The sequence below is a fragment of the Streptomyces sp. NPDC107581 genome (genome assembly GCF_055657175.1).
Map to the genome: position 1 here is coordinate 76111 of NZ_JBVKBH010000001.1, position 56617 is coordinate 132727.

Sequence of the window (56617 nt, forward strand, 5' to 3'; positions counted from 1 at the left end):
CGGTCTCCTCGGCGTACTCCTCGGGGTCGTTGTCCCCGAAGACCTCGAACCGCTCCTCGGGCGTGAGGTTGATTCCCATCGTGCGTGCCTCCATGGCGTGCTCCACGGCCACGGCCATCTTCTGCAGCTTGTCGATCCGGGCGGTCAGCAGTTCGTGCTGGCGGCGCAGGTGGACGCGCGGGTCCGCCTCCGGGTCGTCGAGCAGGGCCGCGACCTCGTCGAGCGGGAAACCGAGCTCCCGGTAGAACAGGATCTGCTGGAGCCGGTCGAGGTCGGCGTCCCCGTAGCGCCGGTGGCCGGCGTGGGTGCGCTCGCTGGGCACGAGCAGGCCGATCTCGTCGTAGTGGTGCAGGGTGCGCACCGTGACCCCGGCGAACCCCGCGACCTGTCCCACGGAGTAGCTCACTCTTCCGCTCCTTGTGGTCGGTGTGGTCGGTACTTCCTCCACGCTGGGGCCTCACGCCACGTGAGGTGCAAGCCGATTCACTTCGGGATGTTCGACATCTTTTGTCCGCTTATGGTGAGCCCGTGGCCCAGGACAGCGCGCAGCAGGCTCCCAGGACCGGTCCGGCGACCCCGGCCCGGGCCCTGCTGCCGTTCATCCTGCCCGCCGCTCTCGTGGGGGTCGCCTCCAGCCTGCTCTTCGTCGGGGTGAGCACGGCGGCGGAGCAGCTCCAGCACGTGCTGTGGGGGCCGCTGCCGGACGCGCTGGGCGTGGGCCGCTACTCCGTGCTGTGGATGTTCGTGATGCTGATCGCGACGGGTTTCGCGGTCGGGCTGGTGGTGTGGAAGGCACCCGGACATGCCGGGCCCGACCCGGCCACCCTGAGTCTGAACGCGCCCGTCATGGCGCCGTTCGTGCTGCCGGGTCTGGTGCTGGCCACCGGGCTGATGCTGGCCGGCGGCCCGAGCCTCGGCCCGGAGAACCCGATCATCGCCGTGAACATCTCCCTGGCGGCCTGGCTCGGCGGGCGCTTCCTGCCCCGCACGCCCGGCAGCCTGTGGCCGGTGCTGGCCGAGTCGGCGACGCTCGGGGCGCTGTTCGGCACACCGGTGGCGGCGGCGCTGGTCATCTCCGAGGCGATGGCCGGCCGGCCGATGCAGGGGCTGCTGTGGGACAACCTGTTCGCGCCGCTGACCGCCGCCGCGTGCGGGGCGATGACGACCAGCCTGGTGTCCCATCCGACCTTCGACCTGGACCTGCCGCCCCTCGGCCACCCCCACGGGAAGGATCTCCTGGCCGCCCTGACGATCGCCTCGGGGGCCGCGGTGCTCGGCCTGTGCGCCGTGTACGCCTTCCCGTACGTCCACGCGGCTTTCGCGCGGCTGCGGCACCCGATGCTGATGCTTCCGGCCGGCGGGGTCGTCCTGGGGGCCCTGGCGGCCCTGGGCGGCCAGCTGACGCTCTTCAAGGGGCTGTCGGAGGTCGGGGAGCTGGCACGCGATCCGGAGGGCTGGTCGGCGGGACAGTTCGCCACGATGACGGTGGTGAAGCTGGCCGCCCTGGTGGTCGCCGCGTCCTGCGGCTTCCGCGGCGGGCGCATCTTCCCGGCCGTGTTCGTGGGCACTGCCCTGGGTCTGTGCGCCCATGCGCTCGTTCCGGCCGTGCAGCCTGCGCTGGGCGTGGCCACGGGCGTGCTGGGCATGCTCCTGGCCATCACCCGGCAGGGCTGGGTGAGCCTGTTCACCGCCGCCGTCCTGGTCGCCTCGCCCGCCATCCTCGCGCTGCTGTGCATCGCCTCGCTGCCGGCCTGGCTGCTGGTGACGGGGCGCCCGCAGATGCAGCTGCAAAGGGACGGCACCCCGGTCCGCTGACCCTCGCTCCCCCGTCTGGAGGTACATGCGCATGGCTCTGCACAAAGGTCCCGACAAACGCGATGAACGGCCGATGTCGGTCAACCCCTTCTTCGGGGAGGCGAACCCGGTCGTCGAGATGACCGAGGCCCCGCCCACCCACCGGCTCCCGGACGCTCCGCTGCCCCCGACCACGGCGTACCAGCTGGTGCACGACGAGCTGATGCTGGACGGCAACTCCCGGCTGAACCTGGCGACCTTCGTCACCACCTGGATGGAGCCGCAGGCCGGGGTGCTGATGGCGGAGTGCCGCGACAAGAACATGATCGACAAGGACGAGTACCCGCGCACGGCCGAGCTGGAACGGCGCTGTGTGGCGATGCTCGCCGACCTGTGGAACGCGCCGGACCCGTCGGCCGCCGTGGGCTGTTCGACGACGGGGTCCAGCGAGGCGTGCATGCTCGCCGGGATGGCCCTGAAGCGGCGCTGGGCGCAGCGCAACGCCGACCGTTACCCGGGGGCGCGGCCCAATCTGGTCATGGGCGTCAACGTCCAGGTCTGCTGGGAGAAGTTCTGCAACTTCTGGGAGGTGGAGGCCCGGCTGGTGCCCATGGAGGGCGACCGGTACCACCTGGATCCGCAGGCGGCGGCCGAGCTGTGCGACGAGAACACCATCGGGGTCGTCGGCATCCTCGGCTCGACCTTCGACGGGTCCTACGAGCCGGTCGCGCAGCTGTGCGCGGCCCTGGACGCCGTCCAGGAACGCACCGGTCTCGACATCCCCGTGCACGTGGACGGCGCCTCCGGAGGCATGGTGGCGCCCTTCCTGGACGAGGACCTGGTGTGGGACTTCCGGCTGCCGCGCGTGGTCTCGATCAACACCTCGGGACACAAGTACGGCCTGGTCTACCCGGGTGTGGGCTGGGCACTGTGGCGGGACAAGGAGGCGCTGCCCGAGGAGCTGGTCTTCCGGGTCAACTACCTGGGCGGTGACATGCCGACCTTCGCGCTCAACTTCTCCCGCCCGGGCGCCCAAGTGGTCGCGCAGTACTACACGTTCCTGCGGCTGGGCCGCGAGGGCTACCGCGCGGTGCAGCAGTCGACACGGGACGTGGCGACCGCGCTCGCCGAGCGGATCGAGGCGCTCGGCGACTTCCGGCTGCTGACCCAAGGCGACCAGCTGCCGGTCTTCGCCTTCACCACCGCCCCGGACGTGACGTCGTACGACGTCTTCGACATCTCCCGGCGGCTGCGCGAGAGCGGCTGGCTGGTGCCCGCGTACACCTTCCCGCCGAACCGCGAGGACCTGTCCGTGGTGCGGGTGGTCTGCCGCAACGGCTTCTCGCACGACCTGGCCGACCTCTTCGTCGAGGACCTGACCCGGCTGCTGCCCGACCTGCGCCGGCAGCCGCATCCGCTGACCCGGGACAAGCAGGCGGCCACCGGCTTCCATCACTAGGGCCTGCCGGATCCTGCCCGGTCCGCCGGCGGACCTGGGCCGCGCGCTTTCGGCCCAGGTCCGCCGGGCGTTCTCAACCGTCCGGGCGCGCTCAGCGGTCTCCGCCGGGAGGGGATCGGCGGAGCGCCCACCGCGTCAGCGGTCGTCCTGCGGGTGCCGCTCCCCCGTCGCGTACGGGTTCTCCTGGCCCTCCCCGAGGACGCCGACGAACGGTTCGCCCTCGCCGGCGAACGTGTAGGCGCCGGCCTCCAGGCGGGCGATCAGCCCCCGGGTCCAGGCCGCGTCGGAGTCGGCCGTGTGGACCCAGAGGTTCATGATCTCGCCGATGTGGCCGAGCCGTTCGGGGCCGTCCTCGGGGAGGTAGTGCCCGGTGACGGAGGCCCGCCACTCCTCGATCCGCCGGATCCGTTCCCTGAGCAGGTCCAGCGCCTCGGCCCGCTCCAGCTCGACCAGGAAGCCGATGGCCGCCGACTGGATGTCCATCTTCTGGTCGTAGGAGACCAGCGACCGGCGCAGCAGCCGGAAGAACTCCTCCTCGCCCCGGTCCGTGATCTCGTACTCGGTGCGCGGCGGCCCCCCGGCGGTGGACGGCGCGATCTCGTGCGCGTGCAGCAGCTCCTGCTTCTCCATCTGCTTCAGGGCGTGGTAGATGGAGCCCGGCTTGGCGTTGGACCACTCGTGCGCGCCCCAGTACTCCAGGTCGTTGCGCACCTGGTAGCCGTGGGCCCGCCCGTGCTGGCGGACCGCGCCCAGCACGAGAAGACGGATCGCTGACATACGGTCCAGGTTATGGCCGGGCGCCGGCCCGCCCGCTCCAGGGCCACCGGCCCGCAGCGGCGACGACGGCGCGAGCACGCACGGTCGGCCTCCGTCCGCGGCGGAGGGCGACTCAGAAGGGGAACTCGCTGCGCCGGTGCTGCACCGAGATCCACTTCAGCGTGGTGAAGGCGTCCAGGGTGGTCTCGCCGTTCAGCCGGCCGATCCCGGAGTTCTTCTCGCCGCCGAACGGGACCAGCGGCTCGTCGTGGACGGTGCCGTCGTTCACATGGAACATGCCCGTGTCGATCCGCTTGGCGAAGGCCACTCCGCGCTCGACGTCCGCCGTGTGCACGGCGCCGCTGAGGCCGTAGGGGGTGTCGTTGACGATGCGGACCGCGTCCTCCTCGCCGTCGAACGGCACGAGCAGGGCGACCGGGCCGAAGATCTCCTTGTGCAGGAGGGAGGAGCCGGACGGCACGTCGGTGAGGACGGAGGGCTCCACCAGGTTGTCGTTCGTCCCACCCCGGACGAGCACGGTGGCGCCCTCGGCGACCGCCTGGTCGATCGCCGCCGAGATGGCGTTCGCCTGGAGGGAGTTGATGACCGGACCGATCGCCGTCTGCGGGTCCCTCGGGTCGCCCGTCTTCAGCGTCCTGACCTTGGCGACGAACTTCTTGGTGAACTCCTCGGTCACCGACCGGTCCACGAGGACCCGGTTGGCGGCCATGCAGACCTGGCCCTGGTCGACGTAACGGCTGAAGACGGCCGCGTCGACCGCGTAGTCGATGTCGGCGTCGTCCAGGACCACCAGCGCGCTGTTGCCGCCCAGTTCCAGCACCGAGCGCTTGAGCTGCGCGGCGCACACGGTCGCGATGTGCCGGCCGACCTTGTCGGAACCGGTGAAGGAGATGACCTTCGGGACCGGGTGCTCGATGAACGCGTCGCCTATCTCGGCTATGTCGGTCAGTACGACGTTGAGCAGGCCGGGCGCCAGGCCCGCGTCCTCGAAGAGCTTGGCGATCAGCGTGCCGCCGGTGATCGGGGTGTCCTGGTGGGGCTTGAGGACGACGGCGTTGCCCAGGGCGAGGGCGGCGGCGACCGGCTTGATCGACAGAAGGAAAGGGAAGTTGAAGGGGCTGATGACACCGACCACGCCCACCGGGAGCCGGTAGAGGCGGTTCTCCTTGCCGTCGATCGGCGAGGGCAGGAAACGGCCCTCGCAGCGCAGCGCCAACTGGGCCGCCTCGCGCAGGAACTCCTTGGCGAGATGGATCTCGAAGCGGGCCTTCATGAGCGTGCCGCCCAGCTCCGCGATGATCATCTCGGTGATCTCTTGCTCGCGTTCCTCGACCAGGCGCAGGACCCTCTCGAAGAACACACGGCGGGTGTACGGGTTGGTCTCGGCCCAGTCGGGCTGGGCACGGGCGGCCGCTCTGTAGGCGTCATCGACCTCGTCGACGGTGGCTATGGTGATCGAGGCCAGCTTCTCGCCGTCGTACGGGTTGAAGTCGATGATGTCCCAGGAACCGGTCCCCTGGCGCCACTCGCCGTCGATGTACTGCTGGGCCAGGTCGGTGAAGCAGGACGGCATGTGTTCCCTCGATCCCCCGCTGCTGGGTAGCAGCCAGACAGACACCCGGTCGACTACACGGTCTGATCACACGTCATCGTACTTGTGTTTCCCGTGAGTTGTGAGGTCAAGACAGCTGCAGGAGCCCGCGCAGCAGGTCCCGGCTCTCGTCCGGACCGGGGCTGTCCTGCTGGAGCTCCTTGAGCGCCTGCTCGTACTGGGTGACGTCCTCGCGCTTGTCCAGATAGAGCGCGCTGGTCAGCTGCTCCAGGTAGACGACGTCGGACAGGTCCGACTCGGGGAAGCTGAGGATGGTGAAGGCGCCGCTCTCACCGGAGTGCCCGCCGAAGCCGAACGGCATGATCTGCAGGCGCACGTTGGGGCGCTGGGAGACCCCGATCAGATGCTGGAGCTGGCCGCGCATCACGTCACGGTCGCCATAGGGGCGGCGCAGGGCCGCCTCGTCGAGGACGATGTGGAACTCGGGCCCGTTCTCGTCGAGCAGGTGCTTCTGCCGCTCCAGGCGCAGCGCGACCCGTCGCTCCACGTCGGCCGCGCTCGCGCCCTTCATGCCGCGCCGCACCACCGCGCGGGCGTACTCCTCGGTCTGCAGCAGGCCGTGCACGAACTGCACCTCGTACACCCGGATCAGGGAGGCCGCGCCCTCCAGGCCCACATAGGTGGGGAACCAGCTGGGCAGCACGTCGGTGTAACTGTGCCACCAGCCCGCGACGTTCGCCTCCCGGGCCAGGGAGAGCAGCGACTCGCGCTCCGCCTCGTCCGAGATGCCGTACAGCGTCAGCAGGTCCTCCACGTCCCTGGTCTTGAAGCTCACCCGGCCCAGCTCCATCCGGCTGATCTTCGACTCGGAGGCGCGGATCGAGTACCCGGCCGCCTCCCGCGTGATCCCCCGCGTTTCACGCAGTCGCCTGAGTTGCGAGCCGAGCAGCATGCGCCGCACCACCGATCCGGGCTCTCCCGCGCTCACGTTCGCCAGCCTCCCCAACCGTCTTCAGGGGCCGAAGTCTGCCACTAAAACACTTCGAGCAGTACTCGTCCGGTTACGGAAACGGAAAGAGGTCAGCCGTTTTGGGCAGCAAGAGGTCAGGACCTGTGACAGCAACCGCTTCAACTTGGCGGAAAAAATGGCCAAGAAGCGGGGCGGGCAGGTTCAATTCGGTCGCGTGCACGTGCATCTGCCCTTGCATCTGCCCTTCGCATCCGAAAGCATGGTGCCGCGCCACCGCTGCATCGCAACGACCGCGAATTCCCGGGAGTGCCTCGCATGGGAACGAATGGATCGACCATGCTCAAGCCGTTACGGCAGGGCCTTCCGCCGCTGGATCCCGCCGCCGTGTCCGATGCCGCCTCCTGCGCCCTGCCCGCCCGCTACGAAGCCGTGCGCGAGGCGCGGCACTTCACCCGCCACACGCTGGACCGATGGGACGCGAGTGACCGTTTCGACGACATATGTCTCGTCGTCTCCGAACTCGTCACCAACGCCCTGCGGCATGCACTGCCGGCCGACACGGGGTGCGCCGGACATCAGTCCTCGGTGCGGCTGCATCTGATGCGCTGGACCGAGAGACTCGTGTGCGCGGTGCGCGACCCCAGCCACGAGACGCCCGTCCCGCGCGAGTCGGACGACTTCTCGGCCGAGTCGGGCCGCGGCCTGTTCCTGGTCGACTCCTTCGCCGACAGCTGGGGCTGGCACCCGCTCGCGGGCTCCCTCAACGGCAAGGTCGTCTGGGCGCTGTTCCGGCTCCAGCCGGCCGGCTGACCGGGCACCCCACCGACGGACGCCTCGTTTCTACGCGCGTACACCCCGGTCTACGCGCGCCTCTTCCGATCTACGCGCGTACACCGAGGCTCCGCCCGGCCGCCACCGGCCCGCCGCGACAGGTGCGTCGCGCCAGAGCCGGTGAGTCGTTTCAGCCGACCACCAGGTGATCGAACTCGCCGTCCTTGACCCCGAGCAGCATGGCCTCGATCTCCGCGCGCGTGTAGACCAGCGCGGGACCGTCGGGAAAGCGCGAGTTGCGCACGGCCACGTCCCCGCCGGGCAGTCGCGCGAACTCCACGCAGGATCCCTGCGAGTTGCTGTGCCTGCTCTTCTGCCAGGCCACTCCGTCCAGCTGCGTGGCAGCCATGCCGTTGTACACGTCGTACCCCCCGTACACGCCGTCAACGTCGCGGTCCACAGGTCGCTCCCCGGTGGTGCACTGGCTGGTGAGGCCATAGATGCTGTAGTCAACTGACCCGGATCATAACCCCGTTCATGTGCGGATGCATGAGCAGATGCACGTGCACGGGGGGTGTTCCTGCGGTTACCGCTTTGACGTCCGCTTTACCGAAGCCGGTCCAGCGTCTGCCCCAGAGCCGGCAGTACATGCCCCCTCCAGCCCCCGCCCATGATCTTCCGCGCCATCGACTGCGCCGGGTCGTCCGGGTCGAACCCTTCGTGCACTAGGAAGAGACGCGTACCGCGCCCTTCCTGTTCCAGGGTCCAGGTAATGGTCCAGTCCGCGAGATTGGCGGGATCGGCATCCGCCCACCGGAGGGACAGCATCCGCTCGGTGTCGTAGGCGAGAACCTGCACTTCTACGACGCCGGAGAAGCCGGAGTTGGGACGCGGGACCGAGGTCATCCGGTACCGGTGGCCGACCTCCAGCCGGAAGTCCTCGGCGCCGGGCATCTGCCAGCGGGCGAGCAGTCCGGGCTCGGTCAGGGCCCGCCAGACCTTGGCGGGCGGATGGGGGAAGAACTGGTCGACGCGGATCGTGGTGAGGTCGTCGTCGGCGTCGCCGGGCGGTGCGGTGCTCATGGGTGGTCATCGTCGGGCATGCGGTCGAGCAGATCGCCGAGACCCTTCAGCCGGTCCCGCCAGAACCGCTCGTACGGATGGAGCCAGTCCTGGACCTCGGCGAGCGGGGCCGCCTCCAGGCGGTAGATGCGCTGCCGGCCGGAGCGCCGCTCGGAGACGAGGCCGGCCTCCCGGAGCACCTTGAGGTGTTCCGAGAGGCTCGGGCGGCGCATGTCGAAGTGGTCGGCCAGGCCCTGCACGGACTGCGGTCCGCTCTCGCGCAGCAGCCGCAGCACTTCCCTGCGCGTGGCGTTGGCGAGCGCGGCGAAGACGCGGTCCTCGGCGGCGGTACCCGTCCCGTTCATGGAGCGCTCAGAAGCCTTCCTTCTCCGTCAGCAGCATCAGACCGTTGCCGTCGGGGTCCGCGAAGGAGGCCATCCGCCCCCAGGGGAGCTCGTCCGGCCCCTGCACGGGGATCCCGGCCGCGGCGAGCCGGGCGCAGTCCGCGTCGACGTCGGTCGTGACCAACATGATCCCCCGCGCGGAGCCGGGCTCGAAACTCCCCATGCCCGGCCCCGAGAGGGTGAAGACGGTCTGGGCGCCGGCGGGGGCCACCTGGAGCCAGCGGCCCTGGGGCATGTCCCGGTCGGCGGTGACCTCCAGGCCCAGAACCCCGGTGTAGAAGCGCAGCGCGCGGTCCTGGTCGGAGACGGGAAGCGTGACGAATGAGGCGTGCGTGATGGTCATGCCCGCAGAATAGGTAGGCGATCCCCTACGGGTCAACCGTAGGGGATCGCCTACCCATGGCCGCTCACCTGCTCGCGTACGGCAGCAGGGCCATCTCCCGTGCGTTCTTGACCGCCCGCGCCAGCAGCCGCTGCTGCTGCGCGGTGACCCGGGTGACCCGGCGGCTGCGGATCTTGCCGCGGTCGGAAAGGAACGTCCGCAGCAGGCCGGTGTCCTTGTAGTCGACGTAGGTGATCCCGGCCCGGTCCAGCGGGTTGGGGCGGTTCCCGGCGGGCTTGCGGTCGCTCTTGCGGTCGCTCTTGCGAGGCATCAGACCTCCAGCAGGGTGTCGAAGGCGGGCGGCAGCTTCTTCCAGGCGTCGCGCCCGGCCGCGTACTCGGCGTCGGTGAGCAGACAGGACTCCAGGAGATGTTCGAGTCCGGAGCGGTCGAGGCCGGGCGAGGTGAACACGAGGTGGTTGCAGCAGTCGCCGTGTTCGGGGTGCCAGTCCAGCGCGGCGGCGGCCCGGCGCACCGGCGGGACCATCTCCCAGGCCGCGTCGGGCAGCGCGGCGAGCCACGGGCCGGCGCTCTCGACGCACAGCGCACCGCCGGCCGCGTCCCAGTGCAGCAGCACATCGGGCTTGTCGGCGAGCCAGAACCGGCCCCGGCTGCGGGCCGCGCCGCAGGTCAGGTCCTCCAGCGCCGCGTACAGCCGCTCGGGGTGGAAAGGGCGGCGCCGGTTCCAGACCAGGGTGGAGACGCCGTGACCGTCGGCCTCGGCGGGCAGCAGGGCGCAGGCCGGGTGCTGGGCGGCCGCGGCGGCCTCCGCATCGAAGCCCGCCAGGGCCGCCCGGGCCAGCGGGGAGGCCGCTGCGGATGCACGTGCGGACGCGGGTGCGCCCGGTGCGGACGCGGGTGGGCCGGGTGGGGGCGCGGACGCGGGCGCGCCCGCCGGGCCGCCGTGGCCGATCGGAACCCGGCGGGCCGTCGGATGGAGCTGCGCGAGCAGCTCGCGGTCCTCGTCGTCGGCCCGAGGGGAGTCGGCGACGGCGAGGACGGGGGCGTACTCCAGCTGCCGGGCGAAGGTGTCGGCGACGGTGCGCTGATCGGCGGCGGCCGCGGCGAGCCCGGCTTCGGCGAGGTCGTCGCCGTTGGCCAGGTACGGCAGCACCAGTGCCGGGTCCACGGCGGTGATCACGCCGGTGACGGTGAGGCCGCCGGCCGTGATCACCTCGGCCATCGCCCTGGGCTCGACCGAGTCCCACAGCTCGACGATCGCGAGCCGGGTCGTGCCGTCGTCGGCGAGGCGGCGCAGCTCCGGCACCAGGTCCTCGCGCAGGGCGCAGCACGCACAGTCGTTGACCAGGGGCGTCTCGCCGGCGAAGAGGATGCCGGTGCGGTCCCGGACGGTCCGTACCACCGTGCCGGCCATGGCCGTCGCCAGGTCGTGGTGGAGGACGACGCTGCCGGGCACGTCGGCGAGGAGCCGGTCCACGGCCGCCTTGCGGGCCTCGGTGTGCAGCCCGCCGACGACGGCCACGGACAGGCTCACGCCCCGTCTCCCGGACCGGTGCGCACCGCGCTCGCCCCCGTGCCCCGTTTCCCGTACCGGCGCTCGAAGCGCTCCACGCGGCCGGCCGTGTCCAGGACGCGGGCGGTGCCGGTGCAGAAGGGGTGGCTGACGTCGGAGATCTCGACGTCCACGACCGGGTAGGTCCGGCCGTCCTCCCATTCGACGGTCTTCTCGCTCGTCATGGTCGAGCGGGTGAGGAAGGCGTGGTTCGCGGCCCGGTCCCGGAACACGACGGGCCCGTAGCCGGGGTGGATTGCCTTGCGCATGGCGTTGGCTCAGCGCTCCTCTCGGAAGTCGACGTGGCGGCCGGCGACCGGGTCGTACTTGCGCAGGGTCATGCGGTCCGGGTCGTTACGGCGGTTCTTGCGGGTCACGTAGGTGTAGCCGGTCCCGGCGGTGGACCGGAGCCTGGTGACCGGGCGGAGTTCGTTGCGTGCCATGCTGCTATGGTACTGAAAATGAAATCCATTACCAAACACTGTCGAGGAGAGGTACGTCACCCGTGTCCGCCCACTGCATGCTGACCGGCACCCGGCCGGGTTTCGGCAACCGCATCTCCCGCTCCCACCGGCGCACCTCCCGCCGCTTCGACCCGAACATCCAGACCAGGCGTTACTGGCTGCCCGGCGAAGGCCGGCACGTCCGGCTGCGGCTGAGCGCGAGGGCGCTCAGGACCGTGGACACCATCGGCGTCGAGGCGGCCGTGGCCCGGATCCGCGCCAGGGGGGTGAAGGTCTGATGGCGAAGAAGAGCAGGATCGCGAAGAACGAGCGGCGCAAGGAGACCGTCGCCCGCTACGCACAGCGCCGCGCCGGACTGAAGGAGATCATCCGGCGTCCCTCCACGACCGAGGCCGAACGGCTGGACGCTCAGCGGGAGTTGCGCAGGCAGCCGCGGGACGCCTGTGCCGCGCGCGTCCGCAACCGCGACCAGACGGACGGCCGGCCGCGCGGGTATCTGCGTACCTTCGGGCTGTCCCGGGTGAACCTGCGCGAGCAGGCTCACAAGGGATTCCTGCCCGGCGTCCGGAAGTCCTCCTGGTAACGGCTGATAGCTTGCTGCGGTCCCTCCGGCCACGGGCGGCCGGCCACCGAGGCTTGGGAGCTTGACGTGACGACGGCGACGGCAAGGGTGCGGACGGCGGCCGCGGCCGCGGGACTGGCGGGCGCGCTCGCCCTGACCGCGTGCAGCGGGGGCGGCTCCAAGGACGGCTCCCCGTCCGCACCGAGCGCGACCCCGACGTCCGCCGGCAGCGCCACGGGCGCGGTGACGGGCGCCTCGGACACGCTGCAGGGCAGCTGGATCACCACCAGCAAGGGCACGATCGTGGCCCTGGTGATCACCGGGAAGAAGGCCGGGCTCTTCGCGACCGGCGGATCCGTGTGCAGCGGCACCGCGGGCACCGAGGCGGGCATGCAGATGATCCATCTGACCTGCACCGACGGCAGCAAGGACCGGGTCACCGGCATGGTCGACTCGATGAGCAAGGACGGCATGAAGGTCACCTGGTCCGGCAAGCTCGGCGAGGAGACCTACACCAGGGCCGAGGGCGGCAAGCTGCCCTCCGGGCTGCCGACGGCACCCGCCAAGCACTGACGGCGCGCCGGGAGCGGCGCCCTCCCGGCCCGTTTGCGCCCCGTTCCCTCCCCGGCGTCAAACACCGGTCGCTCCTCCCCGGAATCAGGTGAATTCGACCCGGCCGCGTGATCGGGCCCAGGGCATATGGGCCATGATGCGGGAATACCGTCACGACCTCGATGGGACCTGCTCATGCGCGCCATTCCGCTCACCGTCACCGCCCTCGCCGCCGCCCTCCTGCTGACCGCCTGCAACGACGGCGGGGGCGGCAAGAACGGCAAGAGCAGCTCCGCCTGCGAGATCGGCGGAGTGTCGGTGCAGATCGGATCGGCGAGCGTGGCCCCGGCCGCCGGTGACACGGGCGAGGTGCCCGTCAGCATCACCAACCAGAGCACCCCCTGCACCCTGGACCACTTCCCGAACGCCTCGCTGAACGTGGGCGGCGCCGAGGTGGCCGTGCCCGTGCAGCAGGGCGCGAAGGCCCAGAAGCTGAAGCTCGCCAAGGGCGACTCGGCGACCTTCACCATCACCTACGTGCGGGGCAAGGCGGCCGCCGGGTCCGGCCTGGCGGCGAAGACCGTGAAGATCGCCCTGCCCGGCTCCGACTCCGCCCGGAGCTTCCCGTGGTCGTACGGCCCCATCGCCACCAAGGGCGGCCCGAAGACCCCGGACGCTTCCGTCAGCGCCTTCCAGCAGGTCGGCGACTGAGCGTCCTCACGGCAGCCGGGGGCGGGCCCTGACCTGGGCCCGGTCGGCGGCTCGTGCGCCCTCCGTCCAGCCCGCCGCGTCGCTCACGCCGCGCAGCCGGGTCGTGGTGGTCTCGGGGAACATGCGCTCCAGCCGGTCGGTGACGGCCAGGTCCCGGCCGGCGAGGACCGGCAGCAGGTCCTGGGTCACCTGGGTCTCGGCCGCCGCCGCGAGGCGGTCGCCGACGCGGTGGGCGTAGGCCGCGAGGAACGACTGCCGGAAGGTCTTGGTCCGCTTGCGGCCGCCGGCTCTCTGGGCCGCCTCCGCCTTGGTCATCGCGTGCGTGGCCTGCACCAGCAGCGAGGTGTAGAGCAGCTCGACCGCCTCCAGGTCCGCCTCGAAGCCGACGACCGTGGAGAAGGCCACCGGTTCGTTCCACACCGCGCGGCAGTGGTTGGCGGTGGCGACCGCGTCGAGGAGGACCGCCTTGGCCTGCTCGTACGGCGGCTCGACGCCGATGCGGCAGGCACCGGGCGCGTCCGGTGCGGGGGCGGCGGCGGCCAGCAGCGCCTCGTCGACGCTGTGCCGGGCCATCAGCTCCTGCGCCTTGGCGCTCAGCGCCTCCGCCTCCTCCGGATACCCGGTCGCCTCGGCCTTGGCGAGCAGGGCACGGATCCGGGTGAGCATGCGGGAGGCGGCGGGCCCGTGCTCACGGCGGGGCTCCTCGAGGGGCTCCAGGGCGGGCAGCCGCAGCAGCAGGCGGTACAGCCGGAGGACGGCGGTGGCGTACGAGAAGCGGTCGCTCTCGCGTGCGGGGTCCGGCGGCAGGGCCTCCAGCTGCCCGGCCCACCGGTGGCCGCGCGGCCGGTCCCGCCCGGCCTGCGCCCGGATCAGCCCTGCGGCCAGGCGTATGTGGAGATCGTCCAGCTCCCGCCGCACCAGCCGTACGACGTCGGCGGGCTGCCAGCCGCGCTGCCAGGCGGCGGCGACGAACTCCTCGCCCCGCCGTGCGAGTTCGGCGTCCGCGGCGGGGTCGGCGGCGAGCAGGGAGGCGCCCGTGTCGAGTCCGGTGTCGGTGTCGTCGTACAGGGCGGCCCGGAAGGCCCGCTCGACGGTGCTGGCAGTGCTGGTCACACCGTCGATCGTGCCATGCGCCGCCGACAGCGGGCCGGGACTGTCCACACCCTGTGGACAGTCTCAGGCGCGGGCGGCCAGTTCCAGGGCGCGACCCAGGGCGCCGGCGTCCGGACAGGGGACGTCGGGGCGGACGCCGGTGCCCTCCCAGTTGGTGCCGGAGACCGGGTTGACCGCGCGGCCGACCGGGACGGTGGCCTCCAGGTGCGGGTGGACCGCCCAGCCGTCGCGCGGGTGCGCCCCGCCCCGGGTGACCTCCCCCACGATCACGGCGCGGCCCAGTTGCTGGAGGTCGTAGGCGAGTTCCTCGGCGGCGGAGAAGGTACGGCCGCTGGTCAGGACGTACACCGGCTTGGTGCCGCCGAAGCGGGGGCCCGGGACGTGGGGCAGGGTCCAGTACTGCTCGTAGCGGTCGCCCGCCCGCCAGTACTGGGTGTTCAGGTGGGTCCGCTCGTCCACGAGGTGGCTGCACACGAACGCCACCGCGTCCGGGTCGCCGCCGACGCACTCCCGGAGGTCGAGGATCAGCGCGTCCGCGCGGGCGACGAGGGTGAGCGCGGCGGACAGCGGCTCGGCCGACCAGTCGAGCGGGAACAGGAGCGGGCCGAGTTCGAGCAGCGCGGCCCCGCCGTCCAGGAGCTGCACGCGCGGAACTCCGCCGAGGGAGGCGCCGAACTCGCGGCGGCGCACGGCGCGGTCGGCCTCGCCCTCCTCCTGGAGCGGCTCGGGGTGGTACTTCAGGCGCAGGTGGGGATCGCCGTTGGCCGACTGCAGGTCGGCGGTGACCCGGGCGCCGAGTTCCGCCGGGTCGGCGGTGTCGTACGCCCCCTCGGCCAGCCGGTGGCGCAGCAGGGCGGCGAGCCGGTCCGCCACCTCGGGGAAGACGTAGTGCCCGGCGAGCAGCCGCGCGGTCTCCTCCACGACTGCGGGAACGTCGGTGACGGGGAGCGGAGTTGGGGATGTCAGCGTGGTCATGACGGGAGTACAGCAGCGGACTTGCAAAAGCGTCAAGAGAATTGGACGCTTACCGTATGACCCGACAGGACCCGCCCGGCTCCGGCGACGACGGCGTACTGGACATCTCGACCCCCGAGCAGTTCGCCGCGCTCGCGCACCCCCTGCGACAGCGACTGCTCTTCGCGCTGACCCACGAGAGCGCCACGATCAGCCGGCTGGCCGCGCGGCTCAGGGTCGCCAAGGGCAGCGTGGCGCACCATCTGAAGGTGCTGCACGCCGCGGAACTCGTGCACATCACGGAGACCCGGCAGGTGCGGGGCGGCACCGAGCACCACTACCGGCGGACCGGCCGGCGCCTGCGGGTCGCCGAGCCGCAGCCGGCCGGCACGGCGGCTCTGCTGGGCGCGGTCGCCCAGGAGCTGGAGCGCTCCCCCGAGGACCACCTGCTCGGCCTGCGCCACCTGCGACTGACCCCGGAGCGGGCCCGGCAGCTGCAGGACACGCTGGCGGAGCTGCTCGACGGGACGGAGGAGGACGGCCCGGACCAGGCGGTGCACGGCGTACTGGTGGTGATGTACGAGCACGGGCAGCCGTAGCCGCGCGGGGGTCGGCCGGCGAACGAACCGGTCAGAGGGACCACACTGTCAACCACCGGTTGACAGTGTCGGGGTGACAACCTACGGTTGACACATGGCGAGCAATCCGCACATCACGGCATCCGTGCGCCTCGACGACCTCATCGAGGCCATCAAGAAGGTTCACCCCGAACCCCTCGACCAGCTCCAGGACGCGGTCATCGCCGCCGATCACCTCGGTGACGTGGCCGACCACCTGATCGGTCACTTCGTCGACCAGGCCCGCCGCTCGGGGGCGTCCTGGACCGACATCGGCAAGAGCATGGGCGTGACCCGGCAGGCGGCGCAGAAGCGGTTCGTGCCGAAGGAGTCGGCCGATTCCGACCTCAGCCAGGGCTTCAGCCGCTACACCCCGCGCGCGCGGAACGTGGTCATGGCCGCCCACAGCGAGGCGGTGGCGGCGCGCAACCCCGAGGGCCGCCCCGCACACCTGGTCCTGGGCCTGCTGGCCGAGCCCGAGGGCCTGGCGGCGAAGACGATCACCGCGCAGGGCGTCGAGCCGGACGCCGTACGCCGGGCCGCGACCGCCGCGCTCCCACCCGCCGCGGAGAAGGTTCCCGACCTCATCCCCTACGGCCCGGAGGCCAAGAAGGTCCTGGAACTCACCTTCCGCGAGGCGCTCCGGCTCGGCCACAACTACATCGGCACCGAGCACCTCCTGCTGGCCCTTCTGGAGCACGAGAACGGCGAGGGCGTGCTCAGCGGGCTCGGAATCGACAAGGCCGCGACCGAGCAGTACCTGGGCAGGACACTGGCGCCACTGCTGGACAAGGAGGGGAAGGAAACCACACAGGAAGACTGAAAGCGCAGGTCACGGCCATTGTCAGAGCCGCCTGCCACACTCACGGACATGACCGACCGGTGGGCACTCGCACCGGCCGAGGACGGTGGCGTGGACGTCGCCCCCCTCGGCCAGGACGGGCTGCCCGCCGGTCCGGTCCGGCGGGAGAGCGATCTCGCCGGGGCGGTGCGGAGCCGCTCGGAGGTGACGCGCTGGGTGTGGCGGTCGACCGCCGACGTCTACCCGCGTCTGCTCGCCACGGGGGTGCGAGTGGAGCGGTGCTACGACATCGAGGACGCCGAGACACTCCTGCTGGGCCACGAGGGCCGGCACGGCGAGCCGCACTCGGCCGCCGCCGCCCTGGCCCGCCTCCGCGGCGGCCCCGTACCGCCCGACCCGCCCCAGCGCTCGGCCGAACCGGGCGCCCAGCCCCTGCTGTTCGAGCCGGCCGGCACCCGCATGCCCCTCACCGACCTGCTCGCGGTCTACGCCGAGCAGCAGCGGCGGCACGGGAAGACCACCCATCCCGACCGGATGCGGCTGCTGACCGCCTCCGAGTCGGCGGGAATGCTGGTGGCCGCCGAGATGAACCGGGCCGGCCTGCCCTGGAGCACCGAGGTCCACCGCGAGCTGCTGCACGACCTGCTCGGCGAGCGGTACGCGGGCGGCGGCGAGCCGCGCCGCCTGGCCGAGCTGGCCGACGCGGTGTCCGCGGCCTTCGGCCGCCGGGTGCGGCCCGACCTGCCCGCCGACGTGATCAAGGCCTTCGCCCAGGCCGGGATCAAGGTGAAGTCCACCCGCCGCTGGGAGATCCGGTCCGTCGACCACCCGGCCGTCGAGCCGCTCCTGGAGTACAAGAAGCTGTACCGCATCTGGGTCGCACACGGCTGGTCCTGGCTGCAGGACTGGGTGCGCGACGGGCGCTTCCGGCCGGAGTTCCTCGCCGGCGGCACCGTCACCGGACGCTGGGTGACCAACGGCGGGGGCGCGCTGCAGATCCCCAAGGTGATCCGGCGGGCCGTGGTCGCCGATCCCGGCTGGCGGCTGGTCGTGGCCGACGCCGACCAGATGGAGCCGCGCGTGCTCGCCGCGATCTCCCGCGACCCCGGCCTCATGGAGGTAGCCGGCCGCGCGAGCGACCTCTACCAGTCCGTCTCCGACCGCGCCTTCTCCGGCGACCGGGAACAGGCCAAGCTCGCCGTGCTCGGCGCGGTCTACGGCCAGACCTCCGGCGACGGCCTGAAGAACCTCGCCGCGCTGCGCCGCCGCTTCCCCACGGCGGTGGCCTATGTGGACGAGGCCGCGCGAGCCGGCGAGGAGGGCCGGCTCGTGCGCACCTGGCTGGGCCGCACCTGCCCGCCCGCCGCCCGGACGAGCGAGGACGCGGCGGAGGAGGCGGGCATCCCGGTCGGCGAGGACGGCTCCGACGGCCAGTCCTGGGTCCCCGGCCACGCCTCCGCCGACTCCCGCGCGCGCGGCCGCTTCGCACGGAACTTCGTCGTACAGGGCAGCGCCGCCGACTGGGCCCTGCTGCTGCTCGCCGCGCTGCGCCGGGCCTGCGCGGGCCTCGCGGCCGAGCTGGTCTTCTTCCAGCACGACGAGGTGATCGTGCACTGCCCCGCCGAGGAGACCGACACGGTCGTCCGGGCCATCCGGGACGCCGCCGACCTCGCCGGACGGCTGACCTTCGGCGACACCCCGGTGCGCTTCCCGTTCACGACGGCGGTGGTGGAGTGCTATGCCGACGCCAAGTGAGCGCCTCTTACGGCGCCGGGCTGTCGGCCAGCAGCTCGCGCAGCTCCTCCAGCACCGTCTGCTCGTCCGTGCCGTCCAACGCCGCAAGGGCCGCGCGCCAGGTGTCGTGCGCCTCCGACCGCCGCCCCTGCTCGCGCAGCAGCAGGCCGTGCTGGTGGCGGGCGAGGCCGCCGATGTAGCGGTCGGCCCGGGCGTCGGCCCGGTGCAGCAGCTCGGCGCACTCGTGGGCGGCCCGGTCGGACTCGCCCAGCCGGCGCAGCGCGCGGACCAGACCGAGCCGGGTCTGCGACTCGCCGTGCCAGTCGCCGTGGCCGCCGAGGATACGCAGGCTCTCCTCGAAGTGGCGGGCCGCGGCGGCCGGTTCGCCGAGGGTGAGCTGGGCGTAGCCGATGTTGCAGTGTGCCGAGTGCTGGACGATGACCGCGCCGATCGCGTCCCCGATCGCCAGCGAGCGCCGGTGCTGCTCGATGGCGGCCCGCGGATCGCTGTTCTCGTAGAGGTTGCCGAGATGGCTGTGGGTGACGGCCTCGCCGTAGGGGTCGTTCAGCTGCCGGGAGTAGCCGAGGCTCTGCCGCAGCGCCTCCCCGGACTCCACGAACCGTCCGAGCCCCTCCAGCAGCAGCCCGCGGTTGTTCAGGCTGCGCCGGATCCAGGAGACCCTGCCGAGCCGCCGCCAGATCACGAGGGCCTGGTCGGTGAGGGCGAGGGCGTCGTTCTGCCGGCCGGTCAGGAAGTGCAGGCCCGCGAGGTCGCCCAGGGCGTACGCCTCCGCCGGCGCGTCCCCGAGCCGCCGCGCCGTACCGAGTGCGGCCCGCCCCAGCACCTCCATCTCGGCGACCCGGCCGCTGCGCTGCACATAGGGGAACAACAGCCTGACGAGCACGGAGAGATGAGCGGCGCGCTGCCCGTCGGCCGTGTCCGCGTTGCGTTCCACCAGCGCGACGATGTTCTCCAGCTCCACATCGCCCCAGGCGAAGGCCATGTCGGCGGACTCGAAGGGCATCAGGCCCGCCACGTCCGCCGCGTGCTGCGGCGGCTGGAGGGCCGTGGGCCGCCGCCGGTCGTCCTGGTCCAGCCCGGGCTCCACGATGGCCATGAGGGAGAGCTCGGCGACGGCGGCGTACCAGCGCAGGGCGGTGAGGTCGGTGTCACCGGGCGGCTCGGGGCTCTTGCCGGCCAGTTCGCGGGCGAAGTCGCGCACCAGGCCGTGCGGGGCGTAGCGGCCGTACGCCGTCTCGTCCAGCAGGGCCACGTCGACCAGCCGGTCCAGGGCGGCCTCGGCACGGCGCTCGTCGATGCCGGTGAGGCGGGCGACCAGCGGGGCACCGTAGGCCGAGAGGTCGAGGGCACCGATGTGGCGCAGGACGAGCGCCGCGTCCCGGTCGGCCTCACGGTCGGCGGCGGCGAGCGCGTCGTGGGCAACGGCCAGGGAGCGGCGGACGCTCAGGTCGTCGTACTCCAGATGGTGCAACCGCCCCTCGGTGGCGGCCAGTTGACCGGCCAGCACCTCCGGAGTCAGGGCCCGGCGGGCGGCCAGCCGGGCGGCGACGACCCGCAGCGCGAGCGGGAGCCTGCCGGTCAGCTCGACCAGGGCGTGCCCGGCGTCGAGCCCCTCGCGTCCGCTCACCGCGCGGAGCAGTGCCGCGCTGTCCTCCGCGCTGAGCGGGCCGAGCGGGAAGCGCCGGGCGCCGTCCAGGGCGGTCAGCGGCGAGCGGCTGGTGACGATCACCGCGCAGCCGGGGCCGGCCGGCAGCAGGGGGCGCACCTGGGCCGCGCTCGCCGCGTCGTCCAGCACCAGGAGGATGCGCGCCGGGGCGAGGAGGGAGCGGAGCAGGGCGGCGGCCGCGTCCGGGTGTTCGGGGATGTTGCGGGGCTCGGCGCCGAGGTCGCGCAGGAGTGCGGTGAGGGCCTGCGCGGTGGTGAGCGGGGGCATGCCGGGGGTGGCGCCGTGCAGGTTGATGTACAGCTGGCCGTCGGGGAAGTGTTCCCGCAGGGCGTGGGAGACGTGCAGGGCGAGGGCGCTCTTGCCCACACCGGCCATGCCGCTGATGACGGCGAGGCGGCTGCGCCGGGTGGCGAGGGTGTCCTGCAGCTCGCGCAGCTCGGCGGCCCGGCCGGCGAAGATGACGGGGGCGGGGGGAAGTTGTGCCGGTGCCGGTGGGCGCGGGGTGTGGGGCGGGGCGTGGGGCGGAGTGTGGGGCGGCACCCGGCCGTCGACCGGGCCCGTTTTCCCGCCCACAGCACCTGTGCGGGCTTCGCCGTGGGGGGCGGGTGGTCCCTGCGGGGCGGATGCGGCGTCGGCGGGTGTGGGGGCGGGGGCGCTGTGGGGGGCTGATTCGCCGTCGAAGGATGCGGGGCCCCTGCGGAGAGGCGATGCGCCATCGACCAGTGGCGGTGTGCCGTGGAGGAGCGGCTCGGCGTGGGTGGGGGTCTGGGCGTTACCGAAGGCCGGCCCGGCGTCGGCCGCAGTCGGGGCATTGCCGAAAACCGGCCCGGCGTCGCCAGGGGGCCGGGGGGCCGGGGAGAGCGGCTTGCCGTCGGCTCGTGCGGGTGTACGGGAGGGCAGAGGCGTGGCGCCGGTGGTCGGGTTTCCGCGCGGTGCGGGTGAGAAGGCGCGCAGCACCTCCATATGGGCCTCGCGGACCGCATGGCCGGGCTCGATGCCGAGTTCCTCGATCAGGCGGGCGCGCAGATCACGGTGGACGGCCAGGGCCTCCGCCTGGCGGCCGGTGCGGTGCAGGGCGAGCATCAACTGGCGGTGGTACGCCTCGCGCAGCGGATGCTCGGCGACCAGCGCCGCGAGTTCCGGGACGAGCCCGGCCACCCGGGCGCCCCCGAGGGCGAGTTCGGCGTCGTACCGCCACTCCAGCAGGAACAGCCGCGCCTCCTCCAGTCGCTGCACGAAGGCGTAGCCGCCGAGATCGGCGGGGAGTCCGCTGAGCGGTGTGCCGCGCCAGAGCGCGAGCCCGGACGTACAGGCGCGTACGACGGCCGCCCAGTCCCCCCGGGCGTGCGCCGTGCGCGCCTCGGCGACCCGGGCGTCGAACACGTGCACGTCCAACTCACCGTCGTCGACGCGCAGCAGATAGCCGGGCGGTACGGCCCTGAGCCGTTCGGGGTCGTCCAGGAGCCGGCGCAGCCGGGTGACGTGGTTGTGCAGCGAGGCCTGTGCCGAGACGGGGGGCGCGCCGCCCCACAGGGCGTCCTTCAGCGACTCCACCGACACCACCCGGCCGGCCTCCAGCAGCAGCGCGGCGAGCAGAGCACGCACCTTGGGGCTGCCGATGGAGTGGATCAGTTGGTCGGGGGCAGCCCCGTACTCCGGAAATCCGCTGTCCGGAGCGCCCGGGGAGGCGTCGTACGAAATATCGCACGGCTGTCGGTCGTAGAAGACAGGCGGCCCCAGGAGTCCGAAACGCAGCTTGCACCGCCGCATCACGTCGCTCCACTGCCTTCCCGCGGTCCTGTCCGACCGTGCTGTGCGGCGAGCACGCGCCCACCGCTCCCTGGCGGAATTCCGCCCCGTCCACAACGAATTCCCGCCACCTCACGCCTGCCGGTCGGGGCCGGAATCCGTTAGGGTTCCGGCTTGCTGCCGCCGCCTTGAGAAGACTTCCGGCCAACCGGTTCGCGGCCCAGGAAGGAACCGTTGGCCACATGTTAGCGATCTGTTGGTGAGCCCTGATGTGATCATTCCATCGGATCCGGCTCCACGGCGCGCGCGTCATGTCGCGTAACTCGGGGGAGTGTCGCCGCAGGCCTGGTCCGGGGACGTCAGAGGACCCCGGTCGGCGGAGGTGAACGACCGGGGTCCTGTCCCGCCCCCGCGCACCCTGCCTGGTGTTCTCACGGATCCCCCGTGCCCACAACGCCTCTCGCGCGCCCTCGCACCCGACCGTGCCCTCCGGCCTCTCGCGCCTGGTCCACGCCCTCGCGCCTGGCACGGCCCCTGTCCCGGACGGCCGACTCCTTGGATGACCCACGCTTGGGACGACTGGCGCCTCGGACGACTCACGCTTTGGACGACCGGCGCTTCAGACCGCCCGCGCCTTGGACGACCTGCGCCTCAGACGACCCACGCTCTGGACGACCGGCACCCCGGACGACCCGCGCCCCAGACGACCGGCACCCCCGGACGACCCGCGCCTTGGCTGATCGGCATCTCGACTGATCGACATCTCGGATGATGGGCATCTCGGACGACTCGCGTCTTGACTGATCGGCATCTCGGATGACCCGCCTCTCAGATGACCGGCGGGCGCCCCAGCCGGGTGAGCCGCCACACCGTCCGCCAGCGCATGGGCCGGCGCTCGCCGGCCGGTTCCCGCAGCCCTTCCACGAACCCGCCGAACCAGGCCCGCAGCCCGGCGACGGACCGGGTACGGGCCAGGGTGAGCAGCGTCCACACCCCCAGGTGCACCGGAATGAGCGGCAGGGGCAGCCGGCGCCGGACGAGCCAGACCCGGTTGCGGGCGTTGACGCGGTAGTAGATGGCGTGCCGGGCCGGCGAGGTCTTGGGGTGCTGGAGGAGCAGCTCGGGGACGTAGCGGATCCTCCAGCCGGCGTCGGCGGCCCGCCAGGCCAGGTCGGTCTCCTCGTGTGCGAAGAAGAACTCGGCGGGCCAGTCGCCGGTCTGGGCCAGCATCTCCATGCGCAGGGCGTGCCCGCCGCCGAGGAATCCGGTGACGTCGCCGCCGCGCATCGGATCGGACTTGCCCACCCGTGGCACGTGCCGCTGCTGGGTCTCACCGTGCTCGTCGGCGATGCGGAAGCCGACGATGCCGAGGCGAGGATCGGCCGCGTACAGCTCGCGCACCCGGCGCAGCACGTCCGCGTCCACGAGCAGCCCGTCGTCGTCCAGCTCCACGACGACGTCGATGTCGCCGTATTCACGCAGCCGGTCGAGGGCGACGTTCCGCCCGCCCGGGCAGCCGAGGTTCTCCTCGACGTCGATGGTGGTGACCTGGCCCGGCAGGGCCAGCCGTTCGGCGAACTCGGGGAGCCGGCAGCCGTTGCCGACGATCACGACACGGGCGGGCTCGATGTCCTGCTTGGCCACGGACTCCAGCAGGGCGTCGACTTCGGCGGGCCGGTTGCCCATCGTCACCACGGCGACCGCGATCCTCGGCTCCACCACGTCCCTCACCCCATCCGGCCGACGACAGCGCCGACGTCCTGACCACGCGGCGCTCGCTGTTCACCAAGATGTTGCCTCAGGTGTGCTGGTTCATCTGAGGCCGATTCACTTTGCCGCTCCTTTGGTGGGCTTTTGTCCGCACCTTTCTTTGCACACACCGAAGGGACACCACCGCGCCACCCCGGTCGCCCTCACCCGGAACCACCGCATCCGGCGCTACGACCCGGAAACCGGCCGCTACACCCCTCCGGACCCCTTCGGCCTCGCTCCCGCGCCGAACCCCGTCGGCGACGTGGACAACCCGAACACCGCGTCAGATCCGATGGGCCTGAAGCCCAAGTGCACGAAGGAGGAGAGGGCACAGAAGCGGATCGACAAGATCCTTGACGATATCCGCGAGGACAACGACATCGTCGTGGTCCATGGGCCCGGCTCCCAGCAGGGCCAGGCCATCACGGCGTACGGGGAGTCGGGCATCAAGGGCGACTCCGGTGCGGAAGCGCTCGGTGGCGGTCCGACGGATACCGGCAGGCCGGTGCCCCCTGAGGACATCATGCAGGGGGCGATTCCCACCGACGGCGGCTGCTGGGCCCCAGCAAGGCAGATCGGATGAGGCGGGAATGACCATGAAACTGTCGTTCGGCGGAGACTGGCGTGCAACGGTGACGGACGACCCTCTGCACTTCATCCCCCGCTTCACAGGCGACTCCGTGGATGTGGCGCAGTACGTGGACGTGAAGGCGCGTGAGCGGTTCCTCTCGAACACCTTCGGCAGCCAGGACCGGCTGTGGCCGACGAGCGATGAGACTTGTGCTCGACGGCGACTGGAACGCAACGGTGACGGGCGATCCACTGCGCCCGATCTGCCGAGATTCCAAGGTGACCCGAAACAAAAACCCCAGGTCAAATGCTTGACCTGGGGTTCACTATGGAGCCGCTTTCGGGATTCGAACCCGAGACCTACGCATTACGAGTGCGTTGCTCTGGCCATCTGAGCTAAAGCGGCGCGCTGGCCGCACCTATGGTGCGATCAGCAACGTCGGTAAGTCTACACAGTTTCCGGGGGTGCTTCGTACACGCCCCGGAGCGTGGGGTCCGGGGCGGGCGCGAGGGGCTATGAGCAGCGTTTTCCGTGGGCCGGCGGGGTGCCGTGGAGCAGGTAGGTGTCGATCGCCGAGTCGATGCAGGTGCTGCCGCGGCCGTAGGCGGTGTGGCCGTCGCCGACGTAGGTCAGCAGGCGGCCCGAGGAGAGCTGGCGGGCGAGGGACTCGGCCCAGCGGTAGGGGGTCGCCGGGTCGCGGGTGGTGCCGACGACCACGATGGGAGCCGCGCCCTTCGCCTCGATGCGATGCGGCTCACCCATGGCCTTCACCGGCCAGTACGCGCAGTTCAGCGCGGCCCAGGCCAGACCGGCGCCGAAGACCGGGGACGCCTTCTCGAACTCGGGCAGGGCCTTCTCCACCTGCTCGGGGCCGGTGAAGGCGGGCGGCAGGTCGAGGCAGTTCACGGCGGCGTTGGCCATCATCAGGTTGCTGTAGTGGCCGTTCGCGTCGCGTTCGTAGTAGCTGTCGGAGAGGGCGAGCAGGCCCGCGCCGTCGTTCTTCTTCATCGCCGAGGCCAGCGCCTCGCGCAGCTGACCCCAGGTCGTCTGGTCGTACATCGCCGCGATCACCCCGGTGGTGGCCAGCGGCTCACCGAGCTTGCGGTGGTCGCCCGCGGGGATGGGATGGGCGTCCAGCTTGCGGAAGAAGGCCGTGAGGTGGTCGCCGACCTGCGCGGGTGTCGTGCCCTTGCCGCCGAGCGGGCAGTCGGACTGCCGTACGCAGTCCTTCGCGAAGGCCTGGAACGCCGTCTCGAAGCCGGCCGTCTGCTCCAGGTTCAGCTCGCGGGCGTCGAGGTCCGGGTTCATCGCACCGTCCAGCACCACGCGGCCCACCCGGTGCGGGAACAGGCCGGCGTACGTCGCTCCGAGGAAGGTGCCGTATGACGCGCCGACGTAGTTCAGCTTCGGGTCGCCCAGCACCGCCCGCAGGATGTCCATGTCCCGGGCCGCCTCGACGGTGGACACGTGCCGCAGCAGCCGCGCCGAATGCGCCCCGCAGCTCTCGGCGAAGTGCTGGTACTCCCCGACCAGCGTGTTCGTCTCCGCCCGGTCGTCGGGGGTGTTGTCCGTCTGTGTGTAGGTGTCCATCTGGCGGCCGCCCAGGCATTCGACCGGCTCGCTGCGGGCGACACCCCGCGGGTCCATCGCGACCATGTCGTAACGGGCGCGGACCCCGGCGGGATACCCGATGCCCGCGTACTGCTGGAGGTAGTCGATCGCCGAGCCGCCCGGGCCGCCCGGGTTGACCAGCAGCGAGCCGAGCGGCTTGCCCTTGCCGGTGGCCTTCTTGCGGGCGACGGCGAGCCGGATGTCACCCGCGCCGGGCTTGGCGTAGTCCAGCGGGGCCTTCATCGTGGCGCACTGGAAGCCCGGGGCACCACAGCTGCGCCAGCGCAGGTGCTGCTCGTAGTACGGCGACAGCGCCGACGGCGTGGCATGCGGCAGCGCGGCAAGCGCCGCCTCCGCCGCGCCACTGGACGACGTGGTCGAGCTCCCGGAGGAACAGGCGGACACGAGCAGCGCGACGGCCGCGAGCAGGGTGCCCGTGACACGCGCGGTCGCCCGGGTTCGGGTGCGGGTCCGAGGTCCGGTTCCGGTCCGGCGGTTCCGGCGGGGGGATGGCCAGGTCTGCATCAGGCGAGCGTAACGCTGTGCGATGAAGCGGGTGCGATGTGTGCGGGTGGTGGCCTCGTACGGGGGACGCGGCGCGTCAACCACCGTACGCCCGGTTCACCCCGCCCGCAGGGCCATCGTCATCGCCTCCACCGCCAGCAGCGGGGCCACATTGCGGTCCAGCGCCTCCCGGCAGGCGGCGATCGCCTCGATGCGCCGGAGTGTGGACTCCGGGCTGCTGCCGCGCGCCAGCCGGTCCAGGGCGTCCCCGGCGTCCCCGTTGGCGATCGCGACCCGGGAACCGAGCTGGAGTGCGAGGACATCGCGGTAGAAGCCGGTCAGGTCACCGAGGGCGACATCCAGGCTGTCGCGCTGCGTGCGGGTTCTGCGGCGCTTCTGCATGTCCTCCAGGTCCTTCATGACGCCCGCCGTGCCGCGCGGCAGCCGACCGCCCTGGGTCGCGCCCAGCGCCGCCTTCAGCTCCTCGGTCTCCTTGCCGTCCATCTCCTCCGCGAGCTGTTTGGCGTCCTCGGCGGCCGCGTCGACCAGTTCCTGGGCCGCTCTGAGGCAGGCGCCCACCTCGTCCAGGCGCAGCGGGAGCTTGAGCACGGCGGCGCGGCGCTCGCGGGCGGCCGGATCGGTGGCCAGACGGCGGGCCCGGTCGACATGGCCCTGGGTGGCGCGGGCGGTGGCCGCGGCGATCTCCGGTTCGATCCCGTCACGGCGTACGAGCGTGTCGGCGACCGCGTCGACCGAGGGCGTACGCAGGATCAGGTGGCGGCAGCGGGAGCGGATCGTGGGCAGGACGTCCTCGACGGAGGGGGCGCACAGCAGCCAGACCGTGCGGGGGGCGGGCTCCTCGACCGCCTTGAGGACGGCGTTGGCCGACTTCTCGTTCAGCCGCTCGGCGTCCTCGACCAGGATGATCTGCCAGCGGCCGTTCGCCGGGGCGGTGAACGACTTGCGGACCGTGTCCCGCATGTCCCTCACCAGGATCTCGGAGCCGACGGCGGCGACGGTGGTGACGTCCGCGTGCGTGCCGAGCAGCGCGGTGTGGCAGCCGTCGCAGAAGCCGCAGCCGGGGGTCCCGCCGAGGGCGCGGTCGGGGCTCACGCACTGCAGGGCCGCGGCGAAGGCCCGTGCCGCCTGGTTCCGCCCCGCGCCGGGCGGGCCCGTGAACAGCCAGGCATGGGTCATCTTCGACGACTCCGGCAGCGGCTCGGCCGCCGCGGCGGCCGTGACGAGGGCGTCGGCGTCCCGCGCGGCGGCGTCGAGCACCGCGCTCACCTTCTCCTGCCCGACGAGGTCGTCCCACACGGTCATGGGTCACGCCGCCCTTCCGTCACACTCCGCGTTCCGGAATCCATTGTGCGGGTCGGGACTGACAACGCCGACAGCGCGGGGCGGCGTCCCTCGGTGCACAGAGCTTGGGGCAGCGTCCCTTATTGCACAGTGCGAGGCGGCGTCCCTCGGTGCACAGAGCTTGGGGCAGCGTCCCTCATTGCACAGAGCGGGGCGGCGTCCCCCGGTGCTCCGACGGGCGCCGCCCCCTGCTGTCTTCTCGTTCGGCCGCGGTGACCGCGGCCCGGGAGCCGTTCGGCTCCGGCGGCCTCAGCCGCGGCGACCGCGGTTGCGGCCCTGCCGGCCCTGGTCCTCACCGGCGTCCCCGCGCTCCTGCTCGTCGTACGTGCCGAGCAGCTCGTCCGCCAGCGTCGGCAGATCGTCCAGGGGGGTCTCCTCGGCCCAGTCGGGCCGCGGCCGGCGGCGGGGCGTGCCCTCGGCGTCGACCTGGGGCATCTCGCGCGTACGTCCCTCGGAGCCGTCGGGGCCCGCCGCGGGCCGCTCGTCCCGGAAGAAGCCGGACGGGAGCCGGTCCGCCGGGTCGTCACCCCGTCCCCGTACGGGCGGCAGTACGGCGGTCTCCTCGGCGGACACGGCAGGCAGCACCGCGGTCTCGTCGGCCGCGCCCGGAGCCACCGGCGGCAGCACCGCCGTCTCGTCCGCCGCGCCGGGGGCGGAAGGCGGCTGCGGCAGCTCGGCCGTCACCTCGGAGTCGGAGCCGGAGCGGGAGCCCGAGCCGGCCGGGCGGGCGTTTCCGGCGCGCTCCTCGCGCACCGGCCGCAGCACCGTCGTCTCCTCCACGCCCGGAGAGACGACCGGTGTCGGAACCGTCTCCTCGGCACCGCGCGGCGGCGTCCCGCCCGCACCCGGCGACACCACCGGCGTCGGCACGGTCATCGCGTCCGCCGTCACGCCCGGCGCCGTCGGCCGCGGAGTACTGGGCCGACGGGCCGCCGCGTCGGCCGCCACCGCGGCCTCGGCCGCCTGACGGCGGGCCTCCTCGGCGCGCAGCAGGGCCTCCTCGGCCTTGCGCTGCTTCTCCAGGCGCTGTGCCTCGGCCTCGGCGCGCAGCCGGGCCTGCCGCGCCTCCTCCTCGGCGCGCACCCGGGCCTCTTCCTCGGCCTGCCTGCGCCGCTGCTCCTCCTCGGCCCTGCGACGGGCCTCCTCCTCGGCGCGGGCCTTCTCCTCCGCGAGCAGCCGGAGCCGCTCCTCCTCCGCGCGCCGGGCGGCTTCCTCGGCCCGCAGCCGGGCCTCCTCCGCCTGTCGCTCGGCCTCGCGGCGCTGCGCCTCCTCCAGCTCGCGGCGCTTGCGCTCCTCCTCCTCGGCGCGCAGCTTGGCGAGCTGCTCCTGGCGCTCGCGCTCCAGGCGCTCCTCCTCGGCCTTGCGCGCGGCCTCTTCCTCGGCCTTGCGGCGGGCCTCCTCCTCGGCCTTCTTCCGCGCCTCCTCCTGGGCCTTGACCTCGGCCTCGGACAGCGGCAGCACGGTGTCGAGCCGATGCCGGATCACGGTGGTGACGGCCTCCGGCTCCTGCCCGGCGTCCACGACCAGGTAGCGGCCGGGGTCGGAGGCGGCGAGCGTGAGGAAACCGGCCCGCACGCGCGCGTGGAACTCGGCCGGCTCCGACTCCAGCCGGTCCGGTGCCTCGGTGAACCGCTCGCGGGCGGCCTCGGGCGCGACGTCCAGCAGGACGGTGAGGTGCGGGACGAGCCCGTTGGTGGCCCAGCGGTTGATGCGGGCGATCTCGGTCGGGGACAGGTCGCGGCCACCGCCCTGGTAGGCGACGGACGAGTCGATGTAGCGGTCCGAGATGACGACCGCGCCGCGCTCCAGGGCGGGCCGTACGACGGTGTCGACGTGCTCGGCCCGGTCGGCCGCGTACAGCAGCGCCTCCGCGCGGTGCGACAGGCCGGCCGAGGACACGTCCAGCAGGATCGAGCGCAGCCGCTTGCCCACGGGGGTGGCCCCCGGCTCGCGAGTGAGCACGACCTCGTGGCCCTTCGCGCGGATCCACTCCGCGAGGGCCTCGGCCTGGGTGGACTTGCCGGCGCCGTCGCCGCCCTCCAGAGCGATGAAGAAGCCGCCTGTCGCGGGCGCCTCGACCGGGTCGTCGCCGCCGAGCAGCGCATCCTTGAGGTCCTGCCGCAGCGGGATGCCGGAACGGTCGTCGACCTTGGCGAGCACCAGCGCGGCCACCGGCAGCAGCAGCGCGCCCACCAGCATCAGCGTGAACGAGGCGCCGCCGTGCGCGAAGACGAACCGGCCGTTCTCCAGCCGGTGGCGGCCGATGAGCCCCGCGACCACGGGCGCGATCAGCACGCCGAGCGCGATGAAGACCCGTACCACCGCGTGCAGGTGTTCGGTGACGCGCGCCCTGCGGTATTCCTCGGTCTCCTGGTCGAGCAGAGCGTGCCCGGTGTTCGCGGCCACGCCGGCGGCGATGCCGGCCAGCGTGACGATCAGCAGCACGGTGGTGACGTCCGGGACGAGTCCGGCGGCCAGCAGGGCGATGCCGGTGAAGGCGATGGACAGGGCGAGGAGCCGGCGGCGCGAGAGCGAGGGCAGTACCGAGGGCGCCGTACGGATGCCGACGGCGACACCGCCGGCCAGGCCCAGGACCAGCAGGCCGTACAGGACCGGGCCGCCGCCCAGGTCCTTGGCGTGCAGGACGCATACCGCGACCGCGGCGGCGATGGCCCCGGCGACGGCGGCGCAGGCCGGCACGAGCAGCGGGATGGCGCCCGTACGGCCCTTGTCGACGCCCGTGCCGGTGCGGGGACGGCGCAGGCCCTCCAGCGGGGACCGCGCGCGCGGGGTGCGCGCGTCGGGCAGCTCCAGGAAGGTCAGCACGGACAGGGACGCGGCGAACAGTCCGGCCGCCACGTACGAGCCGAGGGCCGCCTGGTGCTGGTCGAACCAGGCCACTCCGATGCCCAGCAGGTTGTTCAGCAGGGAGGCGACGACCAGGGCGGCGGCGGCCAGCGGGACCGCCAGGAAGCTGGTGCGCAGCGCAAGCCGGCGCAGGGTGTCCAGGTGGTCAGGCAGCGGCCGTACCGTGGCCCCCTCCAGGGGCGGGGCGGGCAGCAGGGCGGGGGCCGCGCTCTCCCGGCAGACCGTCCACAGGCGCTCGGCGACACCGGTGACGAAGACGGTGACCAGCAGGATCGCGAGCGCGTTGTCCGGCGTCCAGTCGATCCACAGGGGCGCGATGATCATCAGTACGGCGCGAAGGCCGTCGGCGCCGACCATGGTCCAGCGGCGGTCCAGCGGGCCCTCCTGGGCGGTGAGCGTGGTCACCGGGCCGAGGAGGACGGCTCCGAAGAGCAGGGTGGCGAGGATGCGCACGGCGAAGACGGTCGCCACTGCGAACGCCACTCCGCGGTAACCGCCGCCGAAGGATCCCTCGGCGATGGCCGCCTGGAGGGCGAAGAGGACCAGCACGAGGAGCGCGAGGGTGTCACCGACACCGCTCACGAGCTGCGCGCTCCACAGGCGCCTCAACTGCGGCCGGCGCAGCAGGGCGCGGACGGCGCGCTCGCGGGAGTCCGCGACGAGGGCGTCGTCAGGTGCTGTGGTGGGGGCCGTTGGCTGCTCGGCTCGCGTCATGCGTTCAGCCTATCCGCAGCCACCGACACGACACCTCGGCCGCCCGGGCGTGTGCACGCCCCGACACCAAAGTGATGCCGGGGCGTTCGTTTCGCGAAGCCGGAGTGGAGGCCGGAACCGAAGACGGTGCCGAGGACGGTGCGGAAGCCGGTGTGACGGAGCCGACGACTCGACGGAGCGTCAGTCCCGCCGAACCGGACGTCACCGGTCCCTCGGACCGGACCGCATCAGTCCCACGAGCCGGACGTCCTCAGTCCTCCGAAGACGTCCCCAGCCCTCCGAAGACGTCCTCAGCCCTGGGAACCGGTCCTGCGAGCCGCGCGACACTCCTCCGAGCCGCGCGGCATTCCTCAGGACCGCGCCTCACTCCTCCGAGCCGGAAGCCGTCGCCTTCGAGGCCGTCGCCTTCTTCGCGGTCGTCTTCTTCGCCGTGGTCTTCTTCGCGGCCGCGGTCGTCTTCTTCGCCGCCGTCTTCTTGGCCGCGGTCTTCTTCGCCGGAGCGGCCTTCTTGGCCGTGGCCTTCTTCGCCGTCTTCTTGGCGGGCCCCTTCGCCCGCTTCTCGGCGAGCAGCTCGAAGCCGCGCTCCGGAGTGATCTCTTCCACGCTGTCGCCGGAGCGGAGGGTCGCGTTGGTCTCCCCGTCGGTGACGTAGGGACCGAAGCGGCCGTCCTTGACCACGACCGGCTTTTTGGAGACCGGGTCCTCGCCCAGTTCCTTCAGCGGCGGCTTGGCGGCCGCGCGGCCACGCTGCTTCGGCTGGGCGTAGATCGCCTGCGCCTCCTCCAGCGTGATCGTGAAGAGCTGGTCCTCGGACTGCAGCGACCGCGAGTCCGTGCCCTTCTTCAGGTACGGGCCGTAGCGACCGTTCTGCGCGGTGATCTCCACGCCGTCGGCGTCGGTGCCGACGACGCGCGGCAGCGACATCAGCTTGAGCGCGTCCTCGAGGGTCACCGTGTCCAGCGCCATCGACTTGAAGAGGGAGGCCGTGCGCGGCTTGACCGCGTTCTTGCCCGTCTTCGGGGTGCCCTCGGGGAGGATCTCCGTGACGTACGGGCCGTAGCGGCCGTCCTTGGCGACGATCGGGTGCCCGGTCTGCGGGTCGGTGCCCAGCTCGAAGTCACCGCTCGGCTTGGCCAGCAGCTCCTCGGCCAGCTCGACGCTCAGCTCGTCCGGCGCCAGGTCCTCCGGGATGTCTGCGCGCTGGTGCTGCTCGGTGTCCTTCTCGCCACGCTCGATGTAGGGGCCGTAGCGGCCGACGCGCAGCACGATGTCGTTGCCCACCGGGAACGAGGACACCTCGCGCGCGTCGATCGCGCCCAGGTCGGTCACCAGTTCCTTGAGGCCGCCGAGGTGGTCGCCGTCGCCGTTGCCGGCCTCGGCCGCACCGCCGTGTCCCGTGCCCTCACCGAAGTAGAACCGCTTCAGCCACGGCACGGCCTGCGCCTCGCCGCGGGCGATGCGGTCGAGGTCGTCCTCCATCTTGGCGGTGAAGTCGTAGTCGACGAGCCGCCCGAAGTGCTTCTCCAGGAGGTTGACCACGGCGAAGGACAGGAAGGACGGCACGAGGGCCGTGCCCTTCTTGAACACATAGCCGCGGTCGAGGATCGTGCCGATGATCGACGCGTACGTCGACGGGCGGCCGATCTCGCGCTCTTCCAGCTCCTTGACCAGGGAGGCCTCGGTGTAGCGGGCCGGCGGCTTCGTGGCGTGGCCGTCGACCGTGATCTCCTCGGCGGACAGCGCGTCGCCCTCGGCGACCTGCGGCAGCCTGCGCTCACGGTCGTCCAGCTCGGCGTTCGGGTCGTCGGCACCCTCGACGTAGGCCTTCAGGAAGCCGTGGAAGGTGATCGTCTTGCCGGAGGCGCTGAACTCGACGTCCCGGCCGTCGGCGGCGCTGCCGCCGATCTTCACGGTGACGGAGTTGCCCGTCGCGTCCTTCATCTGGGAGGCGACGGTCCGCTTCCAGATCAGCTCGTAGAGCTTGAACTGGTCGCCGGTCAGGCCGGTCTCCGCCGGGGTGCGGAAACGATCACCCGAGGGACGGATCGCCTCGTGCGCCTCCTGCGCGTTCTTCACCTTGGCGGCGTAGGTGCGCGGCTGCGGGGGCAGGTAGTCGGCGCCGTACAGCTGCGTGACCTGGGCGCGGGCCGCGGCGATCGCGGTGTCGCTCAGCGTCGTGGAGTCCGTACGCATATAGGTGATGTAGCCGTTCTCATACAGCTTCTGGGCGACCTGCATCGTCGCCTTCGCGCCGAAGCCGAGCTTGCGGCTGGCCTCCTGCTGCAGCGTCGTCGTACGGAACGGGGCGTACGGCGAGCGGCGGTACGGCTTGGACTCGACGGACCGGACGGAGAAGCGGGTGTTCTCCAGGGCGGCGGCGAGGGCGCGGGCGTTCGCCTCGTCGAGGTGGAGGATGTTCTCGCTCTTGAGCTGTCCCAGGGAGTCGAAGTCGCGGCCCTGCGCGACCCGCCTGCCGTCGACGGTCTGGAGGCGGGCGACCAGCGACGACGGGTCCGACGAATCCCCGGCGCGGCCGGTCGCGAAGGTGCCCGTCAGGTCCCAGTACTCAGCAGAACGGAAAGCGATGCGCTCGCGTTCCCGCTCGACGACGAGCCGGGTCGCGACCGACTGCACACGGCCGGCCGACAGGCGCGGCATGACCTTCTTCCACAGGACCGGCGAGACCTCGTAGCCGTAGAGGCGGTCGAGGATGCGGCGGGTCTCCTGGGCGTCGACCAGCTTCTGGTTGAGCTGGCGCGGGTTGGCGACGGCCTCGCGGATCGCTTCCTTGGTGATCTCGTGGAAGACCATCCGCTTGACCGGGATCTTCGGCTTGAGGACCTCCTGGAGGTGCCAGGCGATCGCCTCGCCCTCCCGGTCCTCATCGGTGGCCAGGAAGAGCTCGTCGGAGTCCTTCAGCAGATCCTTGAGCTTCTTGACCTGCGCCTTCTTGTCGGCGTTGACCACATAGATCGGCTGGAAGTCGTGTTCGACGTCCACACCGAGGCGGCGGACCTCGCCGGTGTACTTCTCGGGCACCTCGGCGGCGCCGTTGGGAAGGTCGCGGATGTGCCCGACGCTCGCTTCGACTACGTAGCCGGGGCCCAGGTAGCCCTTGATCGTCTTCGCCTTGGCAGGCGACTCGACGATGACGAGTCGGCGGCCGCCCTGTGCGGTCTCGCTGGTCGGGGACAACTTCGCTCTTCTCTCCGGTCGAGGCTGGAGCCTCCCCGGGCACCTTCGTCCCGGGGTCGCGGCGTGCTTCTGGCTCGTGTGACGCTGCGGAGTGTGACGGTACATCCCGCCCCCGTGTCAAACGGGAAAAGCCCACAACGGCCACTCGAACGGTAACCCGACTCCCGCCATTCCTGCCGCCCGGAGTCTCCGGCGATCCCCCGACCCCTGTCCGGAGCGTAATGCTCCAGTTACCGTACGACCGCACGGCCGCCGATGTCAGAGGCGGGTGAGGCAGTACGCGCCGAGGGCCAGCGAGACCACCGCGACGGTGCCGGCGAGGGTGACCGATGCGACCCGGCTCACACCCTGGGCCACCGGTTCACCGCGCCGCACCCGGGTGCCGGTCCACACCAGCAGGGCCCCTCCGAACAGGGCGAACACCATTCCCGCGAAGATCGCCGGTCCGCTCTCCATGACCCCGCCCGTCCCTTTCGTGCCGTCCGCCCGTACCCAGCGCGGGGAGAGTGGCACGTACGGGAGACGGACGGGCGACATCAGGGTGAACGGAAGGTCGACGCGATACCGAACGGACACGCGAACGAGACCCTTCGGAGCCGCCACCCGTCTTTTTCCGGCCGTTTTCCCGACCCCGGCGCGCCCCTGCCCGTGCCACCGGCATACGTCAGTGATCCGAGCAGCGGGATACGTCGGTGACCCGGACACCGGGATACGTCGGTGATCCGGACACCGGCATACGTCGGTGACCCGGACACCGGGATACGTCGGTGATCCGGACAGCGGTACTGCGGCCCGGGTAGCCGGGGTACGGCGACCTGCCCGGCCGCCGTACCGCGCCTCACACCACCGGTTCCAGGAAGCCCTGCTCCACCAGCAGCCGGATCTGCGCGGGCGTTCGGTCGCGCAGCAACACGGGGTCCTCGCCGACGAGTTGGGCGATGGCGTTCAGGATGCGCCCGGCGCTCAGCGTGCCGTCGCACACGCCCGCGAAGCCTGCGCCGACCGTGTCCACCTTCGTGGCGCGGCGCATCCCGCGGTGCTGGCGCAGCACCACGTGCTCCGGGTCCTCGGCGCCGGGCAGCCCGACCTGCTCCTGGACCACCTCGGCGGTCAGCCTGAAGTGGCCTTCGAGCAGGGCCGCGTCGTCGTGCTCCCGGAGGTAGTCGAGGCGGTCGAAGTGCGCCCGGATCGCCTCCCCCAGCGGCTGTTCGACCGGGTGCGGCCACTCCTCCACGGTGACCGAGGGCTCGGCGGCCCCCGTCCTGCGCAGGGTGATCCACCCGAAGCCGACGGCCTTGACCTTGCGCGCCTCGAACTCGTCGAGCCAGGCGTCGTAGTGCGCCTGGTACTCCGCGGGGTCCTGGCGGTGGTCACCGGCGTCCCTGAGCCACAGCTCGGCGTACTGCGTGACGTCCTGCACCTCGCGCTGCACGATCCAGGCATCGCACCCGCGCGGCACCCACGACCTGATCCTGTCCTGCCAGTCCTCCCCCGCGACGTGCTGCCAGTTGGCGAGGAACTGCGCGAACCCGCCCTCGTTCAGCCGTTCCCCCGCCTGCTGAACGAGCGAGCGGCACAGATCGTCCCCGCCCATTCCGCCGTCTCGGTACGTCAGACGGGCGCCCGGCGAGATCACGAAGGGCGGGTTGGACACGATCAGATCGAACGTCTCGTCGTCCCGGACCGGCTCGAACAGCGAGCCCTCCCGCAGATCGGCGGCCGGCGCGCCGGAGAGCGCCAGCGTGAGCGCGGTGATGTGCAGCGCGCGCGGGTTGAGGTCGGTGGCCGTCACGCGCGTGGCGTGCCGGGAGGCGTGCAGCGCCTGGATGCCGGAGCCGGTGCCGAGGTCGAGCGCCGAAGCCACGGGCGTACGGACGGTGATGCCGGCGAGGGTCGTGGAGGCACCGCCGACGCCCAGCACGACGGCTGTGTCCGCCTGGCGGCCTCGCTGCCCGATACCGCCCGCCCCGCCGACCGCGCAGCCCAGGTCGGACACGATGAACCAGTCCTCGCCGTCGGCACCGCCGTAGGGCCGCACGTCGACGGTCGCGGCCACCTCGTCGCCGCCCACGCGCACGAGCCACCCGCTCTCCAGGGCCTCCTCGACCGGCAGAACGGCCGCCACGCGCGCGTGGGGCACCGGCTGCTGGAGCAGGAAGAGCCGTACGAGCGTCTCCAGCGGTGTGTCGCCGCGGGTCGCCCGGAGCGCGGGCACGGTCTCGCTGCGGGCCAGCGCCGCATAGGCGGGGGCGCCGAGCAGATCGAGCAGCCCGTCGGCGGTGAAGGAGGTGGCGAGCAGGGCGTCGCGCAGGCGTGCGGCGACGTCGGGCCGGTCGGTGGCGGGCAGGGGGGCGAGGCCGGTGTCAGTCACGCCCCCCATTGTGGCCCGCGACGGCCGCCCGGGGCTGCCTCAGCGCGGGCCGCCGGCAGATGTCAGCCGGCCCATGTCACCCGGCCGACGCCGACCGACCGGTGCCGGCCCGGCCCGTGTCGGCCGGTCGGTGCCAGTCGGCCCGTGTCGGCCGCTCGGTGCCAGTCGGCCCGTGTCGGCCGCTCGGTGCCGGTCGGCCCATGCCGACCGTTCGATATCAGCTGCGGCCCATGCCGGCCGGCAGATGTCAGCCGGCCGGCGACGAGGCCGATGCCGACGCGGCCACCTGGCAGCTGGGCTGCTTCGCGATCGCCGCCTTGACGTCGCCCTGCTCCAGCCGCTTGAGCGCCTCGGTGCCGCTGTTGCTCTGCTGGCCGATCTCCTTCGTCTGGTCGGCGACGTCGTGCAGGCCCTTGGCGAACTTGCCCTGGTCCTTGGTGTCGAGTCCGTCGACCTTCTTCTTCAGGTCGGCGTACGAGGAGGAGAGGCCGCTGAGGTTCTTGGCGGCGTCCTGCTCCCGCTTGGCGCCGTCGGACACCCCGGGGGGCGCCCCGGCGCTGCTGATGGCCGCGGCGATCGCCTTGTAGCCGTCGGCCATGTCCTGGAAGGCCTGCGAGTACGTTTCCTTGGCGGTCTTGGGCGGGAGGTTGCTGTCCGTGGCGATCTTGGCGATCGACGCGTTCGCCGCCCTGATCTTCGCGTCCTGCGCGGGCACCGCGTCACACACCGTCTTGGCCCAGGCCACCAGCTTGGGATCGGGTCCGCTGTCCTTCTTGCTGCTGCACCCCGACAGTGCCACTACCAGTACCGCACCGCCGGACAGTGCGGCCGCGAGCTTCTTGTTCACCGGATCGGTCCCTTCCATGGCTCTCGGCCCCCGGAATCTACACGGCGGACCGAGACCCTCCCCATGCCGGACGGTACATAAGTCAGTTTTTGTGACTCTTTACACCTTGAGAGAGAAGGCTCACGACGTGGCCGAGCCCACACAGGGAGACGGGCGGGCGGCACGTCAGTACGTGCCGCCCGCCCGTCCGTTGGACAGACCCCGTTAAGGCGGTCTACGAAACCACCGCCGGATCGGGTGAGTTGGCCACCCGCTCCGCGCTCTCCTCGTCGCCGACGGCGATGCCGCGCCTCTTGGACACGTACACCGAGACGACGATCACCAGAAGCGCGAGGACCGCGATCGCGATCCGTACGCCGAGGTTCTTGTCACTGCCGTAGGAGAACTTGATCACCGCGGGCGCGATGAGCAGCGAGACCAGGTTCATGACCTTCAGCAGCGGGTTGATCGCCGGTCCCGCGGTGTCCTTGAAGGGGTCACCGACCGTGTCACCGATCACTGTGGCCGCGTGAGCCTCGCTGCCCTTGCCGCCGTGATGACCGTCCTCCACCAGTTTCTTGGCGTTGTCCCACGCCCCTCCGGAGTTGGCCAGGAACACCGCCATCAGCGTGCCGGCGCCGATGGCGCCCGCGAGGTAGGAGCCGAGCGCGCCGACACCGAGCGTGAACCCGATGAAGATCGGCGCCATGACGGCGAGCAGACCGGGCGTGGCCAGCTCGCGCAGGGCGTCCTTGGTGCAGATGTCGACGACACGCCCGTACTCGGGCTTCTCGGTGTAGTCCATGATCCCGGGGTGCTCGCGGAACTGCCGCCGCACCTCGTAGACCACCGAACCGGCCGAGCGCGACACCGCGTTGATGGCGAGTCCGGAGAAGAGGAAGACGACCGCGGCACCCGCGATCAGGCCGACGAGGTTGTTGGGCTGCGAGATGTCCAGCGACAGGCTCAGCGGGGCGCCGGGCCCGGTGAGCTTCGCCCCCACGTCCTGCACGTTGGTGGTGATCGCGTCCCGGTACGACCCGAACAGCGCCGAGGCCGCGAGGACGGCGGTGGCGATCGCGATGCCCTTGGTGATGGCCTTGGTGGTGTTGCCGACCGCGTCCAGGTTGGTGAGCACCTGTGCGCCCGCGCCCTCGACGTCGCCGGACATCTCGGCGATGCCCTGCGCGTTGTCGGAGACCGGCCCGAAGGTGTCCATGGCGACGATCACGCCCACCGTGGTGAGCAGGCCGGTGCCGGCCAGGGCGACCGCGAACAGCGCCAGCATGATCGACGTGCCGCCGAGCAGGAACGCGCCGTACACGCCGAGCCCGATGAGCAGGGCGGTGTAGACGGCCGATTCCAGACCCAGCGAGATGCCGGAGAGGACCACGGTGGCCGGACCGGTGAGGGAGGTCTTGCCGATGTCCCTGACCGGGCGGCGGCTGGTCTCGGTGAAGTAGCCGGTCAGCTGCTGGATCACGGCGGCCAGCACGATGCCGATGGCCACCGCGACCAGGGCGAGCAGGCGCGGGTCGCCGTCCTTGCTCCGGATGGCCGCGTCGGTGACTCCGTCGAGGTCGGAGTACTTCGAGGGCAGGTAGACCCAGACCGCCACCGCGACCAGCACGAGGGAGATCACCGCGGAGATGAAGAAGCCGCGGTTGATCGCCGTCATGCCGCTGCGGTCGGTGCGCCGCGGGGCGACCGCGAAGATGCCGATCATGGCGGTGAGCACACCGATCGCGGGCACCAGCAGCGGGAAGGCGAGCCCGGAGTCGCCGAACGCGACCTTGCCGAGGATCAGCGCGGCCACCAGGGTGACGGCGTACGACTCGAACAGGTCGGCTGCCATGCCCGCGCAGTCGCCGACGTTGTCGCCCACATTGTCGGCGATGGTCGCGGCATTGCGCGGGTCGTCCTCCGGAATGCCCTGCTCGACCTTTCCGACCAGGTCGGCGCCGACGTCGGCGGCCTTGGTGAAGATGCCGCCGCCCACACGCATGAACATCGCGATCAGGGCGGCCCCGAGGCCGAAGCCTTCGAGCACCTTCGGTGCGTCGGCCGCGTACACCAGCACCACACAGGAGGCGCCCAGCAGGCCGAGCCCCACCGTGAACATGCCGACGACGCCGCCCGTGCGAAACGCGATCTTCATCGCGGTGTGCGAGACGGTGGTGAGATCCTTTTCGGGTTCGCCTTCGGCCGGGGTGGCTTCCCGGGCCGCCGCGGCGACGCGCACATTGCTGCGCACGGCCAGCCACATGCCGATATAGCCGGTGGCCGCCGAGAAGAGGGCACCGATCAGGAAGAACACCGATCGCCCGGCACGCTGATTCCAGTCGTCCGCGGGCAGCAGCAGGAGCAGGAAGAACACGACGACGGCGAATACGCCGAGCGTGCGCAGCTGCCGGGCGAGATACGCCTTGGCACCTTCCTGGACCGCCTCGGCGATCCGTTTCATGCTGTCGGTGCCCTCGCCCGCCGCCAGCACCTGGCGCACCAGGACGCCCGCGACCACGAGCGCGGCCAGGGCGACGGCCGCGATCACCGCCACGATGATCCGGTTGTCGTCGGTCAGGACTGCGGCTGCGAAGGTTGTGGGGTGGCCAAACTGATGAGGGGTAGAAAGCCCCGCCATTCGTCCTCCTTGACGCTTGGGCTGAGCTCAAGATGTGGACGGATTGTAGGTACCCAGCCGTGATCTAAACAGGGCGCGGTAAACGGAATTGGCCTTCTTGTGCTCTTCAGCAAATGATCGAGGTCGAGCCAGGTGGCCCGAAAGTGGTAATGCCTCAAAGGCATTGACGACCACATTGATGCTTGATCAAATTATCAGGGTATTGATCGTGAATTGATTCACGAATTCCCGGGCAGGCCGGAACGGCGCCCGGACACACACGAAGGGCCCTGCTCAGCAGGGCCCTTGCGGTGCACTGTGCACGGTTCCTCAGCGCCGTGTGCGCTGCGTCAGCGGTGTGCGCCGCGTCAGCCGCGTGCGCTACGTCTGCGGTGTGCGCTGCGCCAGACGCGTGCGCTGCGTCAGCGGTGTGCGCTGCGTCAGCGGTGTGCGCTGCGCCAGAGGAGAGCGTCAGTCGAGAGCGCTGCGCCAGACGAGAGCGTCAGACGAGAGCCGCGGCCGGCGGGGCGGTCGGCCAGGTCATGCGGATCAGCCCGCCGCTCTCCCCGGTGGTGACCTCCACGTCGTCCACGAGGCCGCTGATGACCGCGAGGCCCATCTCGTCCTCCTCGGCCTCCACGTCCGCGTCCGCGGCGGCACCACCGGCCACCCGCGCGGCGGGCGCCGCGTGCGGAGCCTCGTCGCCGACCTCGATGGAGAACTGTTTCTCGTCTTCGATCAGCGCGACCTTCACGGGTGCGGTGATGTCATTGCTCTGGTGCAGCCCGACGGCACGGGAACAGGCCTCGCCTACGGCGAGCCGGACCTCGTCCAGGACGGCCTCGTCCACTCCGGCCCTGCGCGCCACCGCTGCCGCCACCAGCCGGGCGGTCCGGACGTGCTCGGGCAGCGCGCTGAAGCGGAGTTCGACGGTGGCCATGCATCCCCCTCGCGACTACGGGCGTGCGGTACGGGGGCGGGGCCGTCGAAGCCCACACCCCCTGATGAACTTCTGGGCCCCGGGCACACCGGCCCGGGGCGGGACCGACCGATGTCCGGACCGACCAGCGGCCCGGACCCGGCTGAACGGCCCTGGGTCAGTCGGTGGCCGCCACCGCTTCGTCCACCGAGGCGTGGATCGGGAACACCTTGGTGAGACCGGTGATACGGAAGATCTTCAGAATGCGCTCCTGGTTGCAGACCAGGCGCAGCGAGCCCTCATGGGCACGCACCCGCTTCAGGCCTCCGACCAGCACGCCGAGCCCGGTGGAGTCGAGGAAGTCCACGCCCTCCATGTCCACGACGAGGTGGAAATTCCCGTCGTTCACCAGCTCGACCAACTGCTCGCGCAGCTTGGGCGCGGTGTATACATCGATTTCGCCACCGACCTCGACGACCGTACGATCGCCGACGGTACGGGTCGACAGGGACAGGTCCACGGATCCTCCAGCACCTTGCTATCGAGCGGTCGCCCCTCGGGCACCTTGGCTTACGGCCCCCGGGACGCATCGCCAGCCGCGATGGCATTCAATCACTTACTGGCAGGCGTGCACGACGCCTTCGCCCCATTGTCCGTCATGCCAGTGACACACTCGGTGCCGATGGCCAAGAATCTCCGATCCGATCGACCCCTGGCGGACCCGGCGTCGCGCCCGTCTCCGGGCACTGTCCTGGACCGGCTCGCCTCCGGGCCGAGCCGCTCCGCGCGCATCACTCATACGGAGCACTTGCCCCCGCGCGCGGGTCGGCATGCCGTCTGGCCTGATCGAATTCGCTCGGAAGTGATCGCGGCCGTGCAGGAGTACGGCATCGAGCACCCCTGGGCCCACCAGGCACTGGCCGCCGAGCACGCCCTGGACGGCGACTCGGTGGTCGTCGCCACCGGCACCGCCTCGGGCAAGTCCCTCGCCTACCTCGTGCCGGTCCTGTCGGCCCTCCTGGACGGCTCCGAGGCCCCCAACGGCCGCGGTGCCACCGCCCTGTACCTCGCCCCCACCAAGGCGCTCGCGGCGGATCAGTGCCGGTCGGTGAAGGAACTTTCACAACCGCTGGGCAACGCGGTGCGCCCGGCCGTGTACGACGGCGACACCCCGTTCGAGGAACGCGAGTGGATCCGCCAGTACGCCAACTACGTCCTCACCAACCCCGACATGCTGCACCGGGGCATATTGCCCTCCCACCCCCGCTGGTCCTCCTTCCTGAAGTCGCTCAAGTACGTCGTCGTCGACGAGTGCCACACCTACCGGGGCGTCTTCGGCTCGCACGTCGCCCAGGTACTGCGCCGCCTGCGCCGCCTGTGCGCGCGCTACGGCGCCTCGCCCGTGTTCCTGCTGGCCTCCGCCACCGCCGCCGAGCCCGCCGTCGCCGCCGGCCGGCTGACGGGGCTGCCGGTGACCGAGGTCGCCGACGACGCCTCGCCGCGCGGGGAACTCGTCTTCGCCCTCTGGGAGCCCCCGCTCACCGAGCTGCACGGCGAGAAGGGCGCACCCGTACGGCGTACCGCCACCGCCGAGACCGCCGACCTGCTGACCGACCTCACCGTGCAGGGCGTGCGCTCGGTCGCCTTCGTGCGCTCCCGGCGCGGCGCCGAGCTGATCTCGGTGATCGCCCAGGAGCGCCTGGCCGAGGTCGACCGCTCGCTCGTCCGGCGTGTCGCGGCCTACCGCGGCGGCTACCTCCCGGAGGAACGCCGTGCCCTGGAACGCGCCCTGCACTCCGGCGAGCTGCTCGGCCTGGCCGCCACGACGGCCCTGGAGCTGGGCGTGGACGTCTCGGGCCTGGACGCGGTGGTGATCGCCGGGTACCCGGGCACACGCGCCTCCCTGTGGCAGCAGGCGGGCCGTGCGGGCCGCTCCGGACAGGGCGCCCTCGCGGTGCTCGTGGCCCGCGACGATCCGCTGGACACCTTCCTCGTCCATCATCCCGAGGCCCTGTTCGCCCAACCGGTGGAATCGACGGTCCTCGACCCCGACAACCCGTACGTCCTCGCCCCTCACCTGTGCGCCGCCGCCGCGGAGATTCCGCTGACCGAGGAGGACCTGGCCCTCTTCGGACCCGCCTGCGAGGAGCTGCTGCCGCAGCTGGAGGCCGCGAAGCTGCTGCGCCGCCGGACGAAGGCCTGGCACTGGACACGCCGGGAGCGGGCCGCCGACCTGACCGACATCCGGGGCGCGGGCGGGCGGCCCGTGCAGGTCGTCGAGGAGGGCACGGGACGTCTGCTCGGCACCGTCGACGCGGGCGCCGCGCACTCCGCGGTGCACGAGGGCGCGGTGCACCTGCACCAGGGCCGCACCTATCTGGTGCGCTCCCTCGACCTGGAGGACTCGGTCGCCCTGGTCGAACAGGCCGATCCGCCGTACTCGACGGTCGCCCGTGACACCACGTCCATCTCCGTCCTGGAGACGGACATCGAGGTGCCGTGGGGCACCGGCCGCCTGTGCTACGGCTCCGTCGAGGTCACCAACCAGGTGGTCTCCTTCCTCCGCAGACGTCTCATCACCGGCGAAGTGCTCGGCGAGACGAAACTCGACCTCCCTCCTCGTACGCTGCGCACCCGCGCGGTCTGGTGGACGGTCACCGAGGACCAGCTGGACGAGGCCCGGATCAACCCGGAGATCCTCGGTGGCGCCCTGCACGCCGCCGAGCACGCCTCGATCGGCATGCTGCCGCTCTTCGCGACCTGCGACCGCTGGGACATCGGCGGCGTCTCGGTCCCGCTTCACCCCGACACCCTCCTGCCGACGGTCTTCGTGTACGACGGCCACCCCGGCGGAGCGGGCTTCGCCGAGCGCGCCTTCCACACCGCCCGCGTCTGGCTCACCGCCACCCGGGAGGCCATCGCCTCCTGCGAATGCGAAGCCGGCTGCCCGTCCTGCATCCAGTCCCCCAAGTGCGGCAACGGCAACGACCCACTGCACAAGAGGGGGGCGGTACGGCTCCTCACGGTGCTGCTGCGGGGGGCGCCGGACGAGCAGCCGGGGCCGGAGCAGGGGCCACACGGCAGTCCGGAGGAGGGACCGGAGCGGGGGCCGGCGGAGGGACCGGACAGGAGTCCGGAGGAGGCACCGGAGCACGGACCACACAGGAAGCCGCAGGAGGGGCCGGACACGGGACCGCACGAGAAGCTGGGCGTGGGGCCGCACGAGGGGACGGACTCGGCACCGCACGAGGTGCTGGACGAGAAGCTGGGCGAGGGACCGGAGGGGGAGCGGGAGGACGGCTGAGCGGTGTGGTGTCCGGGATGGGTGCCTGGCCCGGAAGCACGGACAGCATCGGTCCCGCCGCCATGGCCCCGCCGGCCCCGCTCCGGCTCTGACCTCCGCCACGAACAGCCCCCGCCCCGACACCGCCGTCACGTCCGAGGTCCCCCCACCACCGGCCCCGCCGGCCCCGCTCTGGCCCTGACCTCCGCCACGAACAGCCCCCACCCCGACACCGCCGTCACGTCCGACGTCTCGCCGACGATCGCGCATCGCACCAGCCGCGCCCCCTGGGCCGCCGCCACCCGCCCGGCCCCGGCACAGGCCCGAGCGCCGCCCTCGGCCCAGTGGTCCGCCGCCGCGAGCGCCGCCAGATCCGCGCCGCCGGCCGCCCGGTGCCGGACGACGACGGCATGCCCGAGGGCGAGGACGGCACCGAACACCAGACACAGCACGGCGATCGCTCCAAGGCTCCAGATCGTGGCGGACCCGCGATCCGAACACCGACGGTCACGCAGGCTGCACCTCACGGCCCCACCTCCCCCGCGCCGGAGCCAGGTCCCGCAGCGCCCTCCGCCGTATCCGAACCGGACACCGCCGTCTCCTCCGCCGCCGTAGCCGAACCGGACCCCACGGTCTCCTCCGCCGCCGTAGCCGAACCGGACGCCACGGTCTCCTCCGCCGCGGCCACGGCCTCCTCCCGGATCTCGAACGGCAAGCCGGTCAGGACCGGCGGTCGGGCCACCACCGTCACCCGGACCCGGTCGCCCTCGCGGCCGACGGTCACCCGTGCTCCGCGCGGGGCCGCCTCCCGGGCCACCCGCACCACCGCGTCGGGCGGGTCCTGCCGGGCGGCGGCCCGGGCGCCCGTGCGGGCGGCGTCCACGCACTGGATCTGGGCCGCCACCACGAGCAGCCCCCAGACCAGCGCCATGGTGAACGCCACCAGCACGGACATCACCACGGCCGCCTCCGCGGTCACGAACCCCCGGTCCGCCCCTCGCTCACATCCGCGCACTGAGGGCCCGCTTCACGATGGACTGCAGCTCCGCCTTGACCTGGCCGCTGGTGACGACCTCGTAGAGGAGCAAGGCGAACCCGACCGCCGCGACGATCCCCATCGCGTACTCGGAGGTCACCATCCCCGCGTCCCGGCGGCACCGCTCCCGCAACCGCATCCACAGTTCTTCTGTCTTCTTGCGCATCTCACGTCCCTTTCGTTCCAGTTCGGTTGTCTTCATCGCGTGCCTCCTTCGCCACCCCGGTCAGCCCCCACCCCCTCCCACCACGCCGCCCGCCAGCCCGATCACCACGGGCAGTACGCCGATCGCGATGAACGCGGGCAGGAAGCACAGCCCCACCGGCGCGGAGACCAGCACGGCGGCCCGGCGCGCCCGGGTCGTGGCGGCCCGGGCCCACTCAGCGCGGGTGTCCGAGGCGATGCGGGCGACGGGGCCGGCCGCGGGCAGCCCCGACTCGTCGGCCTGTTGCAAGAGCCGCGCCAGGGCCCTGGCGCCGGGCAGAGCAGCCAACCCGCGCCAGGCATCCTCCGGTTCGCCACCGAGCCGCACCTCGGCCGCACCCCGCGCCAGCGCGTCCCCGACGGGTCCGCCCAGGGCCTCACCCACTGCCTGCGCTGCGATCACCGGGCCGCCGCCGGCTGCGATGCAGGCCGCCAGCAGATCGGCCGCGAGCGGGAGTTGACGGGCGGCGAGCGCCGTGTCGATCTCCTCCGGCGGGTGCGCTTCCGCCTGCCGGCGCCGCCACCGCCACAGCGCTGCGGCAACACCGAGCCCCACGGCCGCACCGGCAACCCCGCCGACCAGCGCCCATGCACCGCACGCGGCCCCGGCCACAGGCAGCCACCGCCGCAGCATGCCCGTGACGTCGAAGGGCGGACCCGGGCGGACGGTCTCCAGGACCGGCAGTCCGGCCACCCGGCGCCGGACGCGGCGCCGGCACCGGACCACCTCGACCTGCCGGGCCGCCCAGCCGAGGGCGAGCGCCGCGGCCACGGCCATCCCCAGCCTGTGGACGACTTCCCCGCTCATAGCGCCTCAGCTCCCCGTACGATCCGGGCCGCCCACCACATCCCGGCTCCCTCGAACAGCACTCCGGCCACCAGGCAGCCCAGCCCGGCCCCGCTGTGCAGCAGCACGCGCAACGGGTCCGCGCCCATGGCGGATCCGAGGAGCAGCCCGAGGGCGGGCAGTGCGGCCAGCAGCAGCGCCGTCGCCCGAGCCCCTGCCAACTGGGCACGCAGGTCGGCACGCTGGTCCCGCTCGGCACGCAGGGCACCCTCCAGCCGGTCGAGGCCGGCCGCGAGTCCGGCGCCCTGGTCCACGGCCACCCGCCAGCAGGCGGCAAGGCCCAACAGGCCCTCGGCACCCGGTTGCCGGGCCGCGACGGCGAGCGCGCCCTGCACGTCCCCGCCGAACCGGGCCGCCGCGACCACGGCCGCCTGCGCCTCACCCAGCCCGTCGCAGTCCCGTGCGGCCCGCAGCAGCGCCTCACCCGGCTGGCGTCCCGCACGCACCTCACCGGCGAGCGCTCCGCACAGGCCGATCACCGCGTCCGCACACCGCTCCCGGGCTTGCCCGGCCCGGCGGGCCAGCCGCATCCGGCGCAGCACCGGCACCCCGGCCGCCCCCGCGACGACCGGAATCAGCGAGGCGCCCAGCAGTGCGAGCAGCAGTCCGGCCGCAAGCGACCACCACTCGGCGCCCAACCGGCCCCGCATCCGTCGCAGTTCCCCCGTCACCCGGTCCCAGGAAGGTGGACCGGCCGTCACCGCTCCGCCGCCCGCAAGCAGCAGCCGTGCCCGCCGTACGCCGTAGTGTCGTCCGCCCAGCAGCCACAGCGCGGCCCCGGCGCAGGCCGCCGCCGCGCTCATCGACATCTGGGTGCTCACGTCCGTCACTCCTCTCGCTCCTCTCGTGCCATGTGCCTCATGTGCATCTGGCGCGTCCCGCGCGTCTCGTGCGCCATCTGGGTCCCGCGCATCTCGTGCACCTCGCGCATCTCGTCCGCCTTGCTCGTCTCGTCCACCTCGTCCACCTCGCGCACCTCGTAGGCCTCGGCCATGTCGTGGGCCTCGCTCGCCCCGTAGACCTCGCGCAACTCGCGCGTCTCGCCGCTCTCGCTCTCGAACCCGCCGCGCAGCAGGCCCCGCAGCCGCTCCCAGCCGCGCTCCCGGGCGAAGGCACGTGCGTCCCAGCGCAGTGCCGGCACCGTCCGCACCAGCCCCGAGGCGTCCCGTTCCAGCACATGCACCTCGGCGATCCGGCGCCGTCCGGACCGGTCCCGTACGAGGTGGAGCACCACCGACAGAGCGGCCGCCACCTGGCTGTGCAGCGCTGCCCGGTCGAGCCCGGCGGCCGTCCCGAGGGCCTCAAGTCGGGCCGGAACGTCCGCGGCCGCGTTGGCGTGCACGGTGCCGCAGCCGCCCTCGTGGCCGGTGTTGAGCGCGGCCAGCAGATGCACCACCTCGGGGCCGCGCACCTCGCCGACGACGAGCCGGTCGGGCCGCATCCGCAGCGCCTGCCGGACGAGGTCCTCCAGGGTGACCAGGCCGGCGCCCTCCTGGTTGGCGGGCCGGGTCTCCAGCCTTACGACGTGCGGGTGTTCCGGTCTCAGCTCCGCCGAGTCCTCGGCGAGCACGATCCGTTCACCGGGCCCGACGAGGCCGAGCAGGGCGCTCAGCAGGGTCGTCTTGCCGCTGCCGGTGCCGCCGCTGACGAGAAAGGACAGCCGGGCCGCCAGCAGTGCCCGCAGGATCCGGTCGCCTCCGGGTGGCACAGTGCCTGCTTCGACCAGTTCCCCGAGGGTGAACGCCCGGGGCCGTACCACCCGCAGGGACAGGCAGGTGCAGCCGACGGCCACTGGGGGCAGCACCGCGTGCAGCCGGGTCCCGTCGGGCAGCCGGGCATCGGCCCAGGGCCGTGCGTCGTCCAGCCTGCGTCCGGCAACCGAGGCCAGCCGCTGCGCGAGACGTCGTACGGCCGCCGCGTCGGAAAAGGCCACTGAGGTCAGTTCCAGGCCGCCGCCGCGGTCCACCCACACCCGGTCCGGGGCGGACACGAGGACGTCGGTGACGCTCGGGTCGGCGAGCAGCGGCTCCAAGGGGCCGGTGCCGACGAGTTCCGAACGCAAGTGCTCGGCCGTGCCCAGGACTTCGGCATCGCCCAGCACCCGGCCCTGTTCCCGCAGTGCCTGGGCCACGCGCGCGGGGGTGGGTTCGGCGCCGCTCTCGGCCAGCCATCGGCGGACTCCGTCGAGCAGGGCCGCGCCGTCGGCCCGGTCGAGCCCGGGGAGCGTCACCGTGTGCCTCCCGCCTCGACCAGGGCCTGCTCCCAGAAGGCGGTGCAGAAGCGAGCCAGGGGGCTGCGCCCACTCGCGCCGGGCGGCTTGGGGGCCGGGTGCGGGCGCAGCAGCGCCGGTTCGACGGGAACCTCGCCGGCCAGGGGCAGGCCGAGCAGCCTGGCCACCTCACGGTCGTCGAGGCCGGGTGCGTACGGTCCCCGCACCGCCACGCGCAGGTCCCGTACGACCATGCCGACGGCGGACGCCACCCGGCCGGCCGCCGCCACCGCGCGCAGTTCGGCCGGGACGACGAGCACGGCCAGATCGAGCTGGGCGAGGGCTTCGGCAACTCCGTCGTCCAGGCGGCGCGGGAGGTCCACGACGACCGTGCCGCCGCGCCGCCGGGCAGCGGCGAGGACCGCGCGTACGGCCTGGGGCGGAATTCCGACGCATTCCCCGCGGTCCCAGCTGAGCACCCGCAGCGCATGCAGTTCGGGCAGCGACTCCTCCAGGGCGCTGCCGCCGACCCGGCCGCGGGAGGCGGCGAAGGCGGGCCAGCGCAGTCCCTCGGCCGTTTCGCCGCCGAGGAGTACATCGAGTCCGCCGCCCAGCGGATCGGCGTCCACGAGGAGGGTGCGCAGCCCCTCACGCGCGGAGGTGACGGCGAGCGCGCAGGCCAGTGTGGACGCGCCGGCCCCGCCCCGGCCGCCGATGATGCCGACGGTGAGGGCCGGGCGGCCGACGCCCTCGGCGACGTCGGCGATCCGGTCGACCAGCCACTGCTCGCCGTCGGGCAGCATCAGGACGTGGTCGGCGCCGATCTGGACGGCCCTCTTCCACACCCCGGGGTCGTCCTGGTCGCGTCCGACCAGCACCACTCCGCGGCGGCGTGCGGCTCCGCACACCCGGCGGGCGGCGTCGTCGCCGACGAGGACGAGCGGGGCCGTTTCCCAGCCACCGCCGTGGTCGGGCACGCCGTGATGGACCTCGGGCGTGGCGCCCGCGGCCGCGCACAGGCGCAGCAGGTCGTCGAGGAGTTCTGTGTCCTCGGTGAGGATGAGCGGCCGCCCCGGCCGCTCTCCGGTGGCGGGCGACGGGTCATGGGTGACGGTTCCGGCCACGTGTGATCCCCCTTGGCTGCGACTCCCGCGCAGCCCCTGCGGCCACGCGATTCCCAAAGATGTGGAGAACGGGCAACCGGCCTCCATATGAACGGCCGATAGGAACCGGCCATACCCGCACCGACAATCGGAACCGGCCATGAACTCGCCGCCGTCGGAGCGCGCTGGAATCACGGTGCAGCGAACCCGGAAATCGTGTGGATCTTGGTCGAAAACCGTGGACAACTCAGCGGTTGTGAATATCGCCGTCACCCATACCGGTGACCTCTGTACTGATCCCTGTACGACTTCCACAGAGCAGTCCTGCGATTACCATGAGTAACCAATCATGGACATGCCGAAACAGCGCCCATGTTGCCGCTCACCGGCCTCGCGACCTCGGAAAGAAGGGAGAAAACCCACCCGGACATGCGACGACCCCCGCCGGGGGGGAGAGCGGGGGTCGTCCCCACGGCCGACTCGGGGGGGGAGGAGTCGGACCGGGTTAGCACGGTCGCGAACGATCCGTGACTTCCATGGTGTACCCGAGAGCCCTCTCAGGCAAACCCACGCGCCCCACCTTACGCCGAATGGTGGGCGCCTATGCTCTGGGGCGTGGAAAACCGCTCCTTGCCCCGCGCAGCAGCCTTCTTTGACCTGGACAAGACGGTCATTGCGAAGTCGAGCACGCTCACCTTCAGCAAGTCCTTCTACCAAGGCGGACTGATCAACCGCAGGGCCGCACTGCGCACCGCATATGCCCAGTTCGTGTTCCTGGCCGGCGGCCTGGACCACGACCAGATGGAGCGCATGCGCGAGTACCTGTCCGCACTGTGCCGCGGCTGGAACGTCCAGCAGGTGAAGGAGATCGTCGCCGAGACCCTGCACGACCTGATCGACCCGATCATCTACGACGAGGCCGCCTCACTCATCGAGGAGCACCACACGGCCGGACGCGACGTCGTGATCGTGTCCACCTCGGGCGCCGAGGTGGTGGAGCCGATCGGCGAACTGCTCGGCGCCGACCGGGTGGTGGCCACCCGCATGATCGTCGGCGAGGACGGCTGCTTCACCGGGGAGGTGGAGTACTACGCCTACGGCCCGACCAAGGCCGAGGCGATCAGGGACCTGGCCGCGACCGAGGGGTACGACCTCGACCGCTGCTACGCCTACAGCGACTCGGCGACCGACCTGCCGATGCTTCAGGCGGTCGGGCACCCGCACGCCGTGAACCCGGACCGCGCGCTGCGCCGCGAGGCACTCGCGCGCGGGTGGCCGGTTCTGGAGTTCCGCCGGCCGGTCCGGCTCAAGCAGCGGCTCCCCGGGTTTTCCGTACCGGCCCGCCCGGCCCTCGTCGCCGCTGCGGCCATAGGAGCGGCGGCCGCCACCGCGGGTCTCGTCTGGTACGCGAGCCGGCGCCGGACCCTCGCCTCCTGACCGATTCACCCCTGTTTGAACCTGAAAGTAAAGAAGTGCAGGCAGGGGTTCCGCTTGCTCACCGCTTGCAGTACAAAGGACACAACGGCCCGCGTGACCAAAGGACATCCGAGAGGATCCCCTACCACTACGCACTTGGCCCACGGACCTTGCATGAACATCGGGCACCCACGCGACGTCGACCCGTCGATTACGGGCCAGCCGCACCAGGTGACGGGCAAAGTCCCCGACCTGATGGGCGACATATCGAGGACGCTTGGTAACCGGGTGAACATGCCAGCGGCGGTACGAGGACTCGTACCGCCGCAACCCGTGTCCGGGGACTTCCTTCCAGGATTCCCCCCAGAGGACCCCCCTTCCGGGGACTTCCTTCCAGGACTTCCCCCTGAGGACTCCCCTTCCGGGGACTTCTCTCAAGCCGCTCCGCGCTGCAGGGCCTCGCACACCGCGGTGGACTCGCGCACCCCCAGCTCGACCGCCTTGCCGCAGTGCGCGATCCAGGCCGCCATGCCTTCCGGGGTCCCGGAGACGTACCCGTCCAGCGCGGCGACGTAGGAGGCGCGGCCGAGTTCGGCGTGGCCCACCTCGGCGGGGCAGACGGCCTTGGGGTCGAGACCGCTGCCGATCAGGACGATCCGCTCGGCCGCGCGCGCGACCAGGCCGTTGTGAGAGGCGAAGGGGCGCAGCGCGAGCAGCTCGCCCTGCACCACGGCGGCCGTCACCAGCGCGGGCGCGGAAGTACCCGCGATGATCAGGTCCGCCAGCCCCTCCAGCCGGCCGGACACTTCCCCGGCGTCGGGCAGCGGCAGTTCGATCAGCGGCTCGTCGACCGGCTCGCCCGCCTGGCGCGGCCGGCCGGCTCCGTCGTCGTTGCCCGCCGCGGCCACCAGGTGCAGCCGGGCCAGCACCCTGAGAGGCGACTGGCGCCAGATGGAGAGCAGCTGGCCCGCCTCGGCCGTCAGCCTGAGCGCCGCGCCCATGACACGCGCCTCGGCGTCCGCACTGAAGTCGGTACGCCGCCGCACCTCCTCCAGGGCCCAGTCGGCACCGGACAGCGCCGCCGAACCGCGTGCGCCGCGCAGCGCCGCCTCGGAGGTGATCTCGTTGCTGCGGCGCCGCATGACCCGGTGCCCGTAGACCCGGTCCACGGCCTTGCGCACGGACTCCACGGACTCGGCGACACCGGGCAGCGAGCCCAGGGCCGCGAGCGGATCTGCGGTCGCGCCTTTCGTACTCATGAGTACGACATTACGCGCCCGCCCGTCGGCCGCCCGGCACCCCCCGACGAGCTTCGTGCCCCTCGACGGTCCGCACCTCGTGCAGGAGGCCCACACCCCACGAAGGAGTGGTCTTCCCCCTCCAAGTGACACATACAGCTATCACCTGACTACCCTTGGTGAACATGAAAATTGCTTTCGTCGGGAAGGGCGGCAGCGGCAAGACCACGCTCTCCTCCCTCTTCATCCGCCACCTCGTGGCCGCAGGCCGGCCGGTGGTCGCCATCGACGCGGACATCAACCAGCACCTCGGCCCGGCGCTCGGCCTCGAGGAGACGGAAGCGGCCGCACTGCCCGCCATGGGCGAACGGCTGTCGCTGATCAAGGACTACCTCCGCGGCGCCAACCCGCGCATCGCCTCCGCCGCCACGATGATCAAGACGACTCCGCCCGGTGAGGGCTCGCGTCTGGTGCAGGTCCGGGAGCCCAACCCGGTGTACGACGCCTGCGCGCGCCCGGTGGAACTCGACGGCGGCGCCGCCCGTTTGATGGTCACGGGCCCCTTCGCGGACGCCGACCTGGGGGTCGCCTGCTACCACTCCAAGACGGGAGCGGTGGAGCTGTTCCTGAACCACCTCGTCGACGGCCCCGACGAGTACGTCGTGGTCGACATGACGGCGGGTTCGGACTCCTTCGCCTCCGGCATGTTCACCCGCTTCGACATGACGTTCCTCGTCGCCGAGCCGACCCGGAAGGGGGTCTCCGTCTACCGCCAGTACAAGGAGTACGCCCGCGACTTCGGCATCACCCTGAAGGTCGTCGGCAACAAGGTCCAGGCACAGGACGACATCGACTTCCTCCGCGCGGAGGCCGGCGATGACCTGCTGGTGACGGTCGGGCACTCGGACTGGGTGCGGGCGATGGAGAAGGGCCGCCCGCCCCGCTTCGACCTCCTGGAGGAGGCCAACGCCCGTGCCCTGCACACGATGCGCGCCGCCGCCGACGCGACGCACGAGCTGCGCGACTGGTCGCGCTACACACGTCAGATGGTGCACTTCCACCTGAAGAACGCCGAAGCGTGGGGCAACGAGCGCACGGGGGCCGACCTGGCGGCGCAGGTCGACCCCGACTTCGTGCTGGGCGAGAGCGTGGCAACTCCCGCCTGACGCCTAGTGCTTGTCCGCCGGCGCTCCGGGCACACCCTTCGGCGCCGGAGCCGGGCGGCCGGAGAGGAAGGACGCCCAGCCCTGCCGGGGCGCCTCACCCACCTCCAGGGTGCGCAGCTTCGCCAGCACCTGCGGATCCTGGGCGTCCAGCCAGTCGACGAGCTGATGGAAGGAGACACAGCGTACGTCGGGCTTGTTGCACACCTCCTTCACCACCTCGTCGATGGCACGCATGTAGGTGCCGCCGTTCCAGGACTCGAAGTGGTTGCCGATGATCAGAGGCGCGCGGTTGCCGTCGTAGGCCCGGTAGAAGCCCTTGATCAGGCCGTCGCGCATCTGGTCGCCCCAGTAGTCGAACTTGTCGGGGTCGCCCTGGGTCTGGGTGCCCGACTGGTTGACCATGAAGTTGTAGTCCATGGTCAGCTGCTCATAGTTGTGTCCGGGGAAGGGGACCAGCTGCATGGACACATCCCACAGACCCTCCTTCTTCTTGGGCCAGACCTGGTCGTCGACTCCGCTGGAGTCGTAGCGGAAGCCCAGCTGGTGGGCCGCCTTCATGAAGTTCTTCTGCCCTTCCAGGCAGGGAGTGCGGGCGCCGATCAGCTCCTTGTCGTAGTCGAAGGGCAGCGGGGCCGCCTTTTTCATGCCGGTGTTCGTCTTCCAGGACTTCACGAACTCCTTGGCCTGGGCGATCTCGCTCTTCCACTCCTTGACCGACCACTCGCCCACCCCGCCGTCAGGGCCGCAGAAGTGGCCGTTGAAGTGGGTGCCGATCTCGTTGCCCTCCAGCCAGGCCAGCCGTACCTGCTTGAGGGTGTCGGTGATGCCCTGCTCGTCGTTGAAGCCGATCTCCGAGCTGCCCGGCGAGTGCTGTGGCGGATGGTAGAGGTCACGTTTCTCCTCCGGCAGCATGTACACACCGCTGAGGAAGAACGTCATCGCCGCGTTGTTCTCCTTGGCGACCTTGCGGAAGTGGGAGAACAGCTTCTGGCTGTCCTCCCCCGCGCCGTCCCAGGAGAACACCACGAACTGGGGGGGTTTCTGGCCGGGCTTCAGCCGCTCGGGGACGGGCAGATGCGGCTGCGAGCCGGTGTACGCGGTGGACCCGTCGCCGATCAGACGGAGCACGCTGTTGGGTGCAGGAGCCCCCTTCTGCGGCCCGGACGTCCCTTGCTTCGATCCGTTGGAGCCGGTCGCGCAACCGGCGAGCGACGCAGCACAGGCCGCGGCGACCATGGCGCCGGCGGCGATCCTCTGGGTGGCGGCCATGTTCCGCCCACCTTCTTCCTTCTCTCACGAGAACGCTGGCGAGGGCGTTTTCTGTTGATCTGCCGGGTTGTGCCGACAGCGCCGCCAAGGTCGCACGGGGCCGAGAAGGAATTAATACGACAAGCCGATGAAATGCCCGCTTCGCCGAGAGGAGTGAATGGTTACTCCATTTGCTCCGAAAAGTTATAAATACCCTTTACTTTGCATTACGGTTCATTTACCAAGCCTTGATTTCACCTCGCCGCTGCACGACGCGACCCCATGACCGCGACCGATGCCCTGCCACCACGAGGAACCGCCAGGCCCGCCCCTCTCGACGAGGAACCGCCCGACCCGCCACCGATCCCCCTCGGCGAGCAACCACCCGGCCCACGAGCGGTCCCCCGCCGCGACGAGCAACCACCCAGTTCGTGACCGATCCCCTGCCGCCACGAGGAAGCACCCAGCCCGCGACCGCGCCGCCCGGAGGAGACGGGACCATGCCAGCCTGCTCACCCCCTCGCACCCAGCACCCCCACCCGTCGCACAGCCCCCCGCCGGCCCCGCGCCGGCGTTTTCGCATCGAGAGCGCCGACCTGTCCGCGTCCCTCGCGGTCTTCCTGATCGCCCTGCCCCTGTCCCTCGGCATCGCCCTCGCCACCGGCGCCCCGCTCCAGGCCGGCCTGGTCGCCGCCGCCGTCGGCGGCCTCGTCGCAGGACGGCTCGGTGGCAGCCCACTGCAGGTCAGTGGCCCTGCCGCCGGGCTCACCGTGGTCACCGCCGACCTGATCCACCGCTACGGCTGGCAGACCACCTGCGGCATCACCGTCCTCGCCGGACTCGCCCAGCTGGGCCTCGGCTGCCTGCGCGTGGCCCGAGGCGCGCTCGCCGTCAGCCCCGCCGTGGTGCACGGCATGCTCGCCGGTATCGGTGTGACCATCGCGGTCGCCCAGCTGCACATCGTCCTCGGCGGCAGCCCGGACAGCTCCGTCCTCACCAATCTGCGTGCCCTGCCCGCCCAGTTGGCCCATCTGCACCCGGCCGCCGTGTCGATGAGCGCGCTCACCCTGACCCTGCTGCTGGCCTGGCCGCGCATCCCCGGCCGCGCCGGACGCCTCACGCAAAGGATCCCGGCCGCTCTGGTCGCCGTCGCCGGAGCCACCACCACCGCCGCACTGACCGGGCTGACCCTGCCCCGGGTCGACCTGCCGTCCTGGCGCAGCCACGCCCTGGCCTCGCTGCCCGAGGGACCGGTACTCGGCATCGCCGCCGCCGTGCTCACCACCACTTTGGTGTGCAGTGTGCAGTCGCTGCTCGGCGCGGTCGCCGTGGACAAGCTGGCCGCCGCCCGGCCCGGGACCCCCGTCGGCCGCTCGCACCTGGACCGGGAGCTGCTCGGCCAGGGAGCCGCCAACATCGTCTCCGGGGCGCTCGGCGGACTGCCGGTCGCGGGGGTGGCCGTGCGGAGTTCGGCGAATGTGAATTCCGGTGCCGTGAGCCGGAACTCCACGATGCTGCACGGCGTTCTCGTAGTAGTTGCCGCGCTGCTGATGGTCCCGCTCCTGGAGGAGATCCCGCTCTCCTCGCTCGCCGCCCTGGTGATGGCCGTCGGCATCCAGATGGTGTCCCTGCACCACATCCGCACGGTGACCCGCCACCGTGAAGTGCCGGTGTACGCCGCCACCACACTCGGCGTGGTGTTCTTCGGCGTCCTGGAGGGCGTGGCCCTCGGGGTCGCCGTGGCGGTCGCCCTCGCCCTGCGCCGCCTTACCCGCACCCGTATCACGCATGCAGAGAAGGAAGGAGTCCATCACGTACACGTGCGAGGCCAGTTGACGTTCCTCGCCGTGCCCCGGCTCAGCAGAGCTCTGCATCTCGTACCCCAAGGCGCCCATGCCGTCGTGGAGTTGGACGGGTCGTTCATGG

Annotated in this window: 48 protein-coding genes, 1 tRNA gene and 2 pseudogenes (2 of these 51 running past the window's edge); 15 read left to right on the forward strand and 36 right to left on the reverse strand. The window is 71.8% G+C overall.

All coding sequences use genetic code 11. The annotated features are described in order from the left end of the window. Positions 1-406, reverse strand: the 5' portion of a protein-coding gene (locus ACZ7P3_RS00350) for a MerR family transcriptional regulator (RefSeq protein WP_472078125.1). Its footprint begins 356 nt before the window's first position; the window shows 406 of its 762 coding nt (coding positions 1-406); its start codon is at positions 404-406; the stop codon falls past the left edge of the window. Between the two features lie 122 nt (positions 407-528). Here ACZ7P3_RS00350 and ACZ7P3_RS00355 point away from each other — a divergent pair, with 122 nt between their 5' ends. Continuing rightward, positions 529-1815, forward strand: a complete 1287-nt coding sequence (locus ACZ7P3_RS00355) for an ion channel protein (protein ID WP_472078126.1) — start codon at positions 529-531, stop codon at positions 1813-1815. A gap of 31 nt (positions 1816-1846) precedes the next feature. Next, positions 1847-3253, forward strand: a complete 1407-nt coding sequence (locus ACZ7P3_RS00360; RefSeq protein ID WP_472078127.1) for a glutamate decarboxylase — start codon at positions 1847-1849, stop codon at positions 3251-3253. A 135-nt stretch (positions 3254-3388) separates the two neighbouring features. On the opposite strand, the gene ACZ7P3_RS00365 is transcribed toward ACZ7P3_RS00360, so the two are convergent. The 3 genes from ACZ7P3_RS00365 to ACZ7P3_RS00375 all read right to left on the reverse strand — a co-directional run bounded on the left by ACZ7P3_RS00365 (position 3389) and on the right by ACZ7P3_RS00375 (position 6534). Then, positions 3389-4030, reverse strand: a complete 642-nt coding sequence (locus ACZ7P3_RS00365; protein ID WP_472078128.1) for a PadR family transcriptional regulator — start codon at positions 4028-4030, stop codon at positions 3389-3391. A gap of 112 nt (positions 4031-4142) precedes the next feature. Next, complete coding sequence (locus ACZ7P3_RS00370; RefSeq protein ID WP_472078129.1) at positions 4143-5603, reverse strand: aldehyde dehydrogenase family protein; 1461 nt, start codon at positions 5601-5603, stop codon at positions 4143-4145. A gap of 106 nt (positions 5604-5709) precedes the next feature. After that, positions 5710-6534 carry a helix-turn-helix domain-containing protein gene (locus ACZ7P3_RS00375; RefSeq protein ID WP_472078785.1) on the reverse strand — a complete coding sequence of 275 codons (825 nt, stop codon included), beginning with the start codon at positions 6532-6534 and terminating at the stop codon, positions 5710-5712. A 354-nt stretch (positions 6535-6888) separates the two neighbouring features. Here ACZ7P3_RS00375 and ACZ7P3_RS00380 point away from each other — a divergent pair, with 354 nt between their 5' ends. Beyond that, on the forward strand, positions 6889-7362 hold the full coding sequence (locus ACZ7P3_RS00380; protein ID WP_472078130.1) for an ATP-binding protein: 474 nt from the start codon (positions 6889-6891) through the stop codon (positions 7360-7362). Between the two features lie 151 nt (positions 7363-7513). Here the strand turns inward: ACZ7P3_RS00380 and ACZ7P3_RS00385 are convergent, their stop codons facing one another. The 8 genes from ACZ7P3_RS00385 to rpmG form a co-directional block, all read right to left on the reverse strand. Beyond that, entirely contained in the window at positions 7514-7783 is a 270-nt protein-coding gene (locus ACZ7P3_RS00385) for a DUF397 domain-containing protein (protein ID WP_472078131.1), read from the reverse strand. Positions 7784-7929: 146 nt separating this feature from the next. Continuing rightward, positions 7930-8406 (reverse strand): SRPBCC family protein, encoded by a 477-nt coding sequence (locus ACZ7P3_RS00390; protein WP_472078132.1) that lies wholly within the window; start codon positions 8404-8406, stop codon positions 7930-7932. Beyond that, on the reverse strand, positions 8403-8750 hold the full coding sequence (locus ACZ7P3_RS00395; protein WP_472078133.1) for an ArsR/SmtB family transcription factor: 348 nt from the start codon (positions 8748-8750) through the stop codon (positions 8403-8405). The genes ACZ7P3_RS00390 and ACZ7P3_RS00395 overlap by 4 nt, the downstream gene beginning before the upstream one ends. Positions 8751-8757: 7 nt before the next feature. Then, the gene (locus tag ACZ7P3_RS00400) at positions 8758-9132 is read right to left on the reverse strand and encodes a VOC family protein (RefSeq protein ID WP_472078134.1); all 375 of its coding nucleotides are present in this window, start codon (positions 9130-9132) and stop codon (positions 8758-8760) included. 64 nt (positions 9133-9196) lie between these two features. Continuing rightward, positions 9197-9442 carry a 30S ribosomal protein S18 gene (gene rpsR, locus ACZ7P3_RS00405; RefSeq protein ID WP_472078135.1) on the reverse strand — a complete coding sequence of 82 codons (246 nt, stop codon included), beginning with the start codon at positions 9440-9442 and terminating at the stop codon, positions 9197-9199. After that, positions 9442-10665: a GTP-binding protein gene (locus ACZ7P3_RS00410; protein ID WP_472078136.1), complete on the reverse strand. Its 1224-nt coding sequence runs from the start codon at positions 10663-10665 to the stop codon at positions 9442-9444. The genes rpsR and ACZ7P3_RS00410 overlap by 1 nt, the downstream gene beginning before the upstream one ends. Then, positions 10662-10952: a type B 50S ribosomal protein L31 gene (locus ACZ7P3_RS00415; protein WP_472078137.1), complete on the reverse strand. Its 291-nt coding sequence runs from the start codon at positions 10950-10952 to the stop codon at positions 10662-10664. Before ACZ7P3_RS00415 ends, ACZ7P3_RS00410 begins: the two co-directional genes overlap by 4 nt. A 9-nt stretch (positions 10953-10961) precedes the next feature. Further along, positions 10962-11126, reverse strand: coding sequence for a 50S ribosomal protein L33 (gene rpmG / locus ACZ7P3_RS00420; protein ID WP_472078138.1), 165 nt, complete (start codon positions 11124-11126; stop codon positions 10962-10964). Between the two features lie 62 nt (positions 11127-11188). Here rpmG and rpmB point away from each other — a divergent pair, with 62 nt between their 5' ends. The 4 genes from rpmB to ACZ7P3_RS00440 all read left to right on the forward strand — a co-directional run bounded on the left by rpmB (position 11189) and on the right by ACZ7P3_RS00440 (position 12972). Continuing rightward, a complete protein-coding gene (rpmB, locus tag ACZ7P3_RS00425; protein WP_472078139.1) occupies positions 11189-11425 on the forward strand; it encodes a 50S ribosomal protein L28 in 237 nt (78 codons plus the stop codon). Then, complete coding sequence (gene rpsN / locus ACZ7P3_RS00430) at positions 11425-11730, forward strand: 30S ribosomal protein S14 (protein ID WP_472078140.1); 306 nt, start codon at positions 11425-11427, stop codon at positions 11728-11730. The genes rpmB and rpsN overlap by 1 nt, the downstream gene beginning before the upstream one ends. A gap of 66 nt (positions 11731-11796) precedes the next feature. Next, positions 11797-12282, forward strand: a complete 486-nt coding sequence (locus tag ACZ7P3_RS00435) for a hypothetical protein (RefSeq protein WP_472078141.1) — start codon at positions 11797-11799, stop codon at positions 12280-12282. A gap of 174 nt (positions 12283-12456) precedes the next feature. Then, positions 12457-12972: a DUF4232 domain-containing protein gene (locus ACZ7P3_RS00440; RefSeq protein ID WP_472078142.1), complete on the forward strand. Its 516-nt coding sequence runs from the start codon at positions 12457-12459 to the stop codon at positions 12970-12972. A 6-nt stretch (positions 12973-12978) separates the two neighbouring features. On the opposite strand, the gene ACZ7P3_RS00445 is transcribed toward ACZ7P3_RS00440, so the two are convergent. Continuing rightward, on the reverse strand, positions 12979-14085 hold the full coding sequence (locus ACZ7P3_RS00445; protein ID WP_472078143.1) for a DUF2786 domain-containing protein: 1107 nt from the start codon (positions 14083-14085) through the stop codon (positions 12979-12981). 63 nt (positions 14086-14148) lie between these two features. Then, positions 14149-15060, reverse strand: coding sequence for a S41 family peptidase (locus ACZ7P3_RS00450; protein ID WP_472078144.1), 912 nt, complete (start codon positions 15058-15060; stop codon positions 14149-14151). Between the two features lie 56 nt (positions 15061-15116). Between ACZ7P3_RS00450 and ACZ7P3_RS00455 the strand changes: the two genes are divergently transcribed. The 3 genes from ACZ7P3_RS00455 (at position 15117) to ACZ7P3_RS00465 (ending at position 18213) form a co-directional block, all read left to right on the forward strand. Further along, positions 15117-15638, forward strand: coding sequence for an ArsR/SmtB family transcription factor (locus tag ACZ7P3_RS00455; protein ID WP_472078145.1), 522 nt, complete (start codon positions 15117-15119; stop codon positions 15636-15638). A gap of 94 nt (positions 15639-15732) precedes the next feature. Continuing rightward, complete coding sequence (locus ACZ7P3_RS00460; RefSeq protein ID WP_472078146.1) at positions 15733-16479, forward strand: Clp protease N-terminal domain-containing protein; 747 nt, start codon at positions 15733-15735, stop codon at positions 16477-16479. 48 nt (positions 16480-16527) lie between these two features. Continuing rightward, positions 16528-18213: a bifunctional 3'-5' exonuclease/DNA polymerase gene (locus ACZ7P3_RS00465; RefSeq protein ID WP_472078147.1), complete on the forward strand. Its 1686-nt coding sequence runs from the start codon at positions 16528-16530 to the stop codon at positions 18211-18213. Between the two features lie 7 nt (positions 18214-18220). Here the strand turns inward: ACZ7P3_RS00465 and ACZ7P3_RS00470 are convergent, their stop codons facing one another. Both ACZ7P3_RS00470 and ACZ7P3_RS00475 read right to left on the reverse strand, forming a co-directional pair. After that, positions 18221-21649 (reverse strand): AfsR/SARP family transcriptional regulator, encoded by a 3429-nt coding sequence (locus ACZ7P3_RS00470; protein ID WP_472078148.1) that lies wholly within the window; start codon positions 21647-21649, stop codon positions 18221-18223. 807 nt (positions 21650-22456) lie between these two features. After that, on the reverse strand, positions 22457-23350 hold the full coding sequence (locus ACZ7P3_RS00475) for a glycosyltransferase family 2 protein (protein ID WP_472078149.1): 894 nt from the start codon (positions 23348-23350) through the stop codon (positions 22457-22459). 82 nt (positions 23351-23432) lie between these two features. Here ACZ7P3_RS00475 and ACZ7P3_RS00480 point away from each other — a divergent pair, with 82 nt between their 5' ends. Next, entirely contained in the window at positions 23433-23963 is a 531-nt protein-coding gene (locus ACZ7P3_RS00480) for a hypothetical protein (RefSeq protein WP_472078150.1), read from the forward strand. Between the two features lie 316 nt (positions 23964-24279). Here ACZ7P3_RS00480 and ACZ7P3_RS00485 read toward each other — a convergent pair. The 11 genes from ACZ7P3_RS00485 to bldG form a co-directional block, all read right to left on the reverse strand. Continuing rightward, positions 24280-24356 (reverse strand) — tRNA-Thr (locus ACZ7P3_RS00485). A gap of 108 nt (positions 24357-24464) precedes the next feature. Next, the gene (locus ACZ7P3_RS00490) at positions 24465-26087 is read right to left on the reverse strand and encodes an alpha/beta hydrolase (RefSeq protein WP_472078151.1); all 1623 of its coding nucleotides are present in this window, start codon (positions 26085-26087) and stop codon (positions 24465-24467) included. Between the two features lie 96 nt (positions 26088-26183). Beyond that, entirely contained in the window at positions 26184-27389 is a 1206-nt protein-coding gene (locus ACZ7P3_RS00495; protein ID WP_472078152.1) for a DNA polymerase III subunit delta', read from the reverse strand. A gap of 288 nt (positions 27390-27677) precedes the next feature. Next, positions 27678-31010, reverse strand: a complete 3333-nt coding sequence (tmk, locus tag ACZ7P3_RS00500; RefSeq protein WP_472078153.1) for a dTMP kinase — start codon at positions 31008-31010, stop codon at positions 27678-27680. A 363-nt stretch (positions 31011-31373) separates the two neighbouring features. Further along, positions 31374-34205 carry a type I DNA topoisomerase gene (gene topA, locus ACZ7P3_RS00505; protein WP_472078154.1) on the reverse strand — a complete coding sequence of 944 codons (2832 nt, stop codon included), beginning with the start codon at positions 34203-34205 and terminating at the stop codon, positions 31374-31376. 258 nt (positions 34206-34463) lie between these two features. Then, positions 34464-34661 (reverse strand): hypothetical protein, encoded by a 198-nt coding sequence (locus ACZ7P3_RS00510; RefSeq protein ID WP_472078155.1) that lies wholly within the window; start codon positions 34659-34661, stop codon positions 34464-34466. A 382-nt stretch (positions 34662-35043) separates the two neighbouring features. Next, positions 35044-36585, reverse strand: coding sequence for a DUF7059 domain-containing protein (locus ACZ7P3_RS00515; protein ID WP_472078156.1), 1542 nt, complete (start codon positions 36583-36585; stop codon positions 35044-35046). A 238-nt stretch (positions 36586-36823) separates the two neighbouring features. Continuing rightward, positions 36824-37423, reverse strand: a complete 600-nt coding sequence (locus ACZ7P3_RS00520) for a small secreted protein (protein WP_472078157.1) — start codon at positions 37421-37423, stop codon at positions 36824-36826. Between the two features lie 214 nt (positions 37424-37637). Beyond that, positions 37638-40043: a sodium-translocating pyrophosphatase gene (locus tag ACZ7P3_RS00525; RefSeq protein ID WP_472078158.1), complete on the reverse strand. Its 2406-nt coding sequence runs from the start codon at positions 40041-40043 to the stop codon at positions 37638-37640. Positions 40044-40524: 481 nt separating this feature from the next. Next, positions 40525-40962, reverse strand: a complete 438-nt coding sequence (locus ACZ7P3_RS00530; RefSeq protein WP_472078159.1) for an ATP-binding protein — start codon at positions 40960-40962, stop codon at positions 40525-40527. A 157-nt stretch (positions 40963-41119) separates the two neighbouring features. Further along, positions 41120-41461 (reverse strand): anti-sigma factor antagonist BldG, encoded by a 342-nt coding sequence (gene bldG, locus ACZ7P3_RS00535; RefSeq protein WP_361119537.1) that lies wholly within the window; start codon positions 41459-41461, stop codon positions 41120-41122. 81 nt (positions 41462-41542) lie between these two features. On the opposite strand from bldG, the pseudogene ACZ7P3_RS00540 reads away from it, so the two are divergent. After that, positions 41543-44017, forward strand: a pseudogene (locus ACZ7P3_RS00540) (DEAD/DEAH box helicase); the annotation flags it as partial. A gap of 356 nt (positions 44018-44373) precedes the next feature. Here the strand turns inward: ACZ7P3_RS00540 and ACZ7P3_RS00545 are convergent. The 7 genes and pseudogenes from ACZ7P3_RS00545 to ssd all read right to left on the reverse strand — a co-directional run bounded on the left by ACZ7P3_RS00545 (position 44374) and on the right by ssd (position 49644). Then, positions 44374-44739 carry an Rv3654c family TadE-like protein gene (locus tag ACZ7P3_RS00545; RefSeq protein ID WP_472078786.1) on the reverse strand — a complete coding sequence of 122 codons (366 nt, stop codon included), beginning with the start codon at positions 44737-44739 and terminating at the stop codon, positions 44374-44376. A gap of 137 nt (positions 44740-44876) precedes the next feature. After that, positions 44877-45239, reverse strand: a pseudogene (locus tag ACZ7P3_RS00550) (TadE family type IV pilus minor pilin); the annotation flags it as partial. Beyond that, positions 45226-45426, reverse strand: coding sequence for a DUF4244 domain-containing protein (locus ACZ7P3_RS00555; RefSeq protein WP_472078787.1), 201 nt, complete (start codon positions 45424-45426; stop codon positions 45226-45228). The pseudogene ACZ7P3_RS00550 and the gene ACZ7P3_RS00555, both read right to left, overlap by 14 nt. Before the next feature lie 60 nt (positions 45427-45486). Next, a complete protein-coding gene (locus ACZ7P3_RS00560; RefSeq protein ID WP_472078160.1) occupies positions 45487-46272 on the reverse strand; it encodes a type II secretion system F family protein in 786 nt (261 codons plus the stop codon). Further along, a complete protein-coding gene (locus ACZ7P3_RS00565) occupies positions 46269-47114 on the reverse strand; it encodes a type II secretion system F family protein (protein WP_472078788.1) in 846 nt (281 codons plus the stop codon). The genes ACZ7P3_RS00560 and ACZ7P3_RS00565 overlap by 4 nt, the downstream gene beginning before the upstream one ends. A 23-nt stretch (positions 47115-47137) precedes the next feature. Beyond that, positions 47138-48541, reverse strand: coding sequence for a TadA family conjugal transfer-associated ATPase (locus tag ACZ7P3_RS00570; protein ID WP_472078161.1), 1404 nt, complete (start codon positions 48539-48541; stop codon positions 47138-47140). Further along, the gene (gene ssd / locus ACZ7P3_RS00575; protein WP_472078162.1) at positions 48538-49644 is read right to left on the reverse strand and encodes a septum site-determining protein Ssd; all 1107 of its coding nucleotides are present in this window, start codon (positions 49642-49644) and stop codon (positions 48538-48540) included. Before ssd ends, ACZ7P3_RS00570 begins: the two co-directional genes overlap by 4 nt. A gap of 582 nt (positions 49645-50226) precedes the next feature. On the opposite strand from ssd, the gene ACZ7P3_RS00580 reads away from it, so the two are divergent. Further along, positions 50227-51060 carry an HAD family hydrolase gene (locus tag ACZ7P3_RS00580; protein ID WP_472078163.1) on the forward strand — a complete coding sequence of 278 codons (834 nt, stop codon included), beginning with the start codon at positions 50227-50229 and terminating at the stop codon, positions 51058-51060. Positions 51061-51473: 413 nt separating this feature from the next. On the opposite strand, the gene ACZ7P3_RS00585 is transcribed toward ACZ7P3_RS00580, so the two are convergent. Further along, positions 51474-52298, reverse strand: coding sequence for a Fic family protein (locus ACZ7P3_RS00585; RefSeq protein WP_472078164.1), 825 nt, complete (start codon positions 52296-52298; stop codon positions 51474-51476). Between the two features lie 164 nt (positions 52299-52462). Between ACZ7P3_RS00585 and ACZ7P3_RS00590 the strand changes: the two genes are divergently transcribed. Then, entirely contained in the window at positions 52463-53443 is a 981-nt protein-coding gene (locus ACZ7P3_RS00590) for an ATP-binding protein (protein ID WP_472078165.1), read from the forward strand. A gap of 3 nt (positions 53444-53446) precedes the next feature. Here the strand turns inward: ACZ7P3_RS00590 and ACZ7P3_RS00595 are convergent, their stop codons facing one another. Further along, positions 53447-54712, reverse strand: coding sequence for a polysaccharide deacetylase family protein (locus tag ACZ7P3_RS00595; RefSeq protein WP_472078166.1), 1266 nt, complete (start codon positions 54710-54712; stop codon positions 53447-53449). 479 nt (positions 54713-55191) lie between these two features. Between ACZ7P3_RS00595 and ACZ7P3_RS00600 the strand changes: the two genes are divergently transcribed. Further along, a protein-coding gene (locus ACZ7P3_RS00600) for a SulP family inorganic anion transporter (protein WP_472078167.1) crosses the window boundary here: on the forward strand, positions 55192-56617 show its 5' portion. It continues 881 nt past the right edge of the window; 1426 of the gene's 2307 nt are visible here — the first part of the coding sequence; its start codon is at positions 55192-55194; the stop codon falls past the right edge of the window.

What these genes read in the sequence shown, in the direction of transcription:
- ACZ7P3_RS00360 (WP_472078127.1), top strand. Translation starts at nt 1,847, where the DNA reads ATGGCTCTGCACAAAGGTCCCGACAAACGCGATGAACGGCCGATGTCG.
- ACZ7P3_RS00365 (WP_472078128.1), bottom strand. Translation starts at nt 4,030, where the DNA reads ATGTCAGCGATCCGTCTTCTCGTGCTGGGCGCGGTCCGCCAGCACGGG.
- ACZ7P3_RS00370 (WP_472078129.1), bottom strand. Translation starts at nt 5,603, where the DNA reads ATGCCGTCCTGCTTCACCGACCTGGCCCAGCAGTACATCGACGGCGAG.
- ACZ7P3_RS00375 (WP_472078785.1), bottom strand. Translation starts at nt 6,534, where the DNA reads ATGCTGCTCGGCTCGCAACTCAGGCGACTGCGTGAAACGCGGGGGATC.
- ACZ7P3_RS00380 (WP_472078130.1), top strand. Translation starts at nt 6,889, where the DNA reads ATGCTCAAGCCGTTACGGCAGGGCCTTCCGCCGCTGGATCCCGCCGCC.
- ACZ7P3_RS00390 (WP_472078132.1), bottom strand. Translation starts at nt 8,406, where the DNA reads ATGAGCACCGCACCGCCCGGCGACGCCGACGACGACCTCACCACGATC.
- ACZ7P3_RS00395 (WP_472078133.1), bottom strand. Translation starts at nt 8,750, where the DNA reads ATGAACGGGACGGGTACCGCCGCCGAGGACCGCGTCTTCGCCGCGCTC.
- ACZ7P3_RS00400 (WP_472078134.1), bottom strand. Translation starts at nt 9,132, where the DNA reads ATGACCATCACGCACGCCTCATTCGTCACGCTTCCCGTCTCCGACCAG.
- rpsR (WP_472078135.1), bottom strand. Translation starts at nt 9,442, where the DNA reads ATGCCTCGCAAGAGCGACCGCAAGAGCGACCGCAAGCCCGCCGGGAAC.
- ACZ7P3_RS00415 (WP_472078137.1), bottom strand. Translation starts at nt 10,952, where the DNA reads ATGCGCAAGGCAATCCACCCCGGCTACGGGCCCGTCGTGTTCCGGGAC.
- rpmG (WP_472078138.1), bottom strand. Translation starts at nt 11,126, where the DNA reads ATGGCACGCAACGAACTCCGCCCGGTCACCAGGCTCCGGTCCACCGCC.
- rpsN (WP_472078140.1), top strand. Translation starts at nt 11,425, where the DNA reads ATGGCGAAGAAGAGCAGGATCGCGAAGAACGAGCGGCGCAAGGAGACC.
- ACZ7P3_RS00440 (WP_472078142.1), top strand. Translation starts at nt 12,457, where the DNA reads ATGCGCGCCATTCCGCTCACCGTCACCGCCCTCGCCGCCGCCCTCCTG.
- ACZ7P3_RS00450 (WP_472078144.1), bottom strand. Translation starts at nt 15,060, where the DNA reads ATGACCACGCTGACATCCCCAACTCCGCTCCCCGTCACCGACGTTCCC.
- ACZ7P3_RS00455 (WP_472078145.1), top strand. Translation starts at nt 15,117, where the DNA reads ATGACCCGACAGGACCCGCCCGGCTCCGGCGACGACGGCGTACTGGAC.
- ACZ7P3_RS00460 (WP_472078146.1), top strand. Translation starts at nt 15,733, where the DNA reads ATGGCGAGCAATCCGCACATCACGGCATCCGTGCGCCTCGACGACCTC.
- ACZ7P3_RS00465 (WP_472078147.1), top strand. Translation starts at nt 16,528, where the DNA reads ATGACCGACCGGTGGGCACTCGCACCGGCCGAGGACGGTGGCGTGGAC.
- ACZ7P3_RS00470 (WP_472078148.1), bottom strand. Translation starts at nt 21,649, where the DNA reads ATGCGGCGGTGCAAGCTGCGTTTCGGACTCCTGGGGCCGCCTGTCTTC.
- ACZ7P3_RS00490 (WP_472078151.1), bottom strand. Translation starts at nt 26,087, where the DNA reads ATGCAGACCTGGCCATCCCCCCGCCGGAACCGCCGGACCGGAACCGGA.
- ACZ7P3_RS00495 (WP_472078152.1), bottom strand. Translation starts at nt 27,389, where the DNA reads ATGACCGTGTGGGACGACCTCGTCGGGCAGGAGAAGGTGAGCGCGGTG.
- tmk (WP_472078153.1), bottom strand. Translation starts at nt 31,010, where the DNA reads ATGACGCGAGCCGAGCAGCCAACGGCCCCCACCACAGCACCTGACGAC.
- ACZ7P3_RS00510 (WP_472078155.1), bottom strand. Translation starts at nt 34,661, where the DNA reads ATGGAGAGCGGACCGGCGATCTTCGCGGGAATGGTGTTCGCCCTGTTC.
- ACZ7P3_RS00515 (WP_472078156.1), bottom strand. Translation starts at nt 36,585, where the DNA reads ATGGGGGGCGTGACTGACACCGGCCTCGCCCCCCTGCCCGCCACCGAC.
- ACZ7P3_RS00525 (WP_472078158.1), bottom strand. Translation starts at nt 40,043, where the DNA reads ATGGCGGGGCTTTCTACCCCTCATCAGTTTGGCCACCCCACAACCTTC.
- ACZ7P3_RS00530 (WP_472078159.1), bottom strand. Translation starts at nt 40,962, where the DNA reads ATGGCCACCGTCGAACTCCGCTTCAGCGCGCTGCCCGAGCACGTCCGG.
- ACZ7P3_RS00555 (WP_472078787.1), bottom strand. Translation starts at nt 45,426, where the DNA reads ATGCGCAAGAAGACAGAAGAACTGTGGATGCGGTTGCGGGAGCGGTGC.
- ACZ7P3_RS00560 (WP_472078160.1), bottom strand. Translation starts at nt 46,272, where the DNA reads ATGAGCGGGGAAGTCGTCCACAGGCTGGGGATGGCCGTGGCCGCGGCG.
- ACZ7P3_RS00565 (WP_472078788.1), bottom strand. Translation starts at nt 47,114, where the DNA reads ATGAGCGCGGCGGCGGCCTGCGCCGGGGCCGCGCTGTGGCTGCTGGGC.
- ACZ7P3_RS00580 (WP_472078163.1), top strand. Translation starts at nt 50,227, where the DNA reads ATGCTCTGGGGCGTGGAAAACCGCTCCTTGCCCCGCGCAGCAGCCTTC.
- ACZ7P3_RS00585 (WP_472078164.1), bottom strand. Translation starts at nt 52,298, where the DNA reads ATGAGTACGAAAGGCGCGACCGCAGATCCGCTCGCGGCCCTGGGCTCG.
- ACZ7P3_RS00590 (WP_472078165.1), top strand. Translation starts at nt 52,463, where the DNA reads ATGAAAATTGCTTTCGTCGGGAAGGGCGGCAGCGGCAAGACCACGCTC.
- ACZ7P3_RS00595 (WP_472078166.1), bottom strand. Translation starts at nt 54,712, where the DNA reads ATGGCCGCCACCCAGAGGATCGCCGCCGGCGCCATGGTCGCCGCGGCC.